General features: G+C 71.5%; 48 protein-coding genes (1 of these 48 cut by a window edge). 37 read left to right on the forward strand and 11 right to left on the reverse strand.

Annotation, left to right across the window (positions count from 1 at the left end; all coding sequences use genetic code 11):
• A protein-coding gene (gene infB, locus AB0M54_RS32985) for a translation initiation factor IF-2 (protein ID WP_364315492.1) crosses the window boundary here: on the forward strand, nucleotides 1–172 show its end. It extends 2,903 nt beyond the left edge of the window; only the last 172 of its 3,075 coding nucleotides appear in the window; the start codon falls outside the window, past its left edge; the stop codon is at nucleotides 170–172.
• 84 nt (nucleotides 173–256) lie between these two features.
• Here the strand turns inward: infB and AB0M54_RS32990 are convergent, their stop codons facing one another.
• Entirely contained in the window at nucleotides 257–1,279 is a 1,023-nt protein-coding gene (locus tag AB0M54_RS32990) for an SAM-dependent methyltransferase (RefSeq protein ID WP_364475632.1), read from the reverse strand.
• A 52-nt stretch (nucleotides 1,280–1,331) separates the two neighbouring features.
• Between AB0M54_RS32990 and AB0M54_RS32995 the strand changes: the two genes are divergently transcribed.
• The 5 genes from AB0M54_RS32995 to fliQ all read left to right on the forward strand — a co-directional run bounded on the left by AB0M54_RS32995 (nucleotide 1,332) and on the right by fliQ (nucleotide 5,377).
• Nucleotides 1,332–1,625 (forward strand): DUF503 domain-containing protein, encoded by a 294-nt coding sequence (locus AB0M54_RS32995; protein ID WP_364315496.1) that lies wholly within the window; start codon nucleotides 1,332–1,334, stop codon nucleotides 1,623–1,625.
• Nucleotides 1,626–1,735: 110 nt separating this feature from the next.
• Nucleotides 1,736–2,203 (forward strand): 30S ribosome-binding factor RbfA, encoded by a 468-nt coding sequence (gene rbfA, locus AB0M54_RS33000; RefSeq protein WP_364315498.1) that lies wholly within the window; start codon nucleotides 1,736–1,738, stop codon nucleotides 2,201–2,203.
• Nucleotides 2,200–3,240, forward strand: a complete 1,041-nt coding sequence (locus AB0M54_RS33005; protein ID WP_364475633.1) for a bifunctional oligoribonuclease/PAP phosphatase NrnA — start codon at nucleotides 2,200–2,202, stop codon at nucleotides 3,238–3,240. Before rbfA ends, AB0M54_RS33005 begins: the two co-directional genes overlap by 4 nt.
• Nucleotides 3,241–3,592: 352 nt before the next feature.
• Nucleotides 3,593–4,921, forward strand: a complete 1,329-nt coding sequence (locus AB0M54_RS33010) for an MATE family efflux transporter (RefSeq protein WP_364475635.1) — start codon at nucleotides 3,593–3,595, stop codon at nucleotides 4,919–4,921.
• Nucleotides 4,922–5,107: 186 nt separating this feature from the next.
• A complete protein-coding gene (gene fliQ / locus AB0M54_RS33015) occupies nucleotides 5,108–5,377 on the forward strand; it encodes a flagellar biosynthesis protein FliQ (RefSeq protein ID WP_364475637.1) in 270 nt (89 codons plus the stop codon).
• An 11-nt stretch (nucleotides 5,378–5,388) separates the two neighbouring features.
• On the opposite strand, the gene truB is transcribed toward fliQ, so the two are convergent.
• On the reverse strand, nucleotides 5,389–6,270 hold the full coding sequence (gene truB, locus AB0M54_RS33020) for a tRNA pseudouridine(55) synthase TruB (protein ID WP_364475639.1): 882 nt from the start codon (nucleotides 6,268–6,270) through the stop codon (nucleotides 5,389–5,391).
• A 77-nt stretch (nucleotides 6,271–6,347) separates the two neighbouring features.
• Here truB and AB0M54_RS33025 point away from each other — a divergent pair, with 77 nt between their 5' ends.
• Complete coding sequence (locus tag AB0M54_RS33025) at nucleotides 6,348–7,898, forward strand: glycoside hydrolase domain-containing protein (RefSeq protein ID WP_364315510.1); 1,551 nt, start codon at nucleotides 6,348–6,350, stop codon at nucleotides 7,896–7,898.
• A gap of 22 nt (nucleotides 7,899–7,920) precedes the next feature.
• On the opposite strand, the gene AB0M54_RS33030 is transcribed toward AB0M54_RS33025, so the two are convergent.
• Both AB0M54_RS33030 and AB0M54_RS33035 read right to left on the reverse strand, forming a co-directional pair.
• Nucleotides 7,921–8,313 carry a response regulator gene (locus AB0M54_RS33030; protein ID WP_364315512.1) on the reverse strand — a complete coding sequence of 131 codons (393 nt, stop codon included), beginning with the start codon at nucleotides 8,311–8,313 and terminating at the stop codon, nucleotides 7,921–7,923.
• Nucleotides 8,310–10,946: a response regulator gene (locus AB0M54_RS33035; RefSeq protein WP_364475641.1), complete on the reverse strand. Its 2,637-nt coding sequence runs from the start codon at nucleotides 10,944–10,946 to the stop codon at nucleotides 8,310–8,312. The genes AB0M54_RS33030 and AB0M54_RS33035 overlap by 4 nt, the downstream gene beginning before the upstream one ends.
• 55 nt (nucleotides 10,947–11,001) lie before the next feature.
• Between AB0M54_RS33035 and AB0M54_RS33040 the strand changes: the two genes are divergently transcribed.
• The 6 genes from AB0M54_RS33040 (at nucleotide 11,002) to dapB (ending at nucleotide 17,926) form a co-directional block, all read left to right on the forward strand.
• Nucleotides 11,002–11,934 carry a bifunctional riboflavin kinase/FAD synthetase gene (locus AB0M54_RS33040; RefSeq protein WP_364315517.1) on the forward strand — a complete coding sequence of 311 codons (933 nt, stop codon included), beginning with the start codon at nucleotides 11,002–11,004 and terminating at the stop codon, nucleotides 11,932–11,934.
• A gap of 157 nt (nucleotides 11,935–12,091) precedes the next feature.
• Nucleotides 12,092–12,361: a 30S ribosomal protein S15 gene (gene rpsO, locus AB0M54_RS33045; RefSeq protein ID WP_221378653.1), complete on the forward strand. Its 270-nt coding sequence runs from the start codon at nucleotides 12,092–12,094 to the stop codon at nucleotides 12,359–12,361.
• Between the two features lie 172 nt (nucleotides 12,362–12,533).
• Nucleotides 12,534–14,879, forward strand: a complete 2,346-nt coding sequence (locus AB0M54_RS33050; protein ID WP_364315520.1) for a polyribonucleotide nucleotidyltransferase — start codon at nucleotides 12,534–12,536, stop codon at nucleotides 14,877–14,879.
• Between the two features lie 5 nt (nucleotides 14,880–14,884).
• A complete protein-coding gene (locus AB0M54_RS33055; protein ID WP_364475643.1) occupies nucleotides 14,885–16,219 on the forward strand; it encodes a pitrilysin family protein in 1,335 nt (444 codons plus the stop codon).
• Nucleotides 16,216–17,160, forward strand: a complete 945-nt coding sequence (locus AB0M54_RS33060; protein ID WP_364315525.1) for a phosphatase PAP2 family protein — start codon at nucleotides 16,216–16,218, stop codon at nucleotides 17,158–17,160. The genes AB0M54_RS33055 and AB0M54_RS33060 overlap by 4 nt, the downstream gene beginning before the upstream one ends.
• 10 nt (nucleotides 17,161–17,170) lie before the next feature.
• Nucleotides 17,171–17,926, forward strand: coding sequence for a 4-hydroxy-tetrahydrodipicolinate reductase (gene dapB, locus AB0M54_RS33065; RefSeq protein ID WP_364315527.1), 756 nt, complete (start codon nucleotides 17,171–17,173; stop codon nucleotides 17,924–17,926).
• A 99-nt stretch (nucleotides 17,927–18,025) separates the two neighbouring features.
• Here dapB and AB0M54_RS33070 read toward each other — a convergent pair whose 3' ends face one another.
• A complete protein-coding gene (locus tag AB0M54_RS33070; RefSeq protein WP_364315530.1) occupies nucleotides 18,026–18,799 on the reverse strand; it encodes an aminoglycoside phosphotransferase family protein in 774 nt (257 codons plus the stop codon).
• 461 nt (nucleotides 18,800–19,260) lie between these two features.
• Complete coding sequence (locus tag AB0M54_RS33075) at nucleotides 19,261–19,821, reverse strand: GNAT family N-acetyltransferase (protein ID WP_364475645.1); 561 nt, start codon at nucleotides 19,819–19,821, stop codon at nucleotides 19,261–19,263.
• A gap of 57 nt (nucleotides 19,822–19,878) precedes the next feature.
• Between AB0M54_RS33075 and AB0M54_RS33080 the strand changes: the two genes are divergently transcribed.
• The 14 genes from AB0M54_RS33080 to AB0M54_RS33145 all read left to right on the forward strand — a co-directional run bounded on the left by AB0M54_RS33080 (nucleotide 19,879) and on the right by AB0M54_RS33145 (nucleotide 34,691).
• A complete protein-coding gene (locus AB0M54_RS33080) occupies nucleotides 19,879–21,111 on the forward strand; it encodes a crosslink repair DNA glycosylase YcaQ family protein (RefSeq protein ID WP_364315534.1) in 1,233 nt (410 codons plus the stop codon).
• A gap of 5 nt (nucleotides 21,112–21,116) precedes the next feature.
• A complete protein-coding gene (locus tag AB0M54_RS33085) occupies nucleotides 21,117–21,608 on the forward strand; it encodes a DUF2752 domain-containing protein (protein WP_364315536.1) in 492 nt (163 codons plus the stop codon).
• A 14-nt stretch (nucleotides 21,609–21,622) separates the two neighbouring features.
• Nucleotides 21,623–22,423 carry a thymidylate synthase gene (locus tag AB0M54_RS33090; RefSeq protein WP_364315539.1) on the forward strand — a complete coding sequence of 267 codons (801 nt, stop codon included), beginning with the start codon at nucleotides 21,623–21,625 and terminating at the stop codon, nucleotides 22,421–22,423.
• A gap of 56 nt (nucleotides 22,424–22,479) precedes the next feature.
• Complete coding sequence (locus AB0M54_RS33095; protein WP_364475647.1) at nucleotides 22,480–22,962, forward strand: dihydrofolate reductase; 483 nt, start codon at nucleotides 22,480–22,482, stop codon at nucleotides 22,960–22,962.
• 24 nt (nucleotides 22,963–22,986) lie between these two features.
• Nucleotides 22,987–23,880: a 4-hydroxy-tetrahydrodipicolinate synthase gene (gene dapA / locus AB0M54_RS33100; RefSeq protein ID WP_364315543.1), complete on the forward strand. Its 894-nt coding sequence runs from the start codon at nucleotides 22,987–22,989 to the stop codon at nucleotides 23,878–23,880.
• Between the two features lie 17 nt (nucleotides 23,881–23,897).
• The gene (locus AB0M54_RS33105) at nucleotides 23,898–25,586 is read left to right on the forward strand and encodes a ribonuclease J (RefSeq protein WP_364315546.1); all 1,689 of its coding nucleotides are present in this window, start codon (nucleotides 23,898–23,900) and stop codon (nucleotides 25,584–25,586) included.
• A gap of 76 nt (nucleotides 25,587–25,662) precedes the next feature.
• Nucleotides 25,663–27,189 (forward strand): S1 family peptidase, encoded by a 1,527-nt coding sequence (locus AB0M54_RS33110; protein ID WP_364475649.1) that lies wholly within the window; start codon nucleotides 25,663–25,665, stop codon nucleotides 27,187–27,189.
• A 120-nt stretch (nucleotides 27,190–27,309) separates the two neighbouring features.
• Nucleotides 27,310–29,796, forward strand: coding sequence for a DNA translocase FtsK 4TM domain-containing protein (locus tag AB0M54_RS33115; protein WP_364315551.1), 2,487 nt, complete (start codon nucleotides 27,310–27,312; stop codon nucleotides 29,794–29,796).
• A 24-nt stretch (nucleotides 29,797–29,820) separates the two neighbouring features.
• On the forward strand, nucleotides 29,821–31,272 hold the full coding sequence (gene rimO, locus AB0M54_RS33120; protein ID WP_364475651.1) for a 30S ribosomal protein S12 methylthiotransferase RimO: 1,452 nt from the start codon (nucleotides 29,821–29,823) through the stop codon (nucleotides 31,270–31,272).
• Nucleotides 31,269–31,844, forward strand: a complete 576-nt coding sequence (gene pgsA, locus AB0M54_RS33125; RefSeq protein WP_364315556.1) for a CDP-diacylglycerol--glycerol-3-phosphate 3-phosphatidyltransferase — start codon at nucleotides 31,269–31,271, stop codon at nucleotides 31,842–31,844. Before rimO ends, pgsA begins: the two co-directional genes overlap by 4 nt.
• Entirely contained in the window at nucleotides 31,841–32,323 is a 483-nt protein-coding gene (locus AB0M54_RS33130; RefSeq protein ID WP_364315558.1) for a CinA family protein, read from the forward strand. Before pgsA ends, AB0M54_RS33130 begins: the two co-directional genes overlap by 4 nt.
• A 166-nt stretch (nucleotides 32,324–32,489) precedes the next feature.
• The gene (locus AB0M54_RS33135) at nucleotides 32,490–32,879 is read left to right on the forward strand and encodes a helix-turn-helix transcriptional regulator (protein WP_364315561.1); all 390 of its coding nucleotides are present in this window, start codon (nucleotides 32,490–32,492) and stop codon (nucleotides 32,877–32,879) included.
• 165 nt (nucleotides 32,880–33,044) lie between these two features.
• Nucleotides 33,045–33,917: a PspA/IM30 family protein gene (locus tag AB0M54_RS33140; RefSeq protein WP_364315563.1), complete on the forward strand. Its 873-nt coding sequence runs from the start codon at nucleotides 33,045–33,047 to the stop codon at nucleotides 33,915–33,917.
• A 6-nt stretch (nucleotides 33,918–33,923) separates the two neighbouring features.
• A complete protein-coding gene (locus AB0M54_RS33145; RefSeq protein WP_364475653.1) occupies nucleotides 33,924–34,691 on the forward strand; it encodes a hypothetical protein in 768 nt (255 codons plus the stop codon).
• Here the strand turns inward: AB0M54_RS33145 and AB0M54_RS33150 are convergent.
• Nucleotides 34,677–35,474, reverse strand: coding sequence for a DNA-formamidopyrimidine glycosylase family protein (locus AB0M54_RS33150; protein WP_364475654.1), 798 nt, complete (start codon nucleotides 35,472–35,474; stop codon nucleotides 34,677–34,679). The genes AB0M54_RS33145 and AB0M54_RS33150 overlap by 15 nt on opposite strands.
• An 18-nt stretch (nucleotides 35,475–35,492) precedes the next feature.
• On the opposite strand from AB0M54_RS33150, the gene AB0M54_RS33155 reads away from it, so the two are divergent.
• On the forward strand, nucleotides 35,493–36,227 hold the full coding sequence (locus AB0M54_RS33155; RefSeq protein ID WP_364315571.1) for an N-acetyltransferase: 735 nt from the start codon (nucleotides 35,493–35,495) through the stop codon (nucleotides 36,225–36,227).
• Between the two features lie 18 nt (nucleotides 36,228–36,245).
• Here AB0M54_RS33155 and AB0M54_RS33160 read toward each other — a convergent pair whose 3' ends face one another.
• The gene (locus tag AB0M54_RS33160) at nucleotides 36,246–37,034 is read right to left on the reverse strand and encodes an SAM-dependent chlorinase/fluorinase (RefSeq protein ID WP_364315574.1); all 789 of its coding nucleotides are present in this window, start codon (nucleotides 37,032–37,034) and stop codon (nucleotides 36,246–36,248) included.
• Between the two features lie 72 nt (nucleotides 37,035–37,106).
• Here AB0M54_RS33160 and AB0M54_RS33165 point away from each other — a divergent pair, with 72 nt between their 5' ends.
• Nucleotides 37,107–38,039, forward strand: a complete 933-nt coding sequence (locus AB0M54_RS33165) for a TIGR03560 family F420-dependent LLM class oxidoreductase (RefSeq protein ID WP_364475656.1) — start codon at nucleotides 37,107–37,109, stop codon at nucleotides 38,037–38,039.
• Between the two features lie 489 nt (nucleotides 38,040–38,528).
• Here AB0M54_RS33165 and AB0M54_RS33170 read toward each other — a convergent pair whose 3' ends face one another.
• Both AB0M54_RS33170 and AB0M54_RS33175 read right to left on the reverse strand, forming a co-directional pair.
• On the reverse strand, nucleotides 38,529–39,023 hold the full coding sequence (locus tag AB0M54_RS33170; RefSeq protein ID WP_364475658.1) for a hypothetical protein: 495 nt from the start codon (nucleotides 39,021–39,023) through the stop codon (nucleotides 38,529–38,531).
• Nucleotides 39,024–39,339: 316 nt separating this feature from the next.
• Nucleotides 39,340–43,905: an ATP-dependent helicase gene (locus AB0M54_RS33175; protein ID WP_364475660.1), complete on the reverse strand. Its 4,566-nt coding sequence runs from the start codon at nucleotides 43,903–43,905 to the stop codon at nucleotides 39,340–39,342.
• A 204-nt stretch (nucleotides 43,906–44,109) separates the two neighbouring features.
• Between AB0M54_RS33175 and AB0M54_RS33180 the strand changes: the two genes are divergently transcribed.
• The 6 genes from AB0M54_RS33180 to AB0M54_RS33205 all read left to right on the forward strand — a co-directional run bounded on the left by AB0M54_RS33180 (nucleotide 44,110) and on the right by AB0M54_RS33205 (nucleotide 52,740).
• A complete protein-coding gene (locus AB0M54_RS33180) occupies nucleotides 44,110–44,961 on the forward strand; it encodes a DUF4397 domain-containing protein (RefSeq protein WP_364315586.1) in 852 nt (283 codons plus the stop codon).
• 715 nt (nucleotides 44,962–45,676) lie between these two features.
• Nucleotides 45,677–46,324 carry a sortase gene (locus AB0M54_RS33185; RefSeq protein ID WP_364475662.1) on the forward strand — a complete coding sequence of 216 codons (648 nt, stop codon included), beginning with the start codon at nucleotides 45,677–45,679 and terminating at the stop codon, nucleotides 46,322–46,324.
• A gap of 61 nt (nucleotides 46,325–46,385) precedes the next feature.
• Nucleotides 46,386–48,416, forward strand: a complete 2,031-nt coding sequence (locus AB0M54_RS33190) for a protein kinase (RefSeq protein ID WP_364475664.1) — start codon at nucleotides 46,386–46,388, stop codon at nucleotides 48,414–48,416.
• 96 nt (nucleotides 48,417–48,512) lie between these two features.
• Nucleotides 48,513–50,021, forward strand: a complete 1,509-nt coding sequence (locus tag AB0M54_RS33195; RefSeq protein ID WP_364315594.1) for a M28 family peptidase — start codon at nucleotides 48,513–48,515, stop codon at nucleotides 50,019–50,021.
• A 305-nt stretch (nucleotides 50,022–50,326) separates the two neighbouring features.
• Nucleotides 50,327–51,688, forward strand: a complete 1,362-nt coding sequence (locus AB0M54_RS33200) for a hemolysin family protein (protein WP_364475666.1) — start codon at nucleotides 50,327–50,329, stop codon at nucleotides 51,686–51,688.
• Nucleotides 51,685–52,740 carry a hemolysin family protein gene (locus AB0M54_RS33205; RefSeq protein WP_364315599.1) on the forward strand — a complete coding sequence of 352 codons (1,056 nt, stop codon included), beginning with the start codon at nucleotides 51,685–51,687 and terminating at the stop codon, nucleotides 52,738–52,740. The genes AB0M54_RS33200 and AB0M54_RS33205 overlap by 4 nt, the downstream gene beginning before the upstream one ends.
• Before the next feature lie 62 nt (nucleotides 52,741–52,802).
• Here the strand turns inward: AB0M54_RS33205 and AB0M54_RS33210 are convergent, their stop codons facing one another.
• Nucleotides 52,803–54,107 carry a bifunctional pyridoxamine 5'-phosphate oxidase family protein/GNAT family N-acetyltransferase gene (locus AB0M54_RS33210; RefSeq protein ID WP_364475668.1) on the reverse strand — a complete coding sequence of 435 codons (1,305 nt, stop codon included), beginning with the start codon at nucleotides 54,105–54,107 and terminating at the stop codon, nucleotides 52,803–52,805.
• Nucleotides 54,108–54,183: 76 nt separating this feature from the next.
• On the opposite strand from AB0M54_RS33210, the gene AB0M54_RS33215 reads away from it, so the two are divergent.
• Entirely contained in the window at nucleotides 54,184–55,530 is a 1,347-nt protein-coding gene (locus AB0M54_RS33215) for an aminotransferase class I/II-fold pyridoxal phosphate-dependent enzyme (RefSeq protein ID WP_364475670.1), read from the forward strand.
• 67 nt (nucleotides 55,531–55,597) lie between these two features.
• On the forward strand, nucleotides 55,598–55,903 hold the full coding sequence (locus tag AB0M54_RS33220; RefSeq protein WP_364475672.1) for a uracil-DNA glycosylase family protein: 306 nt from the start codon (nucleotides 55,598–55,600) through the stop codon (nucleotides 55,901–55,903).
• The last annotated feature ends 76 nt before the right edge of the window (nucleotides 55,904–55,979 follow it).

Below are 55,979 nucleotides of genomic sequence, written 5' to 3' on the forward strand. Positions count from 1 at the left end.
GGTTGTCGTCTCCGAGGGCACCGTCACGGTCAGCTCGCTCAAGCGGTTCAAGGACGACGCCTCCGAGGTCCGTGAGGGCTTCGAGTGTGGTCTGACGCTCAGCGGGTTCGGTTCGCCGCAGGTCGGCGACGTGATCGAGACCTTCGAGATGCAGGAGAAGCCGCGAGGCTGATCCACGGCTGACGAGGACGGCCCCGCACCGGTTCGGTGCGGGGCCGTTCTCTTTCCACTTCCGTGTTTTCTGCTTCCGTTCTTCCTACTTGCGGGCGATCAGGATGTCGCGCTCGATCGACTGGTCGACCCGGTGCGCGACATCGTCGTGCTCGACCGGGGTCAGGCCGTTGGCGATCAGGATGTCCTCGGCCAGTTCGCGCTTGGCCACCTTGAGGTTCCAGGACAGCCCGATCGCGCCGCCCGGGCGCAGCAGCGTGGCCCACTGGGGCACGGCCCGCTCGAGCAGGTCGAGCGGGCGGCGGGACAGGCCGCCCTCCTCCTCGTAGCTGCCGTGCGTGACGCCGTAGGGCAGGTCGGCCACCAGCACGTCGGCACAGCGGGCGCGCAGCAGGCCGTCCAGCTGCGTGGTGTCGGCGTGGATCACGGTGACCTGCTGGGTGGCGCCGGCCTTGTGGTCGTCCTTGGAGGCGGCCAGCGTGATTTCGAGGCGGCGGGCGCTCTTGCGGCCCTGCCGGCGGACCGGGTGCAGGTCGGCGGTGTGCTTCAGGCGTTTGCGCTTCAGCCACGTCTGGAGGAAGGCCTTGTAGGCGTCCACGTCCTTGCCGTCGAGTTCGACGCCGATGGCGTGGTGGCCGTACATCAGGGCCTGGTTGAGGGTGGTGCCGCGGCCGCAGACCGGGTCGAGCACGGTCAGCCCGCCGGACAACATCTTGCCGGCCGAGGCGGAGGCCAGGATGGTCAGGTTGAGCACCAGCTTGGTGAACTGCTCGTTGGTCTTGCCGGCGTACTTGGGGATGGTGATCAGGTCGCTGTCGTAGCGGGCCAGCGGCGCCAGGGTGAGCGGCCGGAGCAGGTCGCCCTCCCGCCGGAAGAGCGCGTACGCCGAGGACAGGTTGGACAGCTGGGCGACATCGTCGTCGGTCAGGGCGTCGGCGGTGAACGTGAGATACGGCACGCCGCCGATCTCGGTGGTCCCGGTCTCGTCCGGCCGGGTGGAGAGGACGCTCGTGAACGCCTTCAGTTCGGCCGTGGCCAGCCGGGGGGCCTGGTCGGCGTAGACACGGTTGGCGGACGGGGCCAGGAGCATCGCGTACGGATCGGGCATCGGGAAAGAATCCCACATGCCCTTTCCGGGGCTGACGCGTAAGGTGCCGCCCGTGTTCACGGAGACAGCAGTGTTCGACATCCTGTTGCCCGGCGACTCCCGGTCGCTGAAGCAGAAGCGGGGGTACGTCCGGCCGATCATCGCGATGCTGCGCAAGTTCGAGGTCAGCGTGGCCGAGGTGGGCCATCTCGAGCTGCACGGACGGGCGGCGATCGGGGTGGCCGTGGTGGCCGCCGACCTCGCCCACGTCCGCAGCGTGATCGACACCTGCGAGAACCAGGTGGCCGGTCGGCCCGAGATCGAGTTGCTGTCGGTGAAGCGCCGGCTACACGGTGATGACGACTGAGCGGGAGGTTATGCACAGTCGGACCGCCGGGACGTTCGGTCGTAACGGCACGTGGGTAGGCTCCAGGCGTTGGGATTACGCTGACTTTTGGACTGTCGGAGGTGGGCGATATGTCGGATCCGGCCAAGACCCGTCGGCACGCTGAACGCGTGCGCGAACTGGTCGCTTCATTGGTACGGGAGATCAAGGATCCCCGGCTCGGCATGGTGACGATCACGGATGCGCGGCTCACGGGCGACCTGCGCGACGCGACCGTCTTCTACACGGTGCTGGGCGACCCGACCGAGCAGGCGGCCACGGCCGCGGCTCTGGAGAGCGCCAAGGGGATGCTGCGCAGCCGCGTCGGGCACGCTCTGGGCCTGCGGCACTCGCCGAGCCTCTCGTTCATCCTCGACAACGTGCAGGAGCACGTGAAAGAGATCGACGACCTGCTGGCGGCCGCCCGTCATCGCGATGCCGAGGTGCAGCGCCTGGCGGCCGACAAGCAGTACGCGGGCGACCCTGATCCGTACAAGCCGGAACCGGACGACGAGGAGGGCGAGCCCGACCGCGTCGGCGCCCGCGAGGACCAAGGGTGACCGAGCTGGCCACGCGCCGGCCCTCCGCCCCGGCGGAGGCGGACTGGTCGGCGGCGGTCGCGGTGATCCGCGAGCTGGCGCCGGCCGGCCGGGTGCTGCTCATCTGCCACGTCAACCCCGACGGTGACGCGCTGGGCAGCATGCTCGGGTTCGCGCTCGGGTTGCGGCAGCTGGGCGTGACCCGGATGCAGGCGACCTTCCCGGGCGTCTTCGACGTGCCCGAGCCCTTCGCCGAGCTGCCCGGGGTCGACCTGCTCGTGCCCGAGGCAGAGGTCTGGGCCGACCCCGAACTGGTCATCACGTTCGACGCGGCGGCGGCGTCCCGGCTCGGCGCGCTGGCCGACCGGCTGTCCCGGGCGCGGGGCACCGTGGTGCTCGACCACCACGCGTCCAACGCCGGGTTCGGTGGCGTCAACCTGGTCGACCCGCAGGCGGCGGCCACCTCGGTGGTGGCCGAGGAACTGCTGGCCCGGCTCGGCGTGCCGCTCGACGCGGCGATCGCCGAGTGCCTCTACGTGGCCCTGGCCACCGACACCGGGTCGTTCAAGTTCGACATGACCACGCCCCGGGTGCACGAGATGGCCGCCCGGCTGATCGCGACCGGGCTGCGGCCGGGGGAGATCTCCCGCCGCACCTTCGACACTCGGCCGTTCGAGGCGGTCAAGCTCTTCGCCGAGGTGCTGGCCCGGGCCGAGCTCGACCCGGCCGCCGCGGCCGGGCACGGGCTGGTCTCGACCTACGTCACCCAGGACGACCTGGCCCGGCACGGCCAGCGGGCGTACGTGATGGACGCCCTCATCGACCCGGTCCGCACGGTGGCCGAGGCCGACGTGGCGGTCCTGGTCAAGCAGATCGGCGAGCAGACCTGGGCGGTGTCGCTGCGCAGCAAGGGCGCGGTCGACGTCAGCGGGGTGGCGGTGGCCCTCGGCGGCGGCGGACACCGGCTGGCGGCGGGCTACACCGGCCATGGCACCCCGGCCGAGATCGTGGCGGCCGTCCGTTCCCTCGTGCCCGACCACCTGCTGTCGCCCTCCTGACACCCCGGTTGTCTCGGAGTACGGGATCCGCCCGGCACGGAACCTGAGTTAACGCTAGTTTGGGTTAACGGTCATTTGGTTCTGTCGCGGTCGTGACCACCGCCCGTCGTCGGAGCCGTGAGCCACCGGCGTCCGGCGATCCCGGGCTGGTCCTGTTACTCGGGGCGCTGTTGATGCGCCCGCTCCGCCGTGGAAGGACCCACGATCATGGCTGCCAAGCCGAAGCCCCAGCCCTCCTCCGACGAGGCCCGCGAGGCCCTGCGCCGCGCCCTGCAGACGTCGATGGACACCCGCCAGTAAGCACCACACCGCTATTTGCCTCCTTACCGCTCGGCGGGCATCATGAGAACTCATGAGCCCGCCTGCCGAGCACGCGCCCGCGCCCGTCTCGGCGTCGGCGCGCCGGATCACCCAGCTGGCCCTGCCGGCGCTCGTCGTCCTGGCCGCTGAGCCGCTCTACGTCCTGGTCGACACCGCCGTCGTCGGCCACCTCGGCCCGGTCCCGCTCGCCGCCGTCGCGGTCGGCGGCACCGTGATGTCCCTCGCCGTCTGGTTCGGCACGCTGATGGCCTACGGGACCACCGGCCGAGCCGCCCGGCGGTACGGCGGAGGCGACCGCACCGCCGCCGTGGCCGAAGGTGTGCAGGCCTCCTGGCTGGCCCTCGCCACCGGCCTGCTGCTCGTCCTGGTCGTCCAGCTCGTCGCCGAGCCGCTCGGCCGGGCCCTGGCCGGCGACCCGACAGCCGCCGAGGCCGCCGCCGGCTGGCTCCGCATCGCCGTCCTCGGAGCACCCGGCCTGCTGCTGGCCGCCGCGGGCAACGGCTGGATGCGCGGCGTGCAGGAGACCCGGCGCCCGCTCTGGTTCATCCTCGGGGCGAACGTGCTCAGCGCCATCCTCTGCCCCCTGCTGGTCTACCCCGGCGGGCTCGGCCTGACCGGTTCGGCCATCGCCAACGTGACCGCGCAGACCGTGGCCGGCGGCCTCTTCCTGCTCGCCATCATCCGTGAGCGCGCGCCCCTGCGGCCCCTCCCGCCGGTGATCGTCAACCAGCTGGTCCTCGGCCGCGACCTGCTCATCCGGGGCGGCGCCTTCCAGGTCTGCTGGCTGTCGGCGACCGCGGTGGCGGCCCGCTTCGGCGTGGCGTCGGTGGGCGCACACCAGATCGCGCTGCAACTGTGGTTCTTCGCCGCGCTGGCCCTGGACGCGGTGGCCATCGCGGCGCAGTCGCTGGTCGGCGCGGCGCTGGGCGCGTCCGACGAGGCCAGCGCGCGTGACGTGGCCCGCCGCGTGACGATCGCCGGGGCGGTCGCGGGCGTGGGGTTCGCGGTGCTGGCCGGCGCCGGGGCCGGGGTGATCCCGTCGCTGTTCACCGGCGACCAGACGGTCCGCGACCAGGCCGCGGTGGTGTGGCCGTGGTTCGTGGGGCTGTTGCCGTTCGCCGGGGTGGTGTACGCCTTGGACGGAGTCCTGATCGGCGCCGGGGACGTGGGGTTCCTGCGCAACCTGACGATCGCGGCGGCGTTGCTCGGGTTCCTGCCGGCGATCTGGCTGGCCTACGCGTTCTCGTGGGGCCTCGGCGGCGTATGGGCCGGCCTGGGCCTGTTCACGCTGGTGCGGTTCGTCGGAATCGTGCACCGGTGGCGGTCGGCGCGCTGGGCCGTGCTCGGCGTCACCCGCTGACCCCTGTGGACAGTTCTCAGCATCGTCGAATTCGCCCGCTACGGTGGGCGCCCACCCAGTGACGGGTGGGGGAGGTGGCGGCGGGCGCGGCGCGATTTCAAGATCGACTGCGGCGGCAACCGATCGGCAACCGTGGTGCCCCCGGTTCGCACTCCGGGAATCCTCAAGTCCCCCGAAGTGAGGAGCATGACGGACACGATGATTGTCGAGCTGGGACTGCAGGCCATGACCATCGCCGCCAAGATGTGCGCGCCGGTGCTGCTGACCGCGCTGATCATCGGCTTCGCGATCTCGTTGTTCCAGTCGGTGACCCAGATCCAGGAGGCGACGCTGTCGTTCGTCCCGAAGGCGATCGGTGTCGGTGTGGCGATCCTGTTCTCGGGTAACTGGATGTTGCACGAGATGATCTCGTTCACCCAGCAGCTCTTCGAGAAGATCCCGACGCTGCTGGGCTGACCCACCGCCGGTCAGGCCGGTGCCAGGACGATCTCGGCGCGGGCCTTGCCGGACTTCTCACTGACGACGGCGAGCAGGATGCCCTCGGGGGAGAAGACGGCGTAGGGGCCGGTGATGCCCACGGCGTCCAGGGGGCCGCCGTGACGCAGGACGCGGGTCTCCTCGGTGGTGGCGGTGCGTTCGGGGAAGGCGCGGCGGGCCGCCTCGGCCATCGGGAGGCTGATCACGTCGGGCGCGCGGGACTCCAGCGAGTCCAGGGTGGACGCCTCGGCCAGGGTCATCTGCCCGACCGCGGTGCGGCGCAGGGCGGTCAGGTGGCCGCCGACACCCAGCGTGGCGCCCAGGTCGCGGGCGATCGCCCGGATGTAGGTGCCGGAGGAGCAGGTCACGTCGATGTCCACGTCGACGACCGGGCCGGCCGGCCGGATCGCCAGCACGTCGAGTTCGGCGACATTGACCTCGCGGGGCGGCAGCGAGACGTCTTCGCCCTGGCGTACCCGCTTGTAGGCCCGCTCGCCGTTGATCTTGATCGCGCTCACCGCGCTGGGGACCTGGCTGATCGCGCCGGTCTGGGCCAGCAGCCCGGACCGGATCGACTCCTCGGTGACCGAGGCCGCGTCGGTGCGGGCGGTCACCTCACCCTCGGCGTCGTCGGTGACCGTGCTCTCGCCCAGCCGGATCGTCGCCCGGTAGCTCTTGCCGGCGCCGATCACGTACGTGAGCAGCCGCGTCGCCCGGTTGACCCCGATGATCAGCACCCCGGTGGCCATCGGGTCGAGGGTGCCGCCGTGCCCCACCCGCCGCGTCTTGGCCAGCCGCCGGACCCGCGCGACCACGTCATGCGACGTGATACCCGCGGGCTTGTCCACCACGATCAGTCCGTCAATCTCCATCCCGCTCAGCTTATGTGTCACCTGATTCGGCACATCCGGCCCATCCATAGATCGACGAACTTTGCTTTCATTCCGCGATGGACATCTATCGCGGCGCCACCGCCGCCGCCCTCGCCGCCGTGGCGATCGCGGTGACGGCCACCCCGGCTTTGGCCGATTCGGTGCATCCCGGCACGTACTCGGGCGAAGGCTTCGACGCCTGCACCGCACCGACCAGCGCGACCATGCGCGCCTGGGCCGCATCGCCGTACCGCTCGCTCGGCGTCTATTTCGGCGGCAGCAACCGGTCCTGCGCCCAGCCCCAGCTGACCGCCGACTGGGTGGAGGAGCAGACCGCGGCCGGCTGGCACCTGATCCCGATCTACCTGGGCATGCAGGCCTCCTGCACGCTCTCCACCAAACCCAACAAGATCGACAACACCCGGGCGTACGCACAGGGGCGCGAGGCCGCCGCCGACGCGGTCGTCCAGGCCCGGGCGATCGGCCTGGCCACCAACAGCACGCTGATCTACGACATGGAGGCGTACGCCGCCAACGACCCGGTCTGCACTGAGGGTGTCGTGCAGTTCATGGGTGGCTGGAGCGCCCGCCTGCACGATTCCGGCTACCTCTCCGGCTTCTACAGCAGCATGGGCTCGGGTGTCCGGGACCTGGTCGCCAACTACAACCGGCAGGGTTACGTCCGGCCCGACTATGTGGACTTCGCCCGCTGGGACCAGCTGTCCACGGTGAGCGACCCGGACATCCCAGCCTCGTACTGGTCGCCGCACCGCCGGATCAAGCAGTGGCGGGGCGATCACATCGAGACGCACGGCGGCGTCTCCATCAACATCGACAACGACCGGCTCGACGTGGCCCCGGCCCCGCGCTCGCCGCACGGCGACTTCACCCGCAACGGCTGGGTCGACCTGCTCACCCGGAGCGGCACCAACCTGCAGCTCCACCCGGGCAACGGCGGGGTGTTCGACACCACCCAGACGATCACCTTCGGCAGCGGGTGGAGCTCGATGAACTCGATCATCCGCTACCCCGACTGGGACGGCGACGGCAACGAGGACGTGATCGCCCGGGAGACGGCCTCCAGCAACCTCTTCTTCTATTCGGGTACGAAGACCGGGCTGGGCGCCAAGAAGCAGGTCGGCACCGGCTGGAGCGGGTTCCGCGAGCTGACCCCGATCGGCGACTTCAACGACGACGGCTACCCCGACCTGCTGGCCGTGCGGATCGCCGACAACAGCCTCTACCTCTACCCGGGGCGGGCCGGGGTGGCCTTCGGCTCGCGGGTGAAGGTCGGCGACGCCGGCTGGGACCTGATGAGCGAGCTGACCGGGATGGGGGACTTCGACTCCGACGGCATCAACGACCTGATCGCCCGGGAGACCGCGACCGGCGTGCTGTACTTCTACGCCGGCCGGGCGGGCGGCTTCGCCGAGCGCCGGCAGATCGGCACCGGCTGGAGCGGCCAGCACGACCTGGTCGGCGTCGGCGACGTCAACCGGGACGGGTTCACCGACCTGGTCTCGGTCAATGGCCAGGGCGTGGTCAACCGGTACGAGGGTGACGGCACCGGCTTCCCGCGCCGGTTCCAGATGGCCACCGGGTTCGACAGTAAGGCGCCGCTCTTCTGATCGGTCAGCACGGCAGGGGCGGTCAGCGCGGCAGGTGCTGCGCGACCACCGCGACGAGGTCGGCTGCGGCGTACGGCTTGTCCAGGAAGCCGTCGCAGCCGGCCTCGATCGCCGCCGCCCGGTCCTGTGGCAGCACGCTGGCCGTCACCGCGACCACCACCGGGCGCGGACCGGCCGGCGTGACCGTGCCCCCGGCCAGTTCCCGGGCCAGGGTCAGCCCGTTGCCGTCGGGCAGGTTCATGTCCAGCAGGACCAGGTCGACCGGTTCGCCGGCGAGCTTCTCGCGGGCGGTGGCCAGGCTGCCGGCGTCGACGATCTCGGCGTGCCGCACCGCGGCGATGTCCGCCCGGGCCAGCACCGCCTTGACCAGCGTCCGGTTGAGGTCCTCGTCCTCGACCAGGAGGATCTTGCTCACAGCGGTGTCCTTCCTCGACTGCGCCTGCCGAGCAGCGGCGCCAATGCCTCCCAGCCGGTTCCGCCGGCCATCGCCTCGGCCAGCACGCCCCCGGCCATCGCGGTGGCCACCAGCGGCGCCGCGTCGGCCGGGTCGGCGCCGGACGCCGCGGTGATCCCGATCACCGGCGTGTGCGCGGACTCCTCGGCCATCGCGGCCATCAGGCTGAAGCCGTCCACGTCGGTGGTCTGCATGTCGCAGACGATCAGGTCGAAGTGTCCGGCCCGGCTCAGCTCCAGCCCGTCCCGGCCCTCGGCGCAGGCCACCACGTCGGCCCCGCCGGCCCGCAGGCCCGCCTCGATCGCGTCGCGGACGTCGTCGTCGCGGTCGACCACCAGCACCCGCGGGCTGGACCGGTCGGCCACCGTCTGCGCCAGCGCGCCGAGCAGCGCCGCCTGGTCGACCGGCTTGACGAAGTAGTCCCGGGCGCCGAGCGCGAGGCCGGCCTGCCGGTCGTCGATGATGCTGGCGAAGAAGACCGGGATGCCGGCCAGCCGGGCGTCCGCCTTGAGCCGGCGGATCACCTCCCAGCCGTCGATGCCGGGCAGCGTCACGTCGAGCACGATCGCGTCCGGCGGGCAGGCGCCGGCCGCGGACAGCCCGTGCTCGCCGCTGCCGGCCACGTCGACCCGGTAGCCGGCCGCGCTGAGCTGGGCGGTGAGCAGCTCGGCGGACTGCGGGTCGTCCTCGATCAGCAGCACCAGCGGCGCGTCGTCGCCGGTGTCGCCGGCGGCCGGCACCGAGCGGATGGTCGGGGCGGCCGGCAGGCGTACGGCGAACGAACTGCCCTGACCCGGCGCCGAGACCAGCGAGATCTCGCCCTCGTGGGCCTCGACCAGCCGCCGGGTCAGCGCCAGCCCGAGCCCGGTGCCGGCCCGCCGCCCCTCGTCGTCGCCGGCCTGCTGGAACTCCTGGAAGATGCGGGCTTGGTCGGCCGGCGCGATCCCGATGCCGTCGTCCTCGACCACCACCTCGACCGTGTCCCGGTCGGGCATCCGGGTGGTGACCGTGATCGTGCCGTCCTCGGGCGTGAACTTGATCGCGTTGGACAGCAGGTTCTCCACGATCTGCCGGAACCGCACCCGGTCGGCCAGGGCGATCGCCTCGCGCAGGTCGGTGACCACGGTCAGCCGCTTGGTGGTGATAAGCGGGGACAGGCCGGTGAGGAGCTCGGCCACCGCGGTGTCGGCCCGCAGCGGGGCCAGGCGCAGGTCGAGCCCGCCGGCCTCGACCTTGGCCAGGTCCAGGATGTCGTTGATCAGGCCGAGCAGGTGCCGCCCGCTGGTGTGGATGTGCTCGACCCACTCGGCCGGCACCCGGCGGCGGTCACCGTCCGGCTCCTCCAGCCGCATCAGGTCGCTGAAGCCGATGATGGCGTTCAGCGGCGTACGCAGCTCGTGGCTCATGTTCGCCAGGAACGTGCTCTTCGCCTGGCTGGCCCGGGTCAGCGCCTCCACCGACTCGCTGAGCTCGGCCGAGAGCCGGCGCTGGGCGGTCGTCACCGCCTGCCGCTCGGCCAGGATGCCGGCCTGCCCGCCGAGCGCAGCCAGGAGCCGCAGGTCCTCGTCGCTGAACAGGGTGCGGTGCCGGTTGAAGAGCAGCACCGCGCCGTCCACGTCCGGCGGCACCGGCATGCTGATCGCGGTGACGAAGTCGTCGCCCAGGTCGTCGCCGTAGTGCGCGACCACCGAGGGGGCGCCCTCACGCAGCCGGGCCGGTCGGCCGGCCCGGATCAGGGCGGTCAGGACGGCGTTGTCCAGGCTGTCCGGCGTGGGCAGGGACGGGCCGGAGTAGCCGATCGTGGCGAGCTGCCCGTCCGGCCGGGGCATCAGCACGGCGACCGCGTCGGCGCCGGTCTGCACCCGCATGACCTCGGCGTACGTCTGCCAGACCTGCTCGGGGGACTCGACCGGGGCGCGCAGCAGCCGCTCGGTGACCCGCTGCGCGGCGCCGGCCGAGAACGCCCGGCGCAGGAACCGCGGCGGGGCGAAGGCCACCAGGTAGCCGAGCCCGCTGACCATGGCCAGCAGCCGGCCGATGGCCTCCAGGCTCGGCGTCTCGGTGAACGAGCCGACGCCGATCAGCGCGACCATGCCGCCGAAGGCCAGGGTGGCGGCGGCCGCGATGGTCAGCCGGGCCTTGTTGGCGCCGGTCCGCCGGCGGGCCTTGCCGAACAGCAGGCCGGCCGCGACGCACTCGCCGGCCAGGAAGACCAGGACGACCAGCGCGAGCACCGGGTCGGTCGGGTCGGTGCCGGTGAACAGCCGCGCGCCGGCCACGAACACCCAGGTCAGCCACACGAAGAGCTCAAGCTGGCGGGGCACCGAGCGGAGCCGCGCGGCGAGCCGGACGGTCAGACCGGGCTGGGACAGCGAGATCGCCACGGCCATCGGCGAGATCCACCACGGCAGGTCGCCGGGCAGGGCCTCGGCCAGGCTCGCCACGAACAGCACGGTCGGCGGCAGGAAGACCCAGGTGATGTCCCGCTGGAGCGGGTCACGCCGGCGCAGGTAGTGATAGAGGGACCGGACAAAGAGCGCCGCGAAGGTCAACTCCGCGGCGAACAGGACGATGAGGCTCCAGTCGGTTCCCATATTGTCACTAATCGTAGCTTTTCGGCGCGTCGGACAATGCCGATACGCTGTGCCGATGCAGCGCTGGCGGGGTTATGAGGCGGTGCCGGGCGGCTGGGGCCGCTCGGTCGTGACGATCGGCGTCTTCGACGGGGTGCACCGCGGGCACCAGGCGATCATCGGCCACACCGTGAAGCGGGCGCGTGATCTGGGCGTGCAGTCGGTCGTGGTGACCTTCGACCCGCACCCCTCCGAGGTGGTGCGCCCGGGCTCACACCCGGCGGTGCTCACCGAGCCGGTCCGCAAGGCCGAGCTGATCGAGGAACTCGGCGTCGACGCCCTCTGCGTGGTCCCCTTCACCCCGGCGTTCTCCCAGCTCAGCCCCGAGGCGTTCGGCCACGACGTGCTGGTCGAGGCGCTGCACGCCTCGGTCGTCGTGGTCGGCGACAACTTCCGGTTCGGTCACAAGGCGGCCGGCGACGTGACGCTGCTGGCCGCGCTGGGCCGCTCGTTCGGGTTCGCCGTGGAAGAGGCGCCGCTGGTCGCCGACGACGACGTGGTGTTCTCGTCGACGTACATCCGCAGCTGTGTCGACGCCGGCGACGTCCGGGCCGCGGCGGCCGCGCTGGGCCGGCCGCACCGCCTCGGCGGCGTGGTTGTCCGTGGCGATCAACGGGGCCGTGAGCTGGGCTTTCCCACCGCCAACCTGATGTGTCACCGGTACGCGGCGATCCCGGCCGACGGGGTCTACGCCTGCTGGCTGGTGCGCGGCGGGGTGCACGCCGGCCGGCAGATGGCCGCGGTCTCGGTCGGCACCAACCCGACCTTCTCCGGCCGCGAGCGCCGGGTCGAGGCGTACGTGCTCGACTTCGACGGCGACCTCTACGGCGAGCGGGTCTCCCTCGACTTCGTCGACCACCTGCGCGAGCAGCGGGCCTACGAGGGCATCGAGCCACTGGTGGCGCAGATCCGGGACGACGTGGAACGGACCCGCGCGCTGTTGAGTTAGGCGCTTCAGTCCGGTTTCGGGCGGCGGGCGGGGCGGTCGGATGGGGCTGGTAATGTTGGGTGCGCTGGGTTCACCAGCGACCGGTCTCGCCTGCCTGCCCGACGCCGCGGGCCGCGAGAAGATCCGGCAGAATCGGCAACACAGAATCACGGAGATTATGGCGCTCGATCAAGAGACCAAGACCAAGATCATCGACGAGTACAAGGCGCAGGACGGCGACACCGGGTCGCCCGAGGTGCAGGTCGCGATGCTGACCAAGCGGATCGCCGACCTCACCGAGCACCTCAAGGTGCACAAGCACGACCACCACAGCCGCCGTGGGCTGCTGCTGCTGGTCGGCCGCCGCCGCCGACTGCTCAACTACGTGCAGAAGAAGGACATCGCGCGCTACCGGACGCTGATCGAGCGTCTCGGCCTGCGCCGATAACTTCGCCGGGGGAGCGACCCACACGGGGTCGCTCCCCCGCTCTACAACACCCACGGACCCGCCGCGGCCGGTCCTCGGTAGTGGTTCCCGAGCTCGCCTCGGGCACTTCGATCGAAGACCGGCGGAGAAAACAACCCCGTCGGGTCCTTTGACGAAGGAGTTCCACACCAACATGCCAGAGCAAAACACCGCTCTCGGGACCGAGTCCCGCACCGCCGTGATCGACAACGGGGCCTTCGGCACCCGTGAGGTCACGTTCTTCACCGGCCGGCTGGCCCAGCAGGCCGCCGGTTCGGTCATCGTCCAGCTCGGCGAGACGACCGTCCTGTCCGCCACCACGGCCGGCAAGACGCCCCGCGAGGGCTTCGACTTCTTCCCGCTCACGGTGGATGTCGAGGAGCGGATGTACGCCGTCGGCCGGATCCCCGGCTCGTTCTTCCGCCGTGAGGGCCGCCCCAGCGAGGACGCCATCCTCACCTGCCGGCTGATCGACCGGCCGCTGCGCCCGTCCTTCACCAAGGGCCTGCGCAACGAGGTCCAGGTCGTCGAGACCGTGCTGGCGCTCGACCCGCAGCACCCGTACGACGTGGTCGCCATGAACGGCGCCTCGATGTCCACCAAGCTCTCCGGCCTGCCGTTCTCCGGCCCGGTCGGCTCGACCCGCGTCGCGCACGTCGAGGGTCAGTGGGTCGCCTTCCCGACCCTGGAGGAGATCGAGCGCGCCACCTTCGACATGGTCGTGGCCGGTCGCGTCACGGCCGACGGCGACGTCGCCATCATGATGGTCGAGGCCGAGGCCACCCCGCACGCCATCAAGCTGATCCAGGCCGGCGCCACCGCGCCGACCGAGGAGGTCGTGGCCAGCGGCCTCGAGGCGGCCAAGCCCGCCATCCGCGAGCTGTGCCGCGCGCAGAGCGAGCTGGCCGAGATCGCTGCCAAGCCGATCGCCGAGTTCCCGGTCTTCCTGGACTACCAGGACGACGTCTACTCGGCCGTGTCCGACCTGGTCCGCGAGGAGACCGCCGAGGCCCTCAAGATCGCCGGCAAGGCGGAGCGCGAGGAAGCCCTCGACCTGATCAAGGCGAAGGCGCACGACCAGCTCGACGGCCAGTTCGAGGGCCGCGAGAAGGAGATCTCGGCGGCCTTCCGTTCGGTCACCAAGACCGAGGTCCGGCAGCGGGTGCTGCGCGAGCAGGTCCGCATCGACGGCCGCGGCCCGCGTGACATCCGCCCGCTGAGCGCCCAGGTCGGCATCCTGCCGCGGGTGCACGGCTCGGCGCTGTTCGAGCGGGGCGAGACCCAGATCATGGGTGTCACCACGCTGAACATGCTGCGGCTGGAGCAGGCGCTCGACACGTTGGCGCCCGAGAAGTCCAAGCGCTACATGCACAACTACAACTTCCCGCCGTACTCGACCGGTGAGACCGGCCGGGTCGGTTCGCCGAAGCGCCGCGAGATCGGTCACGGCGCGCTGGCCGAGCGGGCCCTGGTGCCCGTGCTGCCGACGCGTGAGGAGTTCCCGTACGCGATCCGTCAGGTCTCCGAGGCCCTCGGCTCGAACGGCTCCACCTCGATGGGCTCGGTCTGCGCCTCCACCCTGTCGCTGCTGTCCGCCGGTGTGCCGCTGAAGGCGCCGGTCGCGGGCATCGCGATGGGCCTGATCTCGGACGAGGTCGACGGCAAGACGCAGTACGTCGCGCTGACCGACATCCTGGGCGCCGAGGACGCGTTCGGTGACATGGACTTCAAGGTCGCCGGCACGGCGGAGTTCGTCACCGCGCTCCAGCTCGACACCAAGCTCGACGGCATCCCGTCGGACGTGCTGGCCGGCGCTCTGCAGCAGGCGCACGACGCCCGCACCACCATCCTCGAGGTGATGGAGCAGGCGATCAACGCCCCGGCCGAGATGTCGGAGTACGCCCCGCGGGTCACCTCGGTGAAGATCCCGGTCGACAAGATCGGCATGGTGATCGGGCCGAAGGGCCAGACGATCAACGCTATCCAGGACGAGACCGGCGCCGACATCTCCATCGAGGACGACGGCACGATCTACGTCGGCGCGACCAACGGCCCGTCGGCCGAGGCCGCGGTCGAGCGGATCAACGCGATCGCCAACCCGACGCTGCCCAAGATGGGTGACAAGTTCCTCGGCACCGTGGTGAAGACGGCCGCGTTCGGCGCGTTCATCTCGCTGCTGCCCGGCCGCGACGGCCTGCTGCACATCTCCAAGGTGGGCGACGGCAAGCGGGTCGAGAAGGTCGAGGACTTCCTCAACGTCGGCGACAAGGTCGAGGTGTCCATCGCGGACATCGACGCCCGCGGCAAGATCTACCTGGACAAGGTCCGGCCCGAGGGCGCCGAGGCGCCCGCGGCCGAGGCGGCGTCGGGCGAGTCCCGGCCGCCGCGCGAGGACCGTGGTCCCCGCGAGGACCGTGGCCCGCGTGAGGGTGGCGGCGAGCCCCGCCGGCGCCGGCGGTCCCCGGGTGGTGGCGGCGGAGACCGCGGCCGCGACAGCTGACCGGAATGACAACAACTGACCGCGGGCCGGCCGGCAGGCCGGCCCGCGTTCTTACCAAGACCCTCACCGACGGCATACGCCGGACGGTGCTGCCCAGCGGCCTGCGCATCGTCACCGAGAGCATCCCGACCACCCGCAGCGCCTCGGTCGGCGTCTGGGTCAACGTCGGCTCCCGGGACGAGACCGCGACCATGTCCGGCGCCTCGCACTTCCTCGAGCACCTGCTGTTCAAGGGCACCGCGAAGCGCACCGCGCTGGACATCTCGGCCGACATCGAGGCGGTCGGCGGCGAGACCAACGCGTTCACCACCAAGGAATACACCTGCTTCTACGCGCGGGTGCTGGACGCGGACCTGCCGCTGGCCGTCGACGTGCTGTGCGACGCGGTGGCCTCGTCGGTGCTCGCCCCGGCCGACGTCGAGGTCGAGCGTGGCGTGATCCTCGAAGAGATCGCCATGCACGAGGACGAGCCCGGCGACGAGGTGCACGACGTCTTCACCGAGACGGTCTTCGGGGCGGGCAGCCCGCTCGGCCGGCTGATCTCCGGCACCGAGGCGACGATCTCGCCGATGACGCGGACCCAGATCAACGGGTTCTACCGCAAGCGCTACATCGCGCCGCGCATCGTGATCGCGGCCGCCGGCAACCTCGACCACGCGGTCGTCGTCCGGCTGGTCCGCAAGGCCCTGGCCGGCACCGCGCTGGACACCCCGGCCGCGTCGCCGGAGAGCCGCCGCTCCGCGGCCAAGAAGGTCAAGACCCTCCCGGTCCGCACCGAGGTGCGGACCCGCGACACCGAACAGGCCCACCTGGTGCTCGGCGGCGTCGGCATCGGCCGGACCGACCAGCGGCGGTTCGCGCTGGGCGTGCTCAACAACGTGCTCGGCGGCGGCATGTCCAGCCGGCTGTTCCAGGAGATCCGGGAGAAGCGCGGGCTCGCGTACTCGGTCTACTCCTACGACACGCAGTACGCGGACGCCGGCGTCTTCGGCGTCTACGCGGGGTGCGCGCCCGGCAAGGTTGACGAGGTGCTCGACCTGACCCGCACCGAGCTGGCCGCGGTCGCCACCAAGGGCGTCACCGTCGAGGAGGTGGCGCGCGGCAAGGGCATGGTCAAGGGCGCGTACGTCCTGGGCCTGGAGGACACCGGCTCGCGGATGAGCCGGATCGCCAAGTCCGAGATGCTCTACGACGACCTGATGCCGGTCGACGAGCTGCTGGCCCGGGTCGACGCGGTCACCATCGACGACGTCAACGAGGTCGCGCTCGAACTGCTCGCCCAGCCGATGTCGCTCGCCGTGGTCGGCCCGTTCGAGGCGGGTGCCTTCGGCGACCGATGACGACGACCCTCCCTCCCCCCGACACCAAACCCGATCTGCGCCGGCGCCGCATCATCGGCATGGCCGTGCTGGCCGTCGTGTTCGCGGTCGGCACCTACTTCATCGGGGTGCCGACCAGCGACCCGCTGATCGCCTTCGGCTGGCTGTGGCTGGCCACCGTCGCCTGGAACAACCACTGGCCGCTCAAGCGGCACCTGTTGTTCCTGCGCGACTGGCTGCCGATCTCGCTGCTGCTGATCGTCTACAACGTCTCCCGGGGCTACGCCGACAACCTGTTCGCCCCGCACGTGCACGAGCTGATCGACGCCGACGAGTTCCTGTTCGGCTGGCTGACCGGCGGCCAGGTGCCGACCCAGTGGTTGCAGGAGCACCTGTACCAGCCGGGTGTTGTGCAGTCGTGGGAAGTGGTCGTCTCGATCGTCTACTTCTCGCACTTCCTGACCGTGCCGACCATCGCCGTGCTGCTGTGGATGCGCTCGCGGGAGCAGTGGGCCCGGTTCATGCGCCGGTGGTTCACGCTGTGCGTGTTCGGGCTGATCACGTACTTCCTCTACCCGGCCGCGCCGCCGTGGTGGGCGGCCCTCCCCGAGAACGGCTCGCTGATCCAGGCCACCCGCATCTCCACGAACGGCTGGGACGCGATCGGGCTGCACGGCGCCGGCAACACGCTGAACGCGCTCCAGGTCGAGGCGTCCAACCCGGTCGCCGCGATGCCGTCGCTGCACACCGCGTTCGCGATGATGGCGGTGGCGTTCTTCCTGCCGTACGTGAAGAGGCGCTGGTGGCCGCTGCTGCTCGCCTACCCGCTGGCGATGACCTTCACGCTGGTCTACACGGCCGAACACTGGGTGATCGACGTACTGGTCGGCTGGGCGTACGTCGGCCTGGTCTTCATCGGGGTGGGGCTGGCCGAACGCTGGTGGCGGTCGCGGGCTCAGTAGGATCGAGCCCGTGACGGACGTGCAGCAACCGATCCGCGTCGGGGTTCTCGGCGCCCGCGGCCGCATGGGCCTCGAGGTGTGCAAGGCGGTGGACGCCGCCGACGACCTCGAACTGGTCGCCATGATCGACCAGGACGACTGGCGCTTCAACGCGGCCGACGCCGGCGCCCAGGTGCTGGTCGACTTCACCACCCCCGACGTGGTCATGGACAACCTCCAGTGGGGCATCGACCAGGGCATCAACATGGTCGTGGGCACGTCCGGCTTCACCGAGGAGCGTCTCGGCGAGGTCCGCGACCGGCTGTCCGGCAAGCCCGGGGTGGGCGTGCTGATCGCCCCGAACTTCGGCATCGGCGCGGTCCTGATGATGCAGTTCGCGGCCCGCGCGGCGCGGTACTTCGAGTCGGTCGAGATCATCGAGCAGCACCACCCGCGCAAGCTGGACGCCCCGTCCGGCACGGCCACGCACACCGCCCGGCTGATCGCGGCGGCGCGGGCCGAAGCCGGGTGCGCGCCGATGCCGGACGCGACCAAGGAGTCGCTTCCGGGGGCGCGGGGCGCCGAGGTCGACGGGGTGCGGGTGCACGCGGTGCGGGCGGCGGGGTTGGTCGCCCATCAGGAGGTGTTGTTCGGCACGGCCGGCGAGACGCTGACCATCCGGCACGACTCGCTGGATCGCGCTTCTTTTATGCCGGGCGTTCTTCTGGCCGTGCGAGCGGTGGTTTCCCGCCCCGGCCTCACAGTTGGACTGGATTCACTTCTTTAACGATGTCGTAGCGGGGTGGGTGGTGCTGACCGTCGCTCCCGCCGAGGCCGGGCGCGCGGCTCCAAGGCCGTGACCGGCCAGAACAGAGCCGCCCACCCTTCATTCTGATTGCAACTCACCCTCGAAAAGAGCGCGGTGGGTGTCGGTCCATTTGATGCGCGCGGCCCATTCGGTGTGGACTTCGGGGCCGTAGGAGGCCTGCGGCTGGTAGCCCTGCTTGCCCAACAGGGTGGAGCGGGCGATGACCTCCCGCTGCTGGGTGCGGACGGCGTCGTAGAGGCCTTCGGTCGAGGTCAGGCCGTAGGCGGTGGCGAAGGTCTCGACGCGTTCGCGGCGGTCGGGCGGCTCGGGATAGCGCAGCCAGCGGAGGCTCTCGGCGTCGGAGCGGAACGGGGCCACGTATTCGAGGGCGTAGGCCACGTCGTGCAGGGGTGGTTTCGGCCAGGCGTAGTCCCAGTCGAGGATGCCGACCGGGGTGGTGCCCCGCCAGACCAGGTTCCACGGGCCGAAGTCGCCGTGGCAGATCAGCTCGCCCTCGGCCGGTGCGCCGGAGGCGCCGGCCCAGTCGGTCGCGGGCCGGTAGGTCGCGATCGCCTCGTGGTAGTCGCGCAGCAACCGGGCCATCGCCACCAGCCCGGCCGCCGGCACCACCGACGACCAGCCCTCGGGCCCGGAGTCACCCTCGAGGTAGGTGAGGATCTCGCGGCCGTGCTCGTCGATGCCCAGCACCCGCGGCGAGTAGGGGAAGCCGATGTCCGCCAGATGTCGCAGCAGCGCGTGGACACTGCTCGACCAGGCGTGCAGGGGCCGGCGCACGGTGTCACCGACGCGTTCCACCCGCCGGTGCGGGTCGTCCTGCAGCACCTCGTTCACAGCTCGCGACCGTACCGGCCCGCCCGATGACCGGCCGCCCATTTCCCACCGGCGCGGCACAATGGCCAACGAGCCGCACTACCGTCATGGTCTGGCCTACGTCTCCGACCAGGACTACGGCTTCCACGCCGAGGCATGCGCGCCGGGGATCCTGCCCGGCCCGCCCGCTTGAGTTGCGTGTCGGCCTTGGCTGCGTGATCGGCTGGGCCGACAGAGTGGGGTTGGGAAGGGTGACCACTTACGCAGAATGAAGCGTGGCCGGCTCGTTCTGGACGCGTCAGCGGCCAGAGCCGGTCACGCGGCCTCGGCGGGAGCGACGGTCAGCACCACCCGGTCAGGTGCGACATGAAGTTCTTGACCTTGATCTGGGTTGGGAAGAGGAAGGCGCCTCGGCGGGAGCGACGGTCGGCACCACCCACCCGGCTACGACATCCGGATCTTGATCTTGGTTTTACAGAACGTCAGGGTTCCAAGGAGACGTGCATCCTGAGCTGCGGAACCAGCATGTCGTCGACGTCGAGGGCGCGGCCGGCGCCGTCGGGTTCCCAGCCCGTCGTGGTGAGGAACTTGCGCATCGCCGGATCGGCCTCGTAGACCCAGGCGACGGCCGATTTGAAGCCGTCTTCCTTCCATAGGTCGACCGTGGCGGCCAGCAGCCGGCTGCCGTGGCCCCGGCGGCCCCAGCGCGGCTCGATCAGGATGTCGGTGATGGCGGCCACGTCGTCGCCCAGCGGGGGCTCCTCGGGGGACAGCGCCTGCTCGTCGGCGGGGCCCGCGGCGGCGAAACCGACCGTGGTCGTGGCCGAGTCGCCCTGCTCGATGGCGATCAGCACACGATGACGGGGCGTCGGCGGCGCCTCGATGGCCTCGGTCCAGCCGCGCGTCAGGTAGGCCTCGTCCAGGTTGGCCAGGACGTGCGCCGGGAACATCCGGCGGTAGGCCGTACGCCAGGTGGTGAGCTGGACGCGGGCGATGTCCGCGGCGTCCGACGGGCGTGCGGGGCGGACGTAGCCGAGTGCCATTCTCTGAGCCTACCGAGGGCCCCCGATGTGTCGTACCCCCGCACTAGATTTTCCAGGGTGACCATCCCCGACACCTTGAGCGTCGCGCAGGCCCGGCGAATCACGCTGGCCGCGCAGGGCTTTCTCGACCCCAGGCCGGGCGGCGCCACCGACATGCGCCATCTGCGCCGGGTGCTGCGCCGGCTCCACCTGATCCAGATGGACTCGGTCAACGTGCTCCAGCGGGCCCACTTCATGCCGCTCTATTCGCGGCTCGGGCCCTACCCGGTCGAGCTGATCGACCGGGCGGCCTATCGCCGGCCGCGCGAGCTGTTCGAGTTCTGGGGCCACGAGGCGTCGCTGATCACCACCGATCTCCAGCCGCTGTTCCGGTGGCGGATGGCGCGGGCCCGCGACTTCGCCTGGGGCAACATGACACGCATCGCCCGTGAGCAGCCCGAACTCGTGCAGTGGGTGCTCGACGAGGTGCGTGCTCGCGGGCCGATCACGGCGGCCGAGATCGAACACGACGCGCCGCGGACCAAGGACAACTGGGGGTGGAACTGGTCGGTGGTCAAGCAGGCGCTCGAGTGGCTGTTCTACTCGGGGCAGGTGACCGCGGCGGAACGGACGACGTCGTTCGCGCGCCGGTACGACCTGACCGAGCGGGTGCTGCCGCGGGCGGTGCTCGACGCGCCGACCCCGGCCTACGAGGACGCGATCCGGGCCCTGGTGCGGCTCTCGGCCCAGGCCCTGGGCGTGGCGGCCGAGGGTGAGCTTCGTGACTATTTCCGGCTGCCGGTGGCCGGGTTCAAGCAGGCGGTGGCCGAGCTGGTCGACGACCAGGTGCTCCAGCCGGTGGCCGTGCAGGGCTGGAAGCAGCCGGCCTACCTTCATCACGAGGCGCGGCGGCCCCGCTGGGTGCGCGCGTCGACGCTGGTCAGCCCGTTCGACCCGCTGATCTGGGAGCGTTCCCGCACGGAACGGCTGTTCGACATGACCTACCGCATCGAGATCTACGTGCCGGCGCCGCAGCGGACATACGGCTACTACGTGCTGCCGTTCCTGCTGGGCGACCGGTTCGCCGCCCGGGTCGACCTCAAGGCCGACCGCAAGGCCGGTGTGCTCCAGATCCCGGCGGCCTGGATCGAGCCGGCGGCCGACCAGGCCGAGACGGCCGTGGCGCTGGCCGCCGAGCTGCGCCGGCTGGCCGGCTGGCTGGGGCTGACCGAGGTCGCGGCGCCCGAGCGGGGCGACCTCGCCGGCCCGTTGGCGGCCGCGCTGGCCAGCAGCCCGGCGGGTGTACCATGACGACCATGACGACCGAGACGGCGCAGCCGCCGCCTCCTTACTATGGCGGCCCCGACCGGGGCTCCCGGTTCCTCAACAAGCTCTGGTACCGGTCGCCGGTGTGGATCGCCCCGGCCGCGATGCTGGTCTGCATGGCCAGCGCGCTGGCCTACACCGAGGTCACCCATCCGACCGCCGCCGGCGCCGGCGACCCGCCGAGCTGCCTGTTGAAATACACCACCGGCTTCGTCTGCCCGGGCTGCGGCGGCACCCGCGCGGCGTGGTACCTGATGCACGGTGACGTCCCGGCGGCCGCCCGTCATCACGCGCTGTTCGTCTTCGCGGTCCCGTTCCTGCTCTACATGTATGTGGCGTGGGCCGGTCGGCGCGTCTTCGGCTGGAAGCTGCCCCCGCTCACCCTGGGGCCTAAGGTGCTCGGAGCGTTCCTCGCGGTGTGGTTCGTCTGGAGCATCCTCCGCAACCTGCCGTGGGCGCCGTTCACCTGGTTCTACGTCTGATTGCGGGGGAGTCGATGACGGTCGACACGCAGTACGAGCAGTTGCTGCGCAAGGTCCTGGAGACGGGCACGCCGAAGGGTGACCGCACCGGCACCGGGACGGTCAGTCTGTTCGGCGAGCGGCTCCGCTACGACCTGTCGGCGAGCTTCCCGCTGATCACCACCAAGCGGGTGCACTTCAAGTCGGTGGCGGTCGAGCTGCTCTGGTTCCTGCGCGGCGACCAGAACACGGCCTACCTGAAGGAACACGGCGTCAAGATCTGGGACGAGTGGGCTGACGAGAACGGCGACCTCGGCCCGGTCTACGGCTATCAGTGGCGCAACTGGCCGACGCCGGACGGCGGCCACATCGACCAGATCAGCAAGCTGCTCGACACCCTGCGGAGCAACCCTGACTCGCGGCGCATGGTCGTCTCGGCCTGGAACGTCGCCGACCTGCCCGAGATGGCGCTGGAACCGTGTCACGCGATGTTCCAGTTCTACGTGGCCGACGGGCGGCTGAGCTGCCAGATGTACCAGCGCAGCGCCGACATGTTCCTCGGCGTGCCGTTCAACATCGCCAGCTACAGCCTGCTCACCCGGATGATCGCCGACCAGGTCGGGTTGCGGCCGGGCGAGTTCGTCTGGGTGGGTGGCGATTGCCACATCTACGCCAACCACGTCGACCAGGTGCGCGAGCAGCTGACCCGCGAGGCCTACCCGTTCCCGCGGCTCGCCCTGGCGCCCCGGCCGTCGCTGTTCGACTACTCGTTCGACGACTTCGAGCTGGTCGACTATCAACACCACGCCACGTTGAAAGCGCCTATCGCGGTCTGACCGGGCGAAGCGAGGGTCAGATCCGCTTTCCCGGTTTCGGCCTCTGGAGACACAGCATGACAATTCACATGATCTGGGCCGAGGCCCGCGACCATGTGATCGGCGCCGAGGGCGGCATCCCGTGGCGGATTCCGGGCGAGCAGGCGACGTTCAAGCAGCGCACGATGGGCGCGACCGTGGTCATGGGCCGCGGCACCTGGGAGTCGCTGCCCGAGCGGGTGCGACCGCTGCCGGGCCGGCGCAACGTCGTGCTGACCCGGGCCGGTGTCGAGGGGGTCGAGACGGCGGCGAGTGTCGACGAGGTGCTGACCAAGCACGACGACTTCTGGGTCATCGGGGGCGGGGCCGTCTACGCGGCCTTCCTCCCGTACGCGAATCATGTGGTCCGCACCGAAGTTGATCTCGAGGTGCCGGGGGACACCTTCGCGCCGGCGCTCGATGGCTGGCCGGCGTCGCCCGGCGAGTGGCAGATCACCGACACCGGGGTCAGATGGCGGGTGGTGGAGCACGTCCGCGCGGAAGCGCCGCGAAATGGCTGAGCCACGTCCGATAGGTTGTGGGGTATGAGCACGGACCCGCGGCCGTTCGGCCGGCTGCTGACCGCCATGGTGAGCCCGTTCACCCCGGACGGCGCGCTGGACCTCGACGGGGCGCAGGCGCTCGCCGTCCATCTGGTCGATGAGCAGCGCAACGACGCGCTCGTCATCAGCGGCACCGGCGGCGAGTCGCCGACCACCACCGACGCCGAGAAAGACGCCCTGATCCGGGCCGTGGCCGAGGCGGTCGGCGACCGTGCCAAGATCGTCGCCGGGGTGGGCACCAACAACACCGCCCACACGGTCGAGCTGGCCCGGGCCGCCGAGAAGGCGGGCGCACACGGCCTGCTCGTGGTGACGCCTTACTACAACAAGCCGCCGCAGGCCGGCGTGGCCAAACACTTCACCACGGTGGCCGACAGCACCGGCCTGCCGGTGATGATCTATGACATCCCCCACCGCACGGGCATCCCGATCGAGACCGAGACGCTGATCCGGGTGGCGGCTCATCCGAGCATCGTGGCGGTCAAGGATGCCAAGGGTGACCTGGCCGGCACCTCCGAGGTGCTGCGGCGCACCGATCTCGCCTACTACGCCGGCGAGGACAACGCCACGCTGCCGTGGCTGTCCATCGGGGCGGTCGGCCTGGTCGGCACCTCGACCCATTTCGTCGGCGCCACGGCCAAGGACATGATCCTCGCGTACGAGCGGGGCGACGTGGCCGAGGCGCTGGCGCTGCACCGCAAGGCGTTGCCGCTGTTCACCGGCATCTTCCGCGCACCCGGCACGGTGCTGGTCAAGGCCGGGCTGAACGCCCTCGGCCGGCCGGCCGGCCCGGTGCGCCTGCCGCTGGTCGACGCCACCGCCGATCAATTGGACCAACTGCGTAAGGACGCCGCCGAGGCCGGCATCGTCCTCTGACAATCGGAAAGAAATACATGAGTCAAGCTCACGTGGAGCTGCAAACACCACCGCCACTGCCCGAGGGTGCGCTTCGCGTCATCCCGCTCGGCGGACTCGGTGCGATCGGCCGCAACATGACCGTCTTCGAGTTCGACGGCAAGATCCTGATCATCGACTGCGGGGTGCTGTTCCCCGATGTGGAACAGCCCGGCGTCGACCTGATCCTGCCCGACTTCGCGTCGATCCTGGACCGGCTCGACGACGTACAGGCGATCGTGCTCACGCACGGTCACGAAGACCACATCGGGGCCGTGCCCTACCTGCTGGCCCACAAGCCGGACATCCCGCTGGTCGGGTCGGAGTTCACGCTGGCCCTGGTCGAGGCCAAGCTGGCCGAGCGCCGGCTCGACCCGTACACGCTGACCGTGCGGGAGGGCCGCCGCGAGCAGCTCGGGCCGTTCGAGTGCGAGTTCTTCGCGGTGAACCACTCGATCCCGGACGCGCTGGCCGTCGCCGTGCGCACCCCGGCCGGCCTGGTGCTGCACACCGGCGACTTCAAGATGGACCAGGTGCCGCTGGACGGCCGGATCACCGACCTGGCCGGCTTCGCCCGGCTCGGCGCCGAGGGCGTCGACCTGCTGCTCTCCGACTCGACGAACGCCGAGATCCCGGGCTTCGTGACCCCGGAGCGTGAGATCGGCCCGGTGCTCACCACGATCTTCGGCAAGGCCCGCGGCCGCATCATCGTGGCCAGCTTCGCCTCGCACGTGCACCGCGTGCAGCAGGTGATGGACGCCGCGTACGAGTACGAGCGCAAGGTCGCCCTGATCGGCCGGTCCATGGTCCGCAACATGGGCATCGCCCGCGACCTGGGCCTGCTGCGCATCCCCGAGGGCCTGCTGGTCGGCATGGACGAGGCGATGGGCCTGCCGCCGGACGAGGTGGTCTTCATGTCCACCGGGTCGCAGGGCGAGCCGATGAGCGCGCTGGGCCGGATGGCCAACGGCGACCACCGGCACATCGCCATCGAGTCCGGCGACACCGTGGTGCTGGCCAGCTCGCTGGTGCCGGGCAACGAGACCTCGGTCTACCGGGTGATCAACCGGCTGGCCCGGGCGGGCGCCACCGTCGTCCACAAGGAGACGGCGAAGGTGCACGTCTCCGGTCACGCGCCGGCCGGCGAGCTGCTCTACCTGCTGAACGTGACCCGCCCCAGCAACCTGATGCCGGTGCACGGCGAGTGGCGACACCTGCGCGCGCACGCTCAGCTCGGCATCGAGTCGGGGGTCGCGCCCGACCGGGTCGTGCTGTGCGAGGACGGCGACGTCGTCGACCTGGTCGAGGGCCACGCCCGCCACGTCGGCAAGATCGAGAGCCGTTATGTGTACGTCGACGGCCTGGCCGTGGGCGACGTCAGCGAGTCGCTGCTGACCGAGCGGCGGATCCTCGGCGACGGCGGCTTCATCTCGGCCACCGTGGTCATCGACTCGGTCACCGGCAAGGTGGTCGGCGAGCCCAGCGTCTCCGCGAAGGGCTTCTCCGAAGACCCCGAGGCGTTCAGCCCGGTCATCCCGCTGCTGACCCAGGCGCTGCACCGGTCGGCCGAGGACGGCATCACCGACCCGCATCAGCTGCAGCAGGTGGTCCGCCGGACGGTGGGCCGCTGGGTCAACGACGCCTATCGACGGCGGCCGATGATTGTGCCCACTGTCGTGGAGGTTTGAACCCAACGACGCTCATCTCCGTATTCCCGGTCACGGCGCCGCCCCCACGGCGCCCGTGTCGAGGGGAGTGCGGAGTATGCAGCGCAAGCGGATCGCCATTGCGGCGGTTGCGGTAGCGGCGACCGGAGCGGCGGTGGCGTTCACGCTGCCGTCGATGGCGGGCACCAACCCGTCCGGCGGCGCGCCCCAGTCGGTCGCCGCCGGGGATGTCGCCCCGCAGCTGCTCGCCGTGATGAAGCGAGATCTGGGCCTCGACGGTGACCAGGCGCGCGCCCGGCTGAAGCGGGCCAAGTGGGCCAGCGGGGTCTCGTCGACGCTGGCCGCGCAGACCGGCAAGGAGTACGGCGGCGCCTGGCTGACCAAGGACGGCATGACGCTGAAGGTCGCGGTCACCGGCCAGGACCAGGCCGCGCTGGTGAAGAAGGCCGGCGCCGTCCCGGTGCTGGTCGAGCGCAGCGCTCAGACGCTGGACACGGCCAAGCAGAAGCTGGACGAGGCGCGGTCCGCCGCCGGTGACCTGACCGGTTGGTACGTGGACGCCCCGACCAACAAGGTCGTGGTCGTGGCCCAGCCCGGTGACACCAAGTCGGCGTGGGCCTTCGCCGAGGACGCCGGCCTGGACATGGACGCCGTCGCGGTGAAGACCGCCCCGCGGGCCAAGCCGCTGGCCGACGTCCGCGGCGCCGACCCGTACATCATCAACAACAGCGCGCGCTGCTCGATCGGCTTCGCGGTGCAGGGCGGGTTTGTCACCGCCGGTCACTGCGGGGTGGAGGGCGACACCACGACCGACATCAACGGTGGCGCCCAGGGCACCGTGCAGGCCTCGGTCTTCCCCGGTGACGCCGACATGGGCTTCGTCGCGGTCGACGCCGGCTTCGCCGACGAGCTGCTGCCGGTGGTCAACGACTTCGACGGCAACCTGCTGCCGGTGGCCGGCAACACCGAGGCGCCGGTCGGCGCCCCGGTCTGCCGCTCCGGTTCCACCACCGGGACCTTCTGCGGCGTGATCCAGGCCAAGAACCAGACCGTGAACTATCCCGAGGGCGCGGTCACCGGCCTCACGCAGACCGACGTCTGCGCCGAGGGTGGCGACTCGGGTGGCTCGTGGCTCTCCGGCGACCAGGCCCAGGGTGTGACCTCGGGTGGCTCCGGCGACTGCACGGTCGGCGGCACCACCTTCTTCCAGCCGGTCAACGAGATCCTGGCCACCAACGACCTGACGCTGCTGGTCAGCGGGGGCGAGGCGGCCCCGCCGGCCGAGGAGGAGCCCCCGGCCGACGCGGCGGCCGACTGCGCCGGCCTGCCGGTGAACGGCCAGAGCTCGATCGGCCGGGAGGGCGCCACGCAGCTCCAGCCGCAGGGCGGCGCGTTCCAGGCCAACGCCGGTGAGCAGAGCGCCTGCCTGCAGAGCCCGGAAGGCGCCGACTTCGACCTGGTGCTCCAGCAGCGGACCGGGCAGGGCTTCCGGACCGTCGCCACGGGCGAGGGCGAGAACGGCACCAAGACCCTGACCTTCAACGGCCAGGCCGGCACCTACCGCTACATCGTCGCGTCCACGTCGGGCAGCGGCACCTACACCATGGGCATCAGCGTTCCGTAGGGGTTGATCGGCTGCCCCGCACCCCGGTCTCCTCCGTCCGGGCTGCGGGGCAGCATCATGTTCGATGCGCTGCGGTGCGGCGTACCGATGGACGGGCTTCGTCCGATTACCGTGAGGACCATGGCGGGCCGTACTCCTCCGGCGAGCCGGGGCCGGAACGCGTCCAAGACGCGCGGCGCCGCGTCCTCCCGTGCCCGTAAACAGCCGGTGCGTCAGCCCAGCCGCCGCGCGCCGGCCAAGCGGGCCCCGGCCCGCAAGCCGGCCGGCTCGGGCGTGCTGGTCCGCGGCGTCGGCGCCCTGTGGATGGGCGTGGCGCACAGCGTCGGCTGGGTGGCCCGCAGCGTCGGCCGGCAGGCGGCCACGGCCAAGGACATCGATCCGGAACACCGCCGCGACGGCGGCGGCCTGCTCATGCTCGGCCTGGCCATCCTGGTCGGCGTCGCGGTCTGGGCGGGCAGCGCCGGTCCGGTCGGCGCCCGGCTGGCCGACGCGGTCCGGCTCTTCTTCGGCGCCCTGTCCGTGCTGCTCCCGCTGCTGCTGCTCTACGGCGCCGTCCGGCTGATGCGCAAGCCGGCCGACCCGGAGCACCGCGGCCGGTCGGTGGTCGGCTGGAGCGCGATCATCGTCTCCACGGCCAGCCTGCTGCACGTCTCGCAGCGGCCCGAGGACGACCTCGCGATGGACAAGGCGGGCGGCCTGATCGGCTACGCGATCGGCGGCCTGCTCGAGCGCGCGGTGACCGCCTGGGTGGCCGTACCCCTGCTGATCCTGCTGTTGATCTTCGGTCTGCTGGTCATCACGGCGACGCCGATCAACAAGATCCCCGAGCGGGTGATGCTGCTCGGCGACCTGCTGATGGGGCGTTCGCCGAAGGCTCCGGCCGACCTCCGGGACGACGACGAGGACGAGGAGCCGGCCGAGGTCGAGGAGGAACCGGCCCGGACCCGCCGCCCCGCTCGCCGCCGGCAAGGGTCGCTGGCCGACATCGGGCTGGCCGACGAGCCCGAGGAAGACCCGATCGTGCACGACACGATCGTGCTGCCGAAGTCGCGGAAGCCCCCGGCGCCGGCCCCGCCCGAGCATTCCGAGCCGCTGCCGACCCGGGCCGAGCAGCTCGACATCTCGTCGCTGCCGGGCGACTACCGCCTGCCCCCGCCGGACCTGCTCGGCAAGGGCAGCCCGGCGAAGACCCGGAGCAAGGCCAACGACGAGGTGATGACCGCGCTCACCGGCGTGTTCGACCAGTTCAACATCGACGCGCAGGTGGTCGGGTTCACCCGCGGCCCGACGGTCACCCGCTACGAGGTCGAGGTCGGCCCGGGTGTGAAGGTCGAGCGGATCACCCAGCTCTCCCGCAACATCGCGTACTCGGTGAAGAGCCCCGACGTGCGCATCCTGTCGCCGATCCCGGGCAAGAGCGCGGTCGGCGTGGAGATCCCGAACACCGACCCGGAGAACGTGTCGCTCGGCGACGTGCTGCGCTCCCGGGCGGCCACCGGTGATCACCATCCGATGCTGGTCGCGCTGGGCAAGGACATCGAGGGCGGCTTCGTGGTGGCCAACCTGGCCAAGATGCCGCACATCCTGATCGCGGGCGCGACCGGCGCCGGCAAGTCGTCCTGCCTCAACTCGCTGCTGGTGTCGATCCTGACCCGGGCCACCCCGGACGAGGTGCGGCTGCTGCTGGTCGACCCCAAGCGGGTCGAGATGACCTCCTACGAGGGCATTCCACACCTGGTGACGCCGATCGTGACCAACCCCAAGAAGGCGGCCGACGCCCTCGAGTGGGTGGTCCGCGAGATGGACATGCGCTACGACGACCTGGCCGCCAACGGGGTCCGGCACGTCGACGACTTCAACCGCAAGGTCCGCTCCGGCGAGATCGTGGCGCCGCCGGGCAGCGAGCGCGTGATGAAGCCGTACCCCTATCTGCTGGTGATCGTCGACGAGCTGGCCGACCTGATGATGGTCGCGCCGCGGGACGTGGAAGACAGCGTGGTGCGGATCACCCAGCTGGCCCGGGCGGCCGGCATCCACCTGGTCCTGGCCACCCAGCGGCCGTCCGTGGACGTGGTGACCGGCCTGATCAAGGCCAACGTGCCGTCCCGGCTGGCCTTCGCCACCTCGTCGCTGGCCGACTCCCGGGTCATCCTCGACCAGCCCGGCGCCGAGAAGCTGCTCGGCCGCGGCGACGGCCTGTTCCTGCCGATGGGCGCGAGCAAGCCGGTCCGCATCCAGGGCGCCTGGGTCGACGAGAAAGAGATCGCGGCGGTCGTCAAGTTCTGCAAGGACCAGCGCGAGGCCGAGTTCGCCACCGGCGTCACGGATGCCCCGCCGAGCAAGAAGAAGGAGATCGACGAGGAGGTCGGCGACGACCTGGAGGTGCTGATCCAGGCCATCGAACTGGTCGTGACCTCCCAGTTCGGCTCCACCTCGATGCTCCAGCGCAAGCTGCGGGTGGGCTTCGCCAAGGCCGGCCGGCTGATGGACCTGATGGAGACCCGGGGCATCGTCGGGCCGTCCGAGGGCTCCAAGGCGCGCGAGGTGCTGGTCAAGCCGGACGAGTTGGAGGAGACCCTGGCCACCCTGCGGGTGGATGGGGACTGACCGCCCGCCCGGTACGCTCTTGAGGTGTCCGTCTCACCCGCTCCGCGCCGTGTTGCCCTGCTCACCCTCGGCTGTGCCCGTAACGAGGTCGACTCCGAGGAACTCGCGGCCCGCCTCGACGCGGGCGGCTGGCAGGTCAGCACCGATGCCGACGGGGCCGACGTGGTGCTGGTCAACACCTGTGGCTTCGTCGAGAAGGCGAAACAGGACTCGATCGAGACGCTGCTCGCCGCGTCCGAGACCGGGGCCAAGGTGGTCGCGGCCGGGTGCATGGCCGAGCGGTACGGCAAGGAGCTGGCCGCTTCGCTCCCGGAAGCCCAGGCGGTGCTCGGCTTCGACGACTACACCGACATCGCCGCCCGCCTCGACGGCGTGCTGGCCGGCGAGCGGTTCGACGCGCACACCCCGCGCGACCGGCGCGAGCTGCTGCCCCTGACCCCGGTGCAGCGCCAGTCGGCCAAGGTGGTGGTGCCCGGGCACGCCACGGTCGACGAGCACACCCCGGCCCACCTGCGCCAGGTGCTGCGCCGCCGGCTCGACAGCGGCCCGGTGGCGTCGCTCAAGCTGGCCAGCGGCTGCGACCGGCGCTGCGCGTTCTGCGCGATCCCGGCCTTCCGCGGCGCGTTCGTCTCCCGTGACCCCCAGGAGCTGCTGGCCGAGGCCGAGTGGCTGGCCAAGACCGGGGTGCGCGAGCTGGTGCTGGTGAGTGAGAACAGCACGTCGTACGGGAAGGATCTGGGCGATCCCCGGGCCCTCGAGAAGCTGCTGCCCCAGCTGGCCACGGTGGACGGCATCGTGCGGGTGCGGGCCAGCTACCTGCAGCCCGCCGAGACCCGGCCCGGCCTGGTCGAGGCGATCGCCACCACGCCCGGCGTCGCGGCGTACTTCGACCTCTCCTTCCAGCACTCCAGCGAGCCGGTGCTGCGCCGGATGCGCCGGTTCGGCTCCACGTCGAAGTTCCTGGATCTCCTCGCATCCGCGCGTGCGCTGAAAGAGAGCGCCGGCGCCCGGAGCAACTTCATCGTCGGCTTCCCCGGCGAGACCAAGGCCGATTTCGAGGAGCTGGTGCGCTTCTTGTCGTCGGCGCGCCTGGATGCGATCGGCATCTTCGACTACAGCGACGAGGACGGCACCGAGGCCGCCGGCATGACCGGCAAGGTGCGCAAAGACACGATCAAGCGGCGGTACGACCGGATCACGGCGCTGGCCGACGAGCTGTGCACCCAGCGGGCCGAGGAGCGGCTGGGCTCCACCGTCGAGGTGCTGGTCGATTCGCTCGCCGACGGCGAGGTCGAGGGCCGGGCCGAGCACCAGGCTCCGGAGGTCGACGGTTCGACCACCCTGGTCGCCGGGGACTCGGGCGTCGACCTGGCCGTGCTGCGCCCCGGCGACCTGGTCAAGGCGCGGGTCACCGCGACCGAGGGCGTCGACCTCGTCGCGGTCCCGTTCGAGATGATCTCCGCGGCCGCGAAGTGACCGAAAAGCCGGTGCCGGCGGTCGTCCCGCTGCTGAACCCGGCGAATGTCCTCACGCTGGTCCGGATCATCCTGGTCCCGATCTTCGTGGTCACCGTGGTGGTGTCCGAGATGGTCCACCCCGGCTGGCGGATCGTGGCCTGCCTGACCTTCTGTGTGGCCTCGGCGACCGACTTCGCGGACGGATGGATCGCCCGCCGCTACTCGATGATCACCTCGTTCGGCAAGGTGGCCGACCCGATCGCCGACAAGGCGCTGACCGGCACCGCGCTGGTCCTGCTGTCGCTCTACGGCGACCTGGCCTGGTGGGTCACGATCGCGATCCTGGTGCGCGAGTGGGGGGTGACGGCGCTGCGCTTCTGGGTCATCCGGTACGGGATCATCCCGGCCAGCCGCGGCGGCAAGCTCAAGACGGCGCTGCAGATCGCGGCCATCGCCTGGTACCTGCTGCCGATGCCGGCGCCGCTGCACCTGGTCGGGCCCTGGCTGATGGGCGTCGCGCTCGTGGTGACCCTCGTCACCGGCGTCGACTACGTGCTCCAGGCGTTGCGGCTGCGGCGCGGTCGCGCGTGACCCTCGTGGCCGAGGCGGTGACCCGGCTGATCGCGCGACGCGAGACCGTGGCGACCGCCGAGTCGCTCACCGGCGGCGCGCTGGCCAGCACGTTCGTCGAGGTGCCCGGGGTCAGCGCGGTCTTCCGGGGCGGTCTGGTGGTTTACGCGACCGACCTCAAGCATGTCCTGGCCGGTGTCTCATCGGCTCTGCTGGACGACCGCGGCCCGGTGGATCCGGACGTCGCGCTCGCGCTGGCCGGGGGCGCCCGCTCGCGTTGCGGCGCCGACTGGGGGATGGCCACCACGGGAGTCGCCGGACCCGATCCGCAGGGCGGCAAACCGGTCGGGCTGGTCTATGTCGCCGTCGCCGGGCCGGGCGCCTCGGCCGTCGAGGAGCTTCACCTGACCGGTGATCGGGCCGCGATCCGCGCCGGAAGCGTGACAGCGGTGTTAAACCTCCTCGTCACCCAGGTGGACCGCGCCGGCCCACCCGCCTAGGCGCGGCCTGCGGGAATGGCGTTATCACAGAGATCGTTGTGCCGTGGGTGCCAGGCGGGCCCGGTTCCGGATTTCGGCGGGGCGGTATGTCGGCGTGGCTCACAGCGGGTACGGTTGCGGGAAGCCTCCGGCGGATGCCGGTGGCCCCGCCGCAGGAGGAGGTGCCATGGTCCTGCTACGCCGGGTTATCGGTGACGCACTTCGGGCGCGCCGGCAAGGACAGCACCGCACTCTGCGCGAGGTGTCCACCGCCGCCAACGTCAGCCTGGGTTATCTCTCCGAGATCGAGCGCGGGCAGAAAGAAGCGTCGAGCGAGCTGCTCGCCGCGATCTGTGACGCCCTGGGCGCTCACCTGTCCGAGGTGCTGAGTGATGTCAGCAACACGCTGTCCATCGCCGAGGGCATGGAGGGCGTGCTGAGCCCCGTCCCTGAGCAGCAGTCCGTCGAGAAGGTCGCCGACGGGAACGTCCAGGTTTCGGTGCGTCAGGATTCGCCGCTCAAGGCGACTCTGCGGACGACGCGCAAGCGTGGCCGCGACATGATCTACGCCGCCTGATCCTCGGGATCGCTCGTGTGCGTCACCAGGCGTAGCCTCGATACCGGAGGGCCCAGGGGAGACCCTGATAACTCCCTGAGGTCACGTGACGACGGTGGCAATGGCCTGCAACCATGGGACGCATCCATCGGGCCGACCAGAGCGACATAGAGGAGAATCGGCGATATGGCGAACCCGTTCGTCAAGGGCTGGCGTTACTTTCTGGCGCTCTTCGGCGCGAAGATCGACGAATACGCAGACCCGAAGGTCCAGATCCAGCAGGCGATCGAGGACGCCCAGCGCCAGCACCAGGCGCTCGTCCAACAGGCCGCCGCGGTCATCGGCAACCAGCGTCAGCTCGAGATGAAGCTGTCCCGGCAGATGTCCGAGGTCGAGAAGCTGCAGGGCATGGCCCGGCAGGCGCTCGTGCTGGCCGACCGGGCGCGGGCCGGGGGTGACGAGGCCGAGGCCCAGAAGTACGAAGCCACGGCCACGACGCTGGCCACCCAGCTGGTCTCCGGCGAGCAGTCGATGGAGGACCTCAAGACCCTCCACGACCAGGCGCTCTCCGCGGCCGGCCAGGCGCGCAAGGCGGTCGAGAACAACGCGATGGTGCTCCAGCAGCGCATCGCCGAGCGGTCCCGCCTGCTCAGCCAGCTCGAACAGGCCAAGATGCAGGAGACCGTGGCGCGGTCGCTCGAGTCGATGTCGTCGCTCGCGGCGCCCGGCAACACCCCGTCGCTCGACGAGGTGCGCGACAAGATCGAGCGGCGGTACGCCGACGCGATGGGTCGCGCCGAGCTGGCCTCCAACTCGGTCGAGGGCCGCATGCTCGAGGTGCAGAAGTCGAGCCTCGACATGGCCGGTTCGTCCCGGCTCGAGCAGATCCGGGCCTCGATGGCCGGTGACCAGCTCGGGGCCAAGCCGGGCACCCCGGCGGTCGAGCAGGGCACGCAGGCGCAGGCGGCTCCGGCCTCCGACCCGGCCAGCGTGGCCCGTCTCGACGAGATCCGCGCCAGCATGAACAAGCAGCGCGGCGACACCTCAGCGGCGGGCTGACCGGCGATGGACGAGCGGACCCGCTACTTCCGCCGGCTGCGCAGGTTGCGCAGCGCGGCGAGGCGCTGGAGCGTCATCGGTGGCGGCCTGGCCGCGGCGACCGCCGTCCTTACGCCGTACGCGGGAATTGGCATCCCCGACGCGATCTGGGCCGCCGCGGCCGGCGGCTCGGTCGCGCTGGCCGTCTGGCGACATCGTGACCATCGGGAGCTGGCGGCGATCGAAGCGCCGCCGGCCCCGCCGCCGCAGCTGCCCGGGGCCAAGCTGGTCGCCGCGGTCGAGCGGTTCCCGGCCGGCAAGAACGTGCTCAACGAGGTCCGCCGGCAGCGCGAGCGGTATGCGCTGCGGGGCTCGGCCGTGGCCAAGTCCTGGGACCGGCTCGACCGCGCGAGCGGCACGCTCCACCAACTGAGCACCCGGCTCACCGGCCCCGGCTCCGAGGCGGTCCTCGAGGCGGCGTCGGCCGAGGAGTGGCTGCGCGACCTGGGCCACCGGGCGGCGAGCGTCGAGCGGGCCATCCCGCTCAGCCCCGCCGACCAGCAGGACGCGTTGCGCACCTCGCACGAGAGCCTGTCGGCCCAGTTCGCCGACGGGGTGACCGCCTACGAGCGGCTGGTCTCGGCCGCCGCGAGCTGGGTGGCCGAAGACGGGCAGCCGATCGCCGACGACCGGCACCCGAGCTTCTTCCGGCTGATCGAGGCGACCGACCGGCTGCGGGGTCTGGCCGACGGCCTGTCCGAGCTGCGCCGGTACGGCAACTCAAGCGCCGCCTGAGCCCGGTTCGGGCTGGCAGTAGGGGCACCAGTAGGTCACGCGTTCGCCCAGTTCGGCCTTGCGGATGGCCGTCCCGCAGCGGCGGCAGGGCTGGGCCTTCCGGCCGTACACGTAACTGGTCTCACCGCGCCGCAGCGAACCGGTCGTGGTCTGGGTCCACCGGCCCTTGTTGTTGGCGACCAGCTTCTGGGCCAGGGTCACCATGCCCGTCAGGTCGTCGACGTCGCGGACCGGCCGCCACGGCCAGACGCCGCGCAGGAACAGCGTCTCGGCCTTGTAGAGGTTGCCGACGCCGGCCAGGTTGCGCTGGTCGAGGAGCGCCTCGGCGATGGTCAGGTCGGGTTGCGCGGCGATCCGGCGGGCCGCCTCGTCCGCGTCCCAGTCGGCGCCCAGCAGGTCGGGGCCGAGGTGGTCGAGCGACGACTCGTCGGCGGTGGGGTAGAGCGCCACCTCGTGCAGGTGGTAGCCGACCGCGACGGCCTTCCGGGTGTGCAACGCGACGCGGATCAGGTGGACCGGGCGGGCGGTCCAGCGTTCGCCCGGGCGGTAGGCCCGCCAGGCGCCCTCCATCCGCAGGTGGGAGTGGAGGGTGTACTTCTTGTCGCCGTTCTGCAGGCGGAGCAACAGGTGCTTGCCGCGGCTGGCCGACTCCGCCACCGTCCACCCGGACAGATCGGTCGTCGCGAGCTGAGGCACGCGGAAGTCCGACTTGGTCAGCACCTCGCCGACGATCGCGCGTTCCAGCACGCGCGCGGTGTTATATACGGTGTCGCCCTCCGGCATGTTCCCTATCCTGCCCTGATGGACCTCGACATAACGTCCCTGGCGGATGACCCTTCGCTATGGGCGGTGTGGGAGGAACTCGACGGCTTCTGGCCCCCCTTCATGACGCAGGACCCCACCGGCGACCTCTACTTCGGCTACCTCCGTGACCACTTCGCGGCGCACTGCCTGCTCGCGGTGGACCGTTCGTCCGGGCGTCCCATGGCCAAGGCGCATTCGGTGCCGCTCGCGTATGCGATCGACGGACCGCTTCCCGACGGCGGCTGGGACTGGGCCATCCAGCGCAGTGCGCACGACCGGCTCAGCGGGGCGACGCCGACCATCGCCTCGGCGCTGGAGATCCTGATTCGGCCCGACATGCGCGGCCGCGGGCTCTCCTCGGTGATGCTCGGCGCGATGCGTGACAACGTGGCCCGGTTCGGCTTCCGGGACCTGATCGCGCCGGTCCGGCCCACCGGCCGGTCCGGGCCCATCCGCGAGTACGCCCACCGCACGCGCCCCGACGGCCTGCCGGTCGACCCGTGGCTGAGGGTGCACGTGCGCGCCGGCGGCCGGATCGTCAACGTGGCCCCGAGCAGCATGGTGATGACCGGAAGCCTCGCGCAGTGGCGGGAGTGGACCGGGCTGCCGTTCGACACCGACGGGCCGGTGGACGTGCCGCAGGCGCTGGCGCCGGTGCACGTCTCGCTGGCCGACGACACAGCGGTCTACGTGGAGCCCAACGTCTGGGTCCACCACCGCGTCAGCGGGTGACCCGAACGCCGCGCCACGTCACCGGTTCGACACCCGGACCAGGTCGCCCGGCATGACCGACAGGACGACGACGGCGCGGCCGTTGTTCACCGCGATGGCCACCTGGCCGGCCGAGTCCTCGTACACCAGCAGATCGCCCTGCTCGACATCGGCGAACGTGGCGCCGCGCCGGGCCCGCACCCCACCGTTGAGGACCAGGTCATGGCCCAGGCCGTCGAGCGCGCCACCGGTCGCGGCGAGCTGCACGTTGCCGAAGCGGTCGACGGTCAGCACCTCGGCCTCGACGTAGCCGTCGCCCAGCGACACCACCGGGGCGGGCAGCCGGACCAGCGTGGTCACGTCCACCGGCGGGCCGGCGTCGGCCAGGTCGGCGCCCAGCGCGATCCGGGCGGCGGCCGGCGCGAAGAGGTCCCGCCCGTGGAAGGTGCGTGACAGGTCGCCGAGGAACCAGTCCTTGTTGGACAGCTCCACCACCGTGTCGATGCCGCCGAGCGCCTCGGCCGCCGGGATCAGCAGGCCGTTGTCCGGGCCGACCAGCACACCGCTCGGGGTGGCGATGGCCAGGCCGCGGCGGGCGGTGCCGACACCCGGGTCGACGACCGCGCAGTGCACCGACTCGGGCAGGTAGGGGGCGGTCTGCGCCAGCACGTGCGCGCCGCGGGTGACATCGGCCGGCGGCACGTGGTGGGTGACGTCGATGACACGCACATCCGGCGCGATGCGGGCGATGGAGCCGTGACACGCCGCCACGAATCCGTCGAAGGTGCCGTAGTCGGTGGTGAGGCTGATCCATCCAAAGCGACCCATGGTCGTCAACGTTATCGTCTGCGCACGCAGAGTGCTGGGGAGGGTTCCCGACTTTGTGGCAGGCTGGTGATCATGCGTCTCGTCACCTTCATCGAGCCCCAGCTCGGCGCCACCTACGACCAGCAGCGGCGGGTCGCCCAGCTGAGCGAAGACCTGGGCTTCGACGGCTTCTTCCGGAGCGACCACTTCACCGGCAACTCCGCCTCCGACGACCGCCTTCCCGGCCCGACCGACTCGTGGGTGACGCTCGGGGCCATCGCCGTGCAGACGTCCCGCATCCGCATCGGCACCCTGGTCTCGTCGGCCACGTTCCGCCTGCCCGGCCCGCTGGCCATCAGCGTCGCCCAGGTCGACGAGATGAGCGGCGGCCGCGTCGAGCTGGGCCTCGGCGGCGGCTGGCTCGAGCGCGAGCACACCGCGTACGGCATTCCCTTCCCGCCGACCGGCGAGCGGTTGGACCGCCTGGAGGAGCAGCTCGAGATCGTCACCGGCCTGTGGACCGCCGATGGCCCCTACACGTTCCAGGGCCGGCATTACCAGCTCGCCGACTCGCCGGCGCTGCCCAAGCCGGTGCAGACCCCGCGGCCGCCGGTCATCGTCGGCGGCAAGGGCAAGAAGCGGACGCCCGCCCTGGCCGCCCGCTTCGCCGACGAGTTCAACGCCCCGTTCAGCTCCCTCACGGAGGCGTCGGCCCTGTTCGACCTGGTACGCGAGGCGTGCACAGCGGCCGGCCGGGCTTCGGCGCCAGCATTCTCCGCGGCCGTCGTCCTCTGCGTCGGCCGCGACGAGGCCGAGTTGGCGCATCGCGCGAACGCGATCGGCCGCAGCGTCGACGACCTGCGCACAGCCGGCGACGCCGTGGCCGGCACGGTCGACGAGGTGGTCGACAAACTCGGCCGATGGGGCGAGGCGGGCGCCGGTCGCATGTTCCTGCAGACACTCGACCTGTCCGACCTGCACCACCTCGAGTTGGTCGCCTCCGGCGTCGCGCCCCAGCTCTCCTAGAGCGGCCCCTCAAGATCCAGATCAACTGCCGGTCGTAGCGGGGCGGGTGGTGCGGACCGCTGCTCCCGCCGAGGTGCTCTCTTCGGGCAGATCAAGAGCTTCGGGTCGTAGCAGGGTGGGTGATGCGGACCGCTGCTCCCGCCGAGGTCGGTCCGGGTGGCCGCACGCTTCGCTTCCGCGGCCACCCTCCCTGCGACGTGCGTAGTGAGTGGTTGCGCCCGCCGCTGACGCGGCCGAGCCCTTGCCGCGCCCCGTCCCCTTACGCGGCCCGAGCCCTCGCCGCGTCCCGGCCGGGTCCTGTTCGTGGCCACTGCCTCGCTCCGGTCGCCTCCCGGAACCAGACGCCGGCCTGGCGAGACGTGGCCCGTACCCCGGTCGCGATCCGCCGGATCCTGTTCTGTGGCCCTGCCGCCCCGCCCGGGTCCTGTTCTGTGGCCTCTGCCTTGCTCCCTATCACCCCGCCCGGTGTGGAGAGGGCGTGCTTGCCGCCTAGGGTCGCTCCACGATGGTGGGGATCTGGTCGCTGCCGGCCAGGACGGTTTCGCAGTGCTTGCAGGTCAGCTCGACCGGCTGAACCTGATTGGACTGAATGCTGGCCTGTCCGGCGGCCTGACCGTTGTCCGGGCACTGATAGTGCAGGTCGAAGCGCACCCACCCGGTGCCGAGCGGCTTGGAGCCCTGATTGCGCTTGGCGTCATGAAACGGCGCCCACCACTGCTGCACCACAGCCTGAAGCGACCTCCGGTCCTGCCCGGTAAGCGCATCAAACCCGGCAACCCGCGCCGGAGCGAAGTGCCTCCCGCCGTGCGCCTGATCCCCCGTGCAAACCGCCCGCTCATCGCCCACGGTGAGAAAGGTCGTGCGACCCAGCCGCTCACACACAAAACAGTCAAGGCTCAACTCGAACGAGCGCCCGAAGTAGACGTTATGAAACGGCGCCTCAGTCACAGAGATGGTCGCAGTGATCTCCAACGTCCGCAGCATGCGCACGATCGTGACACGGCCCCGCCATCGTCCCAATCCACCCGGCGCAGCCGGTAGGGCACCCCTGCCTCACCTCGCCCACGCCGCCTCGGCCTCGTTGGGTGCGGCCGGTGCGTTTTCCGCGCGCCCACCGGGGCGCGATCAGTAGTGCGGCCTCGCCGCGCCCGCCAGGCGTGGCCCCGTCAGGGGCGGCTCGCCTTCCCTTGCGCAACTCGCGTCGACCCAGCCTGACCACTCCTCACCCCAGGCGGCCCTTGACCCACCCACACACTCCGGCCCCCGGGGCGGCCCCACCGAACCGGACCAAGTCGCCACATCACCCCCGCAGGCGCAACCCCCTCGGCGTCGCGCGGAAACCCGCTGCCGTCAAAGCGTCGCGCAACGGCGAAGAGTTGACCGACTCGCCGTCGGCTCGTTCGACCGACATCGCCCCCAACGCCCCGGACCTCACCGCCCGCGCCAGACCCTCGCCAGCCGCGATCAGTGCCTCCTGGTCGTCCAGGAAAGACAGGAGGGTCTTGCCGCCCCGCTCGACGTAGATGACCAGCTCGCCGCCGACCAGCACGACCAAGGCGCCCGCCTTGCGGCCGGCTCGGTGGCCGGCGGCGGCGACCTTTTCGCCGCCGCCGCTGTCGACCACGCGTTCGGGCCACGGCAGCGCCGCGCCGTAGGGGTTGGCCGGGTCGGTTGACGCCAGCACCACCGCCGACACCCCGGCGCGCCGGGTCAGCTCGGCCGGCTCGGCCAGTGCGCGCAGGCGGTCGACCGCGCCGGGCACGGCGAACTGGGCCGCGCCCAGACCCTCGACGAAGTAGCCGCGCCGCGCGGCCCCGCGTTCCTCCAGGGCGCCGAGCACGGGGTACACCGCCGCGAAGCCGCCGGTCACGCCCTCGGACATGACCGCGCCGCGGGTCACCACGCCGTGGCGTTCCAGCAGCAGGTCGGCCAGGGCGGCCGCGCGCCGGGTCGGGTCGAGGTCGCGGTCGGGGAGCCGGGACCAGCGGCCGGCCATCGCGGGCGGGCCGGTGCGGCTCGGCATGGCCGCACGCCCCAACCGGCCGGGGCGGCGATAGCGGGTGCGGGCCGGCGCGGCCTTCGCACGGTGGGCGCCGCTGCTGCCGAGCAGGGCCCGCAGCGGCGCGAACGTGTCATTGGTCAGGTGTCCGGCCCAGACCAGGTCCCACACCGCGGACGTCAGGGCCGGGTCGTCGGTCGAGCCCACCCGGTCGGAGAGCGACCGGAAGAACAGCGCCTGCCCGTCGCCCAGCGTCTCGAGCACCGACTGATGCAGCGGGGTCAGCGCCAGCTCGTCATCCGGAGGTGGCAGCAGGAGGGGCGCCGTTTCGGCGTACGCCAGCGTGATCCACCCGTCGTTGCCACCCACCGAGCCGGCGCCGGCCCACACCAGCTCACCCGACCCGGTCAGTTCGTCGAGCATCGCCGGTGAATAGTCGGCGACCCGCGCCGGCAGCACCAGCCGTTCCCAGGCCGACGCCGGCACCGCGAGGCCCTGCAACTGCTCGACCGTGGCCGCGACCGCGTCGACGCCGCGCGCGTTGCCGCCCACCTGGTGCCAGCGGGGCAGGAACGCGGCCAGCACCTTCGGCGGCACCGGCTCGATCTCACGGCGCAGCGCGGCCAGCGACCGGCGGCGCAGCAGGCGCAGCACCTCGGCGTCACACCACTCGGCGCCCGCGCCCTCGGGCGAGAACTCGCCGCTGACCACCCGGCCGGTCGCGCTCAGCCGCTTCAACGCCTGCTCGACCACGAACACACCGAGCCCGAAATGCGCCGCACACGTCGCGGCGGCGAACGGCCCATGGGTACGCGCGTAGCGAGCGACCAGGTCACCGAGGGGATCGGCGACCGGTTCCAGGTAGGCCTCGGCCACGCCCACCGGCAACGCCACGCCCAGCGCGTCGCGGTAGCGGCCCGCGTCCTCGATGCCGATCCAGCGTTCCTCACCGGCGACGCGCACCCGCAACGCCCGGCGGGCCGCCTCGAGAGAACGCACCCACTCCAGGTCGACATGCCGGGCCGCCAGCGCGGCGTCGGACAGGTCGCCCAGCAGCCGCAGCAGCTCGGCGGCGTCCTCGGCGTCGCGTGGCGTCCGCTGTGGGGCCAGCCACTGCAGCTGCTGTTCCGATTCGGTCACCACCGCCGGGTCGAGCAGCTCGCGCAGGTCGACCCGCCCCAGCAATTCGCCGAGCAGGGTGGAGTCGAGGGCCAGGGCGGCGGCCCGGCGCTCGGCCAGCGGTGCGTCGCCCTCGTAGAGGAACGCTCCGACGTACCCGAAAAGCAGTGACCGGGCGAACGGCGACGGCCGCGGCGTCTCGGTCTCGACCAGCCGGACCTTGCGGCCCGCGATCTCGCGCATCAGCCCGACCAGGCCGGGCAGGTCGAAGACGTCTTGCAGGCACTCGCGGGCGGCCTCGAGGGTGACCGGGAAGTCGGCGAACTCGCGCGCCACGTCGAGCAGTTGCGCCGACCGCTGGCGCTGTTGCCAGAGCGGCTGGCGCCGGCGCGGGTCGCGGCGGGGCAGCAGCAGCGACCGGGCGGCACACTCGCGGAACCGGGACGCGAACAGCGCCGACGTACCCACCGACTCTTCGACCAGCTGGCTGATCTCCTCGGGGTCGAAGGCCACCAGATCGGCGCCCGGCGGTTCCTCGGCGGTGTCCGGCAGGCGCACCACGATGCCGTCGTCGGAGGGCATGACCTGGCCGTCGACGCCGTAGCGCTCACCCAGCCGGCGGGCGATCGCGAGCGCCCAGGGCGCGTTCACCCGCGCGCCGAGGACACAGTGCACGGTCATCCGCCAGTCGCCCAGCTCGTCGCGGAAGCGCTCGACCACGATCGTACGGTCGTCGGGCAGGTGACGGGTCGCCTCGCGCTGTTCGCGCAGGTAGGCGATCAGGTTGCCGGCCGCCCACTCGTCGAGGCCCGCGGCGCGCAGCGAGGCGGTCGCCTTGTCGTCGTCGGCCCTGGACAGGGTGCGGAGCCGGGCGCCGATGGCCCGGCCCAGCTCGACCGGGCGGCCGAGCGCGTCGCCCTTCCAGAACGGCATGCGGGCCGGGGCGCCCGGGGCGGGCGTGACCAGCACCCGGTCGGGCGTGATGTCCTCGATCCGCCAGGACGTCGAACCGAGCAGGAAGACGTCGCCGACGCGGGACTCGTACACCATCTCCTCGTCGAGCTCACCGACCCGCGAGGCCTTCTCGGAACCGGCCAGGAAGACCCCGAACATGCCCCGGTCGGGGATGGTGCCGCCGCTGGTCACGGCCAGCCGTTGTGCGCCCGGCCGGCCGGTGAGCTGGTCGGTGCCGCGGTCCCAGACGAGGCGCGGGCGCAGCTCGGCGAAGGCGGTCGACGGGTAGCGCCCGGACAACATGTCGAGCACCGCCCGCAGGGCCGAGTCGGGAAGCTCGGCGAACGGGGCCGCCCGCCGGACCAGGGCCGCCAGGTCGTCGAGCTGCCAAGCGTCCAGCGCGACCATGGCCACGACCTGCTGGGCCAGCACGTCGAGCGGGTTGCGCGGGTAACGCAGCTCTTCGATCGCGCCCTCGGTCATCCGTTCCGACACCACCGCGCAGGAGACCAGGTCACCGCGGTGTTTGGGGAAGACGACGCCACGGGACACGGCGCCGACCTGGTGGCCGGCCCGGCCGATGCGCTGCAGCCCGGCCGAGACCGACGGCGGCGCCTCGATCTGCACGACCAGGTCGACCGCGCCCATGTCGATGCCCAGCTCGAGGCTCGAGGTGGCGACGACGGCGGGCAGCCGGCCGGACTTCAGCGCCTCTTCGATCTGTTTGCGTTCCTCACGGGACACCGAGCCGTGATGGGCGCGGGCGACGATCGGGTCGGCGCCGCGCGTGCCGCCGGCCTGGGCCATGATCTCGGCGGGCAGCCGGCTCGCCTCGGGTGGCGGCTCACCGGCACGCTCGACGGCCAGCTCGTTGATGCGGGCGCACAGCCGTTCGGCGCCGCGGCGGGAGTTGGTGAACACGATCGTCGAGCGGTGGGCCTCGATGAGGTCGAGCACCCGTTCCTCCACCGCGGGCCAGATCGACGGCTGACGGCGTACCCCATCGGGGTTGTCTGGATCTTCCTCGGGAGCCTCGTCGAGCCGGGTCATGTCTTCGACCGGCACCTGCACCTCGACCTCGATCGTCTTGGCGCTGGGCGGCTGCACGATCTCAACCTGGTGTGCGCCGCCGAGGAAGCGGGCGGTGTCGTCGATCGGCCGGACCGTCGCGGACAGACCCACCCGCTGCGCCGGCTTGGGCAGCAGCGCGTCGAGCCGTTCGAGAGAGAGCATCAGGTGGGCGCCGCGCTTGGTGGCCGCGACGGCGTGGACCTCGTCGATGATCACGGTCTCGACGCCGCGCAGCGACTCGCGGGCGGCCGAGGTCAGGATCAGGAACAGCGATTCCGGTGTGGTGATCAGCACATCGGGCGGGGTGCGCTGGAAGCTGCGGCGCTCGTCGGCCGGGGTGTCACCGGTACGCATGCCGACGGTGATGTCGGGCGGCGGCACACCGAGCCGGCCGGACGCCTGCCGGATGCCGGTCAGCGGCGCGCGCAGGTTGCGCTCGACATCGACCGCCAGGGCCTTGAGCGGGCTGACATAAAGGACGCGGCAGCGCTGCTTAGCGTCGTTGGGCACGGGCTCGCGGGCCAGCCGGTCGAGGGACCACAGGAACGCGGCCAGTGTTTTGCCGGAACCGGTCGGAGCCACGACCAGCGCGTGGTGCCCCGCGCCGATCGCTCGCCACGCGCCCGCCTGAGCCGCGGTGGGCGCGGCGAAGGCGGCCCGGAACCACTCCCTCGTGGCCGGCCCGAACTGCTCCAACACCTGCTCTTCCTGCACGCCAACCATGGTGCTCCTCGGGTACGACAAAAACGCCACGACGCCGTCGGACCATCTGTCCCGGGCGTCATCTATCGGTCATCCGAGCATGAGTAGGACCTTCGACCAGCGCTTCCGGCTGACCGGACGGACCATGGTGCCGTTCCGTGGTCTGCGGCACATTGACAGGGATCGCGTTCGATGTGTCATACAGCCGAGTGCAGAGGAGGCTCCGTGTTCACCCCGAAACCCCAGGTACGGCGCCTCGGCAGTGCCGCGGCGGCGCTCGCCGTGTTCGCGGGCATTGCCTTCAGCGCATCGCCGGCCGCCGCGGCGGATGACGGCTACGTGCGGCTTGCCCACCTTTCTCCGGATACACCCCAGGTGGACGTTTATCTCAAGGCCGCCTCGGGCGGTAAGGAGCAGACGTTCCCCGGTGTCGGCTACGGCATCATGTCGCCCTACCTGCGACTTCCGACAGGCACGTATTCGGTCGCCATGCGCAAGGCGGGCGCCAGCCCCAAGACCAAGCCGGTCCTTACCACCCAGGTCAGTGTGGAGAGCGGCCAGGCGTACACGGTCGCGGGCGTCGGTCGCTACGCGGACCTGGGGCTCCGCGTCCTCCAGGACGACCTGAAGCTGCCCAAGCCGGGCGAGTCCAAGGTCAGGATCATTCAGGCTTCGGTACGCGCACCCGTGCTCGATGTCGGCGTCAACGACGGACCGAAGATCGCCGACGGGGTCCAATTCGCCACCACGACCGACTACCGGCAGGTCAAGCCGGGCAAGTGGACGGTCAAGGTGCAGCCGAGCGGCGGCGGCCGGAGCAGCAGCCTGCCCTGCACGCTGGGCGCGGGCAGCGTCTACTCGCTGCTGGTGCTCGACGCCAAGGGCGGCGGCCTCAAGCCGGAGCTGCACATCGACGCCGGCGGCCAGGGCCAGGTGCCGCAGGGCGGCGTGGCCACCGGCGTGGGCGGCACCCAGCCCGAGTCGCCGATGCCGATGGCGCTGACGGTGGCGGGCGTGGCCGCGGTGCTGACGGCCGGCCTGGTGGTCTTCCTCCGCCGCCGGCCCCGGACGGTCTGACCCGGCGGTCTGATCCATGACCGCGGAGTCTCCGGAGGCGTCGGTGCCGGACGGACTGACGCCTCCGCCCACCGCGCGTGCGGTGGTGCGGGTCGAGCCGGTCGACGAGCTCCCCGCGCGTGGGCGTGCTCATGTGCCGGGATCGATCGATCCGGCGTTGCGTGACGCGCCGTTGTACGTGGCGCCGGCGCCTCGGCGTCGCAGCCCTGGGCGGTCGCCGTCGGCGTTGGCTGGTGGATCGTCGCCGGGTACTGCGCCGCATGGGTCGCCGTGGGTCGGGCCGGCCATGCCGTTGTCGCCGCTGGTGCGTCCTTCGCCGGCTGATCCTTCGCCGGCTGGTCCTTCGCCCGCGGCCGCCGCGCGACCCCCAGCCGCCGCGCCGCCTTCCGCCGCCGCGCCATCTGCCGTTGGTCCACCACCTTCCGCTCCCGCGTCACCTAGCGTCGCTGTATCGCCTTCCGACGGCGCGTCACCTAGCGCCGCGAGCGCATCGCCTTCCGCCGTAGCGTCACCTTCTGTGAACGCGTCGCATCCCGTCGAGCCTGCCCTTCTCGACGACGAGGATGCGAGCGACTGCTCGCGCGTTGCGGCGGGCGGCTCGGCCGGGCCTGCTCACGACGACGATGACCCATCCGATGTGAGCCCGGCTCCGAATTCCCCGGTGCCGCCGAAACCGGGAAAGCTCCGCCGTTTCGGCCGGCGCGCGCTCATTCCCGTGATCGCCGGGGTCGTGGCGGCGTTCGTCGCGGGCACGGCCTACGTGGCCCTCAAGGAGCAGCCGGCCACCGACGACGTGGGCCGCTGGACCGGATTGCCCCAGTCCGCGCCCTCCGTCGCCGCCTCGAGCGCCAGCGACGAGGCGCCGTTCGCCGTGCCGGCCGACGGCAGCGCGCCGGACCCGTTCGCCGCGCTCAACCCGACCTATTCCGGCACGCCGACCCGGCTGATGGTGAAGGCGATCGGCGTCGACACCCCGCTGGAGACGCTGCGCCTCGGCCCGGACGGCGCCCTGATCCCGCCGAAGGACTTCGCCAAGGCCGGCTTCTACTCCGGCGGCACGCTCCCGGGCGACACCGGCCCCGCGGTCGTCGCCGGCCACGTCGACTCGAAGCGAGGACCGGCCGTCTTCTACAAGCTCCGCGAGATGCAGAAGGGTGACCGCATCGAGGTGGTGCGCGGCGCCAAGACCATCACCTTCACGGTCACGTCGACCGCCTGGTACCCGAAGAGCAAATTCCCGACCGATCGGGTGTACGCCCCCACACCGGACCGCCAGCTCCGCCTCATCACGTGCGGTGGGGTTTTCGATCACAGCCTGCGGTCATACAAGGACAACCTCGTGATCTACGCGGTGGCCGGGTGATCGCCGTTCCCCCGTTTCCGGGCGAATGACTATTCTTGAGCCAAGCGACGGGTGGGGGCTGATGGCGGTCAGGCGCATGCTCATCGCCGGGCGGTATCGATTGCACGAGCCGGTCGGCTCCGGCGGCATGGGCCGGGTCTGGATGGCACGTGACGAGATGCTGGACCGCGATGTGGCGGTCAAGGAGTTCGTGCCACCGGACTGGATGACCGACGACGAGAAAAACCGGCTTCGCGACCGTACGCTCCGCGAGGCCCGCAGCGCCGCCCGGCTCAGCCACCCCCATGTGGTCCGCATCTACGACGTGGTGCACGCCGACGGCCTGCCATGGATAGTCATGGAATACGTCCCGTCCCGCTCCCTTCATCAGGTGATCGCCGAGGACGGCCCGTTCGAACCCATCCCCGCGGCGCGCATCGGCCTGCATGTGCTCGACGCGCTGACCGCCGCCCACCGCGCCGGCGTGCTGCACCGTGACATCAAGCCGCACAACGTGCTGATCGGCGACGGCCGGGTGGTGCTGACCGACTTCGGCCTGGCCACGTTCGTGGACGACGGCACGGTCACCGGCCCCGGCATGATCGTGGGCTCGCCCCAGTACGTGTCGCCCGAGCGCGCCCGGGACGGCGCGTCCACCGTGGAGTCCGACCTGTGGTCGCTGGGCGCCACGCTCTACGCCGCCGTCGAGGGCCGCTCGCCGTACGCCCGGGAGAGCGCGATGGCCACGCTGATGGCGCTGGCCACCGATCCGCCCGATCCGCCGGTGCTGGCCGGCCCGCTGGCCCCGGTGCTGGTCGGGCTGCTTCAGCATGATCCAGCCGCCCGGCTGACCGCCGACCAGGTCGAGGAGCGGCTCCGCGCGGTGGTGGTGACCGCCCGTACCCCGGACAAGGCCCGCCTGACCAGCAACCGCGCGCGCGTCCCGGCGCCGCGCACCCCGGCCGAGGTGGGCAACGCGGTGCAGCCGCGGATGAGAAGCAGCCTGGCCGGCGCGCCCGCGCGCACCGATGCCGAGCCCGCGGTCGAGCGGAACGGGACACCGGTCACCACCGAAGAGCCCGGGGGCGAGCGGAACGCGACGCCGATGACCGCGGGGGAATCCGCGCTCGAGCGGAAGCCGTCGCCGGTCACCGCCGGTGAGCCCGCGGTCAAGATGGCCCCCCGTCGCGGCAACGGAGCACCGCTGGCCGCGGAGCCACGCATGGCCGCGGAGCCACGCATGGCCGCGGAGCCACGCATGGCCGCGGAGCCACGCATGGCCGGCGCCAAGCCGTCGTCCGTCCCGGCGTCGTCGTCGGGCTCGGACGGCCCGCCGCCCGAGCCGGTGACCGTGGTGCGGCCCGGCGCCAGCCCCCGGCGGGGGCGCCTCGCGGTGGCCGGCGTGCTGCTGGTCGCCCTGCTGGCCGGCGCCGGTCTCGCGGCCGGCTACCTGCGCCGGCGTGACGATGACCGCACCGGCCCGAGCGTCGTCACGCCGACCGGAGCGCCGGCGCCGGACCCGACGGCCGCGGCGCCCGCGATCACCGGGTTCAGCCCGGTGGTCTGCGATCGCGAGCCGGCGGCCGACGCGCCGCGCACCCCGCAGCCCGGCGCGAAGACCAGCGTCAACGGCTGGGAACTGGTATCGGGTTTCTCCTACTTCGCCGACCCCGCCGGGTTCCACATCGGCGTGCCGGACGGCTGGACCTACGAGAAGATCGGCACCACGATCTGCTTCCGCGACCCGGACAACGTGCGCATCCTCAGCATCGACTACGGGCGGAACCCCAAGGGTGATCCCGTGGTGGCCTGCCGAACCGAGGCGAACCGGCTGGTGCGGGCGGGCGCGCTGCCGAAGTACAAGCTGGTCGGCCAGATCGAGCGGGTGCCGCTGCTCAACCGCGCGGCCGACTGGGAGTACCGCTACGACAACGCCTCGGCGGTGGGGATGCACGCCATCACCCGATGGTTCGCCTCGGGCGAGCACGCCTACGCCATCGGCTGGATCACCCGCGACTTCGACTGGGATCAGAACCGGGCGACGTACGCCCTCCTCCAGAGCTCGTTCTACCAGCAGACGCCGACCGGCATCCGGGCCACGCCGAAACGCTAGGTCCCGTATGTTCACCAGGCGATATGGCGCAAGCGATATGACAGTCATCGATCTGTAGCGTGACATTCTCAGGTTCCCCCTAGCGCGGAGGAACCTGTGAGAACACTCCCTGTCATCGGCGCGACCGTCCTCCTGGGCTCGCTGATCGCAGCGCCCGCCCAGGCAGCCGTGGCCGTCGCCGCGCCCGACATCCCGGTCGCCAACGTCAAGGCCCACCTCGCCCAGTTGCAGAGCATCGCGACCGCGAACGGCGGCAACCGGGCGCACGGACGCCCGGGCTACCTGGCTTCCGTCACGTACGTGAAGAACCTGCTCGACCAGGCCGGCTTCGTGACGCAGCAGCAGTCGTTCACCTACAACGGCGCGACCGGGTACAACCTGATCGCGGACTGGCCGGGCGGCGACACGAACGACACGCTGATGGTCGGCGCGCACCTGGACAGCGTCACCGCCGGACCGGGCATCAACGACAACGGCTCCGGCTCGGCGGCGAACCTCGAGGTGGCGCTGGCCGTGGCCCGGACCGGCTTCCAACCCGACCGGCACCTGCGCTTCGGCTGGTGGGGCGCCGAGGAACTCGGCCTGCGCGGCTCGACCGCCTACGTGAACTCGCTGACCTCCGCGCAGCGGGCGGCGATCGGCGGCTACCTCAACTTCGACATGGTCGGCTCGCCCAACCCCGGCTACTTCCTCTACGACGGCGACAACTCCGACGGCACCGGATCTGGTCCGGGCCCGGCCGGGTCGGCGGAGATCGAGCAGACCCTGGCCGACTACTTCACCACGATCGGTGTGCCCACCCGCGGCACCGACTTCGACGGGCGCAGCGATTACGGCCCGTTCATCGCCAACAACATTCCCGCGGGCGGCATCTTCACCGGCGCGGAGGGGCGCAAGACCGCGGCGCAGGTCCAGCTCTGGGGCGGTACGGCCAGCACGTTCGACCCCTGCTACCACGCCTCCTGCGACACCACGGCGAACATCAACGACACCGCGCTGGACCGCAACTCGGACGCGATCGCGTACTCCGTCTGGAACCTCGCCTCGCCGGGTGAGGACCCGCCGCCCACCGGCGACACCGTCTGGCAGGACACCTTCGAGACGGCCACCGGCTGGACCGTGGGCAGTGGCGACGCGGCGACCTCGGGCCGCTGGGAGCGCGGTGACCCGCAGGCCACCAGCTCGGGCGTGGCGACTCAGCTCGGCACCTCGGTGAGCGGCACGTACGACCTGGTCACCGGGGCCACCGCGGGATCGAGCGCCGGCGCCAACGACGTGGACGGCGGGGCCACCACGATCCGTTCGCCGAACATCACGCTGCCGACCGGCACCCTGACGCTGTCCTTCGGCTGGTACCTCGCGCACCTCAACAACGCGAGCAGCTCGGACTACTTCCGGGTGCGGGTGGTGTCGGGCAGCACCGCTACGACGGTCTTCACCCAGGCCGGCGCGGCGAGCAACCGGGCCGCCGCCTGGCAGACCGCGACCGTGAACCTCTCCGCCTACGCCGGGCAGACCGTGCAGCTCAGCGTCGAGGCCGCGGACCTCTCCACGGCCAGCCTGGTCGAGGCCGCCGTCGACGACGTGACCATCACCCGAAGCTGACCGGCGACCCGTTTCTGACCGGCGACCCGTTTCTGACCGGCGACCCGTTTCTGACTGACGACCCGTTTCTGACCGGCGACCCGTTCCTGATCGGTGCGCCCGGGAGAGTGGCCCTCTCCCGGGCGCCCACCAGTGATGTGTGCCACCGATGACGCGGCACCACCAGCAAGCTCCCAGGCAGCGTTCAGTCATTCTTGTTAGCTTTCCGGGATGAATGGCAGTACCCAGCCGGGCTCGGCCCGGCTCGCACAAGCCCCGGGCATGGCCCGGCTCCGCCCCGGCCCGTCGAGGCCGTCGAGGCCGTCGTGCTGATCCTCATCGGTCTCCTCCTGGTCCTCGTCGTCACGGCCTTGACCGGGTACTTCGTCGCGCAGGAGTTCGGGTTCGTCGCGGTCGACAAGGGCCGCCTGCGCCGCCTGGCCGACGAGGGTGACGAGGCCGCCGCCCGCGCCCTCAAGGTCACCGAGCGCCTCTCGTTCATGCTGTCCGGCGCCCAGCTCGGCATCACCGTCACCGCCCTGGTCGTCGGATACGTCGCCGAGCCGTACATCGGCGAGGGCCTGGCCGACCTCTTCGACGTGGCCGGCGTGCCGGGCGCGGTGAGCGTTCCGCTCTCGGTCTTCCTCGCGCTGCTCATCGCGACGGTCGTGCAGATGGTTTTCGGCGAGCTCGCCCCGAAGAACCTCGCGATCGCCCGCTCCGAGGGCCTGACCAGGGCGCTCGCCCGGTCGACGCTGATGTATCTGACATTCTTCGGGCCGATCATCCGGCTCTTCGACAAGGCGTCGTCCAGGCTGCTGCGCCGGGTCGGCATCGAGCCGATCGAGGAGTTGCCGGAGGGCGCGACCAACGAGGACCTCGAGCAGATCATCGCCGAGTCGCGCCAGCAGGGGCACCTCGACCCGGAGCTCTCCACGCTGCTCGACCGCGGGCTCGACTTTCGTGGCCGCACCGCGATCGAGGTGATGGTGCCGCGGGTCGACGTCCAGACGGTCCGGGCCGACGACCCGCTGACCCGCGTCGTCGACCTGCTCGACACCGGCCGGTCCCGGTTCCCGGTGCGTTCCGACGCCGGCGTGGACGAGATCGTCGGCGTGGTCGGCATCACCGACGTGTTGGCCGTGCCGCCGGCGCGACGCGGGTCGACGACCGTGTCGGAGGTGGCGATCCCGCCGCTCATGGTGCCGTCGTCGTTGCGGCTGCCGGCGGTCCTGGACCGCATGCGCGGCGGGCATCGCCAGCTGGCCTGCGTGGTGGACGAGTACGGCGGCTTCGCCGGCATCGTCACCCTCGAGGACATCGCGGAGGAACTGGTCGGCCCGATCCGCGACGAGGACGACCTGCCCGAGCCGGCGCCGGTGCGGCAGGACGACGGCAGCTGGGTGGTGCCGGGCCGCTGGCGGATCGACGAGGTGGCCGACGCGACCGGTGTCGAACTGCCCGAGGACCCCGCGTACGACACGGTTTCCGGCCTGGTCATGTCCCGGCTCGGCCGGGTGCCGCTGATCGGGGACGAGGTGCAGGTCGAGCCACAGCCGGCGCTGGACGCCACCCCGGGCCCGCTGGTGTTGCGGGTGCTGTCGGTGGACCGGCACGTGCCGGGCACCGTACGCGTCTCCGAGGCCGTGCCCGCCCCCGAGGCCGAGCGCGCGGAGGTGACGTCGTGAGCACCACCTGGGCGGTCGTGATCTCGCTGCTCCTGCTGGTGGCGAACGCGTTCTTCGTCGCCGCGGAGTTCGCGCTGGTGGCGAGCAAGCGTTACCGCCTCGAGCACGCGGCGGCGGAGGGCAGCCGCGCTGCCCGGGCCGCGCTGGACGGAACCCGCGAGCTGTCGGTGATGCTCGCCGGGGCGCAGCTCGGCATCACGCTCTGTTCGCTGGGACTGGGCGCGCTCGCCGAGCCGGCGCTCGAACACCTGATCAGCCCACTGCTGCACGCGGTGGGTCTGCCGGAGGCGCCGAGCCACGTGATCGCGTTGCTGATCGCGCTGATCCTCGTCACCTTCCTGCACCTGGTGATCGGCGAGATGATGCCGAAGTCGTGGGCGATCACCCACCCGGAGCGGTCGGCCACGATGCTGGCGTTGCCGTTCCGCGCCTTCACGCGGGTCGTCCGCCCCGGCCTCAACGCGTTGAACGGCCTGGCCAACGCGGCGCTCAAGGTGGTCGGCGTGCAACCGCAGGACCAACTGGCCCAGGCGCACGGCCCGCAGGAGATGAATATCCTGCTGGAGCGGTCCGAGGCCGAGGGTCTGATCGAGGCGGAGCAGACCGCCCTGCTGACCAGCATGCTGCGCCTGCAGGAGAAGAAGGTCAGCGACGTGCTCATCCCGGATGACCAGCTGGTCACGGTCACGCCGCTGACCGGAGCGGCCGAGATCGAGGCGGCGTCGCAGCACAGCGGACGCTCCCGCCTCGCCGTGGTCGGCCCGGACGGTCTGGTCGCCGGTGTCGTGCACGTCCGCGACGCGATCCGGGCGACCACGACGGGCCGGGAGGCGACCGCGGCGGACCTGATGGACTCGCCGTTCACGCTGACCGCGGACACCAGGGTGACGAACGCGGTCACCGCGATGCGGGCCGGTCGGGCTCAGCTGGCGATGGTCACCAGTGGCGGGCGCCGGGCCGGGTTTGTGGCCCTCGAGGACCTCCTGGAGCAGGTCATCGGCGAGTTCGACGACGAGACCGACCCGGTCCCGGTGGGCCGGCGCATGCGCTGACCGCCCTCCCGTGACCACCCGGCCTGGCCGGCGCACGCCACCCCCGTGTGGTGTGCGCATGGTCAGGCCCGCTGCGTCGTCCGGCCGGCGTCGGCATCCGCCCCCGCCGCCGCTTTCGCCTCGGCCGCCGTCTCGGCCGCGGCGAGGCGTTCGCGGAGCCGGCCGCGCGCCGCCGGCCATTCGTCGGCGGTCATCGCGAAGTACACCGAATCGCGCCACGTGCCGTCGGGCCGCAGCCGATGTCGCCGGATCAGCCCGTCGCGGCTGGCCCCGAGCCGGGCGATCGCGCGCTGGGACCGCTCGTTGCGGATGTCGGTGTACCAGAACACCCGCTCGGCCCCGAGCACCTCGAAGGCCCGCTCGAGCAGCAGCAGCTTGGATTCCGTGTTCACCCCGCTGCGCCACCAGCGCCGGCCGAGCATCGAGTGGCCGATGGCGACGACCCGTCCCGGCTCATCGACGTCGTGGTACATGGTCGTGCCCATGACCTCACCGGTCTGCGGATGCAGTTGCACCCACGGCACCCGCTCGCCGAGCCACTGCGCCCGCAACGCGCCGGTCACCAGCTCGCCGATCTGGTCGCGGTGGGCCGGGCACGGCGCGGACAGGAACTCCCAGGTCTCGGCGTCGTCGAGGGCGGCGAACAGGCCGTCGACGTGACCCGGGGTGAGCTGCTCGAGACGGACATGCCGGCCGGTCATGGTCGCCGCCGTCTGCCACGGCGAGGACGTGCCGCCGAGATAGGCCGGCGGCGCCGCGGCCACGCCCTCGTCGGTCTCGGGTGGCCCGCCGACGCGGCGGATCGGCAGCACACCGGCCCAGTGGGGCAGGGTGAGATCGGCTTCCTCATCGACGACGCCGCCGGTGCGTACCCGTGCCGAAACCTCGTCGAGCACGAGCGCCAGCAGGCTGGTCTCGGCCATCTCCTTGCGGGTCGGCGGCCGGCTGTCCGCGGCGCGGCCGGAGCCGAACTTGTCGACCAGGGCGGTCATGGCCGCGAGCTTCTCCGCCGGATCGGTCACCAGGCGGGCCCGGCCGTGTGCCACGACGGACCGGTAGTTGGCGCTGTGGTGCATCTGCGACCGGGCGTACACGATGCCGTCGACGAGGGTGACCGACACACAGACCTGCGTGCCGTCGCGGGCCGACAGGCCCAGCCGGCCGCCGGACGAGCCGTGCAGGAACAGCGTTCCGCCGACCCGGGCATGCAGCGTGGGCAGCACGCGAGGCTCGCCATCCACAACGAAGGCGACGGAACAGTCGTACGCCTCGTCCAGAATCGAGTGGACCAGATCGCGGTCGTAACGCATGCGGGCGCGATTGCGGGTCGCCGTCGTCCGTGCGGTGGGTGAGTAGGTGTCGGTCACGTCGCCCTCCCGGAATTTCGGTCTGCGAAGACTGTAGCTCTTGCGCTGGTATTTGTTCTAGTACAAAATCTGAGCTGTGCCAGAACATTATCAGGTGAGCGGCGCGAGCGCCTCCGCCATTTCCGCCAGCATCGAGACCGGCGTCCGCGAGGGCCGGCTCGAGGCGGGAGCGTCCCTGCCTCCGGTCCGGACTCTCGCCGACGAGCTGCGGGTCAGCCCGGCCACGGTGGCCAAGGCCTACAGCGAGCTCCGTCGGCGCGGCCTGGTCGAGGCCCACGGCCGGCGCGGCACCCGGGTGCGGCCACGCCCGCCGGTCGCCTCGGCCCGCGCCACCATGCGCGTCGAGGTGGCGCCCGGGGTCTACGACCTGTCCGCCGGCGAGCCGAGCACGCTCCATCTGCCGCCACTCGGTCCCGGCCTGAGCGAGGTCGCGGCCGATCTGGGCCAGCCGATCGGCTACGCCCGTGGCGGGGTGCTGGCCGAGCTCGCCGAGGCGGCTCGCGAGCGGCTGGCCGGTGGCGGCGTGCCGTTGGGCAGCGCCCAGCTCACCGTCACCGGCGGCACCCTCGACGCCATCGAACGGCTGCTCACCGTCCACCTCGCGCCGGGCGACGCGGTGGCCGTCGAAGACCCGGGCTGGGCCAACCTGCTCGACCTCGTCGCGGCGCTCGGCCTGCGGGCCGTCCCGGTGGCGATGGATCAGAACGGCCCGGTGCCGTCCTCGCTGGAGCGTGCCTTGTCGCTCGGGGTCCGCGCCGTGGTGATCACCTCGCGGGCGCAGAACCCGACCGGCGCATCGGTGTCGGCCGAGCGCGGGCGAGAGCTGCGCTCGATCCTGGCGGAGCGTCCCGGTGTGCTGGTCATCGAGGACGACCATGCCGCCGAGCTGGCCGTCACCGGCCTGCATTGCGTCGGTCCGGTGACAGGTTCCTGGGCGTTCGTGCGGTCCGCGTCCAAGCCCTACGGTCCCGACCTGCGGATCGCGGTGGTGGCCGGCGACGAGACGTCGATCGCACGGGTGGCCGGCCGGATGCGGATCGGCAGCGGCTGGGTGTCCACCATGCTCCAGCGGTTGCTGCTGCGGGTGTGGCAGGACGAGTCCGTCGCCAACTGGGTCGAGGTCGCCGCCGGCGTCTACGAGAACCGGCGCGCGGCGCTGCTGAGCGCGCTCCACGAACGCGCGATCGATGCCTCCGGCGCCAGCGGCCTCAACATCTGGGTCCACGTGCCGGACGAAACCCGCGCCGTGTCGGTGCTCCGCGATGCGGGCTATGCCGTGGCGCCCGGCTCGTTGTTCCGCATCGACTCGCCGCCGGGCATCCGGATCACGGTCAGCGACCTCGCCCCCGAACAGGTCGACCCGGTGGCCGACGCGGTCGCCGCCGCGGTCCACCCGAACGCGATCGGGGCGCCGTCCCGATGAGCGGCCTCCGGCCGACTCGTTCGGGTGCGCCGGGATCGGTCGGACGTGAATGGGGTACAACTCCGGGATGGCAACGAACCAGGCGCCACCCGGCGCGGAGAAATGGGTTCCTTCCCACCCGGCCGATCTGGGTGAGCTCAAGCAGGCCGCTGCTCAGTGCGAGGGCTGCCAGCTGCATGTGGACGCCACCCAGACCGTCTTCGGCCGCGGCGCCCCCGACGCCCGCGTCGTCTTCGTGGGTGAGCAGCCCGGCGATGTCGAGGACCAGCAGGGCCTCCCATTCGTGGGCCCGGCCGGCCGCGTCCTTCGCGACGCGGTGGAAGAAGCCGGCATCGAGGTGCCCTGGGTCTACATCACCAACGCGGTCACGTAGGTTCCACATTGTACGAACGGCTACGCTGCTGGTCATGAAGCTACTTGGAGCGGTCCGGCTGTCCCGGCACCGGGGA

This window comes from Actinoplanes sp. NPDC051470 (assembly GCF_040682035.1).
Lineage (GTDB): Bacteria > Actinomycetota > Actinomycetes > Mycobacteriales > Micromonosporaceae > Actinoplanes.

Bases quoted from the DNA above. Each gene is read 5' to 3' on its own strand.
- AB0M54_RS32990 (WP_364475632.1), bottom strand. From the start codon at position 1,279: ATGCCCGATCCGTACGCGATGCTCCTGGCCCCGTCCGCCAACCGTGTC.
- rbfA (WP_364315498.1), top strand. From the start codon at position 1,736: ATGTCGGATCCGGCCAAGACCCGTCGGCACGCTGAACGCGTGCGCGAA.
- AB0M54_RS33010 (WP_364475635.1), top strand. From the start codon at position 3,593: ATGAGCCCGCCTGCCGAGCACGCGCCCGCGCCCGTCTCGGCGTCGGCG.
- fliQ (WP_364475637.1), top strand. From the start codon at position 5,108: ATGACGGACACGATGATTGTCGAGCTGGGACTGCAGGCCATGACCATC.
- truB (WP_364475639.1), bottom strand. From the start codon at position 6,270: ATGGAGATTGACGGACTGATCGTGGTGGACAAGCCCGCGGGTATCACG.
- AB0M54_RS33025 (WP_364315510.1), top strand. From the start codon at position 6,348: ATGGACATCTATCGCGGCGCCACCGCCGCCGCCCTCGCCGCCGTGGCG.
- AB0M54_RS33035 (WP_364475641.1), bottom strand. From the start codon at position 10,946: ATGGGAACCGACTGGAGCCTCATCGTCCTGTTCGCCGCGGAGTTGACC.
- AB0M54_RS33040 (WP_364315517.1), top strand. From the start codon at position 11,002: ATGCAGCGCTGGCGGGGTTATGAGGCGGTGCCGGGCGGCTGGGGCCGC.
- rpsO (WP_221378653.1), top strand. From the start codon at position 12,092: ATGGCGCTCGATCAAGAGACCAAGACCAAGATCATCGACGAGTACAAG.
- AB0M54_RS33050 (WP_364315520.1), top strand. From the start codon at position 12,534: ATGCCAGAGCAAAACACCGCTCTCGGGACCGAGTCCCGCACCGCCGTG.
- AB0M54_RS33055 (WP_364475643.1), top strand. From the start codon at position 14,885: ATGACAACAACTGACCGCGGGCCGGCCGGCAGGCCGGCCCGCGTTCTT.
- AB0M54_RS33060 (WP_364315525.1), top strand. From the start codon at position 16,216: ATGACGACGACCCTCCCTCCCCCCGACACCAAACCCGATCTGCGCCGG.
- AB0M54_RS33075 (WP_364475645.1), bottom strand. From the start codon at position 19,821: ATGGCACTCGGCTACGTCCGCCCCGCACGCCCGTCGGACGCCGCGGAC.
- AB0M54_RS33085 (WP_364315536.1), top strand. From the start codon at position 21,117: ATGACGACCGAGACGGCGCAGCCGCCGCCTCCTTACTATGGCGGCCCC.
- AB0M54_RS33090 (WP_364315539.1), top strand. From the start codon at position 21,623: ATGACGGTCGACACGCAGTACGAGCAGTTGCTGCGCAAGGTCCTGGAG.
- AB0M54_RS33095 (WP_364475647.1), top strand. From the start codon at position 22,480: ATGACAATTCACATGATCTGGGCCGAGGCCCGCGACCATGTGATCGGC.
- dapA (WP_364315543.1), top strand. From the start codon at position 22,987: ATGAGCACGGACCCGCGGCCGTTCGGCCGGCTGCTGACCGCCATGGTG.
- AB0M54_RS33105 (WP_364315546.1), top strand. From the start codon at position 23,898: ATGAGTCAAGCTCACGTGGAGCTGCAAACACCACCGCCACTGCCCGAG.
- AB0M54_RS33110 (WP_364475649.1), top strand. From the start codon at position 25,663: ATGCAGCGCAAGCGGATCGCCATTGCGGCGGTTGCGGTAGCGGCGACC.
- AB0M54_RS33115 (WP_364315551.1), top strand. From the start codon at position 27,310: ATGGCGGGCCGTACTCCTCCGGCGAGCCGGGGCCGGAACGCGTCCAAG.
- AB0M54_RS33135 (WP_364315561.1), top strand. From the start codon at position 32,490: ATGGTCCTGCTACGCCGGGTTATCGGTGACGCACTTCGGGCGCGCCGG.
- AB0M54_RS33140 (WP_364315563.1), top strand. From the start codon at position 33,045: ATGGCGAACCCGTTCGTCAAGGGCTGGCGTTACTTTCTGGCGCTCTTC.
- AB0M54_RS33145 (WP_364475653.1), top strand. From the start codon at position 33,924: ATGGACGAGCGGACCCGCTACTTCCGCCGGCTGCGCAGGTTGCGCAGC.
- AB0M54_RS33150 (WP_364475654.1), bottom strand. From the start codon at position 35,474: ATGCCGGAGGGCGACACCGTATATAACACCGCGCGCGTGCTGGAACGC.
- AB0M54_RS33155 (WP_364315571.1), top strand. From the start codon at position 35,493: ATGGACCTCGACATAACGTCCCTGGCGGATGACCCTTCGCTATGGGCG.
- AB0M54_RS33160 (WP_364315574.1), bottom strand. From the start codon at position 37,034: ATGGGTCGCTTTGGATGGATCAGCCTCACCACCGACTACGGCACCTTC.
- AB0M54_RS33165 (WP_364475656.1), top strand. From the start codon at position 37,107: ATGCGTCTCGTCACCTTCATCGAGCCCCAGCTCGGCGCCACCTACGAC.
- AB0M54_RS33170 (WP_364475658.1), bottom strand. From the start codon at position 39,023: ATGCTGCGGACGTTGGAGATCACTGCGACCATCTCTGTGACTGAGGCG.
- AB0M54_RS33175 (WP_364475660.1), bottom strand. From the start codon at position 43,905: ATGGTTGGCGTGCAGGAAGAGCAGGTGTTGGAGCAGTTCGGGCCGGCC.
- AB0M54_RS33190 (WP_364475664.1), top strand. From the start codon at position 46,386: ATGGCGGTCAGGCGCATGCTCATCGCCGGGCGGTATCGATTGCACGAG.
- AB0M54_RS33220 (WP_364475672.1), top strand. From the start codon at position 55,598: ATGGCAACGAACCAGGCGCCACCCGGCGCGGAGAAATGGGTTCCTTCC.